Origin of the sequence: Pantoea sp. A4 (assembly GCF_000295955.2) — a bacterium.
Classification (GTDB): Bacteria; Pseudomonadota; Gammaproteobacteria; order Enterobacterales; family Enterobacteriaceae; genus Pantoea; species Pantoea multigeneris.
On the sequence record NZ_ALXE01000051.1, the window covers coordinates 1 to 57,671 of the forward strand.

General features: G+C 54.6%; 53 protein-coding genes (1 of these 53 running past the window's edge). 26 read left to right on the forward strand and 27 right to left on the reverse strand.

Annotated features, from left to right (window positions below; genetic code table 11):
• From asr to rstA, 4 genes are all read right to left on the reverse strand, one after another.
• Positions 1-368, reverse strand: a 368-nt coding sequence (gene asr, locus B880_RS0121040; protein ID WP_017349442.1) for an acid resistance repetitive basic protein Asr, incomplete at its 3' end; no start/stop codon positions are given.
• A gap of 570 nt (positions 369-938) precedes the next feature.
• The gene (locus tag B880_RS0121045) at positions 939-2,426 is read right to left on the reverse strand and encodes a carboxypeptidase M32 (RefSeq protein WP_017349443.1); all 1,488 of its coding nucleotides are present in this window, start codon (positions 2,424-2,426) and stop codon (positions 939-941) included.
• Positions 2,427-2,447: 21 nt separating this feature from the next.
• Positions 2,448-3,749: a two-component system sensor histidine kinase RstB gene (gene rstB / locus B880_RS0121050; protein ID WP_017349444.1), complete on the reverse strand. Its 1,302-nt coding sequence runs from the start codon at positions 3,747-3,749 to the stop codon at positions 2,448-2,450.
• The gene (gene rstA, locus B880_RS0121055) at positions 3,746-4,477 is read right to left on the reverse strand and encodes a two-component system response regulator RstA (RefSeq protein ID WP_017349445.1); all 732 of its coding nucleotides are present in this window, start codon (positions 4,475-4,477) and stop codon (positions 3,746-3,748) included. The genes rstB and rstA overlap by 4 nt, the downstream gene beginning before the upstream one ends.
• Positions 4,478-4,641: 164 nt before the next feature.
• Here rstA and B880_RS0121060 point away from each other — a divergent pair, with 164 nt between their 5' ends.
• Positions 4,642-5,055, forward strand: coding sequence for a hypothetical protein (locus B880_RS0121060; protein ID WP_017349446.1), 414 nt, complete (start codon positions 4,642-4,644; stop codon positions 5,053-5,055).
• Positions 5,056-5,092: 37 nt separating this feature from the next.
• On the opposite strand, the gene ydgH is transcribed toward B880_RS0121060, so the two are convergent.
• Positions 5,093-6,049 carry a DUF1471 family protein YdgH gene (ydgH, locus tag B880_RS0121065; protein ID WP_017349447.1) on the reverse strand — a complete coding sequence of 319 codons (957 nt, stop codon included), beginning with the start codon at positions 6,047-6,049 and terminating at the stop codon, positions 5,093-5,095.
• Positions 6,050-6,586: 537 nt separating this feature from the next.
• Here ydgH and pntA point away from each other — a divergent pair.
• Both pntA and pntB read left to right on the forward strand, forming a co-directional pair.
• On the forward strand, positions 6,587-8,116 hold the full coding sequence (gene pntA / locus B880_RS0121070) for a Re/Si-specific NAD(P)(+) transhydrogenase subunit alpha (protein WP_017349448.1): 1,530 nt from the start codon (positions 6,587-6,589) through the stop codon (positions 8,114-8,116).
• A gap of 3 nt (positions 8,117-8,119) precedes the next feature.
• Positions 8,120-9,505: a Re/Si-specific NAD(P)(+) transhydrogenase subunit beta gene (gene pntB / locus B880_RS0121075; RefSeq protein ID WP_017349449.1), complete on the forward strand. Its 1,386-nt coding sequence runs from the start codon at positions 8,120-8,122 to the stop codon at positions 9,503-9,505.
• A 68-nt stretch (positions 9,506-9,573) separates the two neighbouring features.
• Here the strand turns inward: pntB and uspE are convergent, their stop codons facing one another.
• Both uspE and B880_RS0121085 read right to left on the reverse strand, forming a co-directional pair.
• Positions 9,574-10,521 carry a universal stress protein UspE gene (gene uspE, locus B880_RS0121080; RefSeq protein ID WP_017349450.1) on the reverse strand — a complete coding sequence of 316 codons (948 nt, stop codon included), beginning with the start codon at positions 10,519-10,521 and terminating at the stop codon, positions 9,574-9,576.
• Positions 10,522-10,640: 119 nt separating this feature from the next.
• Positions 10,641-11,393, reverse strand: a complete 753-nt coding sequence (locus B880_RS0121085; protein WP_017349451.1) for an FNR family transcription factor — start codon at positions 11,391-11,393, stop codon at positions 10,641-10,643.
• 146 nt (positions 11,394-11,539) lie between these two features.
• On the opposite strand from B880_RS0121085, the gene smrA reads away from it, so the two are divergent.
• Positions 11,540-12,112: a DNA endonuclease SmrA gene (gene smrA, locus B880_RS0121090; protein WP_017349452.1), complete on the forward strand. Its 573-nt coding sequence runs from the start codon at positions 11,540-11,542 to the stop codon at positions 12,110-12,112.
• Here smrA and B880_RS0121095 read toward each other — a convergent pair.
• Positions 12,109-13,029 carry a LysR substrate-binding domain-containing protein gene (locus B880_RS0121095; protein ID WP_017349453.1) on the reverse strand — a complete coding sequence of 307 codons (921 nt, stop codon included), beginning with the start codon at positions 13,027-13,029 and terminating at the stop codon, positions 12,109-12,111. The genes smrA and B880_RS0121095 overlap by 4 nt on opposite strands.
• 321 nt (positions 13,030-13,350) lie before the next feature.
• Between B880_RS0121095 and B880_RS0121100 the strand changes: the two genes are divergently transcribed.
• Positions 13,351-14,685, forward strand: coding sequence for an MFS transporter (locus B880_RS0121100; RefSeq protein ID WP_017349454.1), 1,335 nt, complete (start codon positions 13,351-13,353; stop codon positions 14,683-14,685).
• An 85-nt stretch (positions 14,686-14,770) separates the two neighbouring features.
• On the opposite strand, the gene B880_RS0121105 is transcribed toward B880_RS0121100, so the two are convergent.
• Positions 14,771-15,205 carry a DoxX family protein gene (locus B880_RS0121105; protein WP_017349455.1) on the reverse strand — a complete coding sequence of 145 codons (435 nt, stop codon included), beginning with the start codon at positions 15,203-15,205 and terminating at the stop codon, positions 14,771-14,773.
• Positions 15,206-15,398: 193 nt separating this feature from the next.
• Here B880_RS0121105 and B880_RS0121110 point away from each other — a divergent pair, with 193 nt between their 5' ends.
• Positions 15,399-16,931, forward strand: a complete 1,533-nt coding sequence (locus B880_RS0121110; protein WP_017349456.1) for a carboxylesterase/lipase family protein — start codon at positions 15,399-15,401, stop codon at positions 16,929-16,931.
• Here the strand turns inward: B880_RS0121110 and B880_RS0121115 are convergent.
• Positions 16,866-17,768, reverse strand: coding sequence for a LysR substrate-binding domain-containing protein (locus B880_RS0121115; protein ID WP_017349457.1), 903 nt, complete (start codon positions 17,766-17,768; stop codon positions 16,866-16,868). The two genes, B880_RS0121110 and B880_RS0121115, sit on opposite strands and share 66 nt — an antisense overlap.
• A gap of 126 nt (positions 17,769-17,894) precedes the next feature.
• Here B880_RS0121115 and B880_RS0121120 point away from each other — a divergent pair, with 126 nt between their 5' ends.
• Both B880_RS0121120 and B880_RS0121125 read left to right on the forward strand, forming a co-directional pair.
• Positions 17,895-19,061 (forward strand): methionine aminotransferase, encoded by a 1,167-nt coding sequence (locus tag B880_RS0121120; protein ID WP_017349458.1) that lies wholly within the window; start codon positions 17,895-17,897, stop codon positions 19,059-19,061.
• A gap of 18 nt (positions 19,062-19,079) precedes the next feature.
• Positions 19,080-19,859 carry a transporter substrate-binding domain-containing protein gene (locus B880_RS0121125; protein WP_017349459.1) on the forward strand — a complete coding sequence of 260 codons (780 nt, stop codon included), beginning with the start codon at positions 19,080-19,082 and terminating at the stop codon, positions 19,857-19,859.
• A gap of 7 nt (positions 19,860-19,866) precedes the next feature.
• Here the strand turns inward: B880_RS0121125 and B880_RS0121130 are convergent, their stop codons facing one another.
• Positions 19,867-20,790, reverse strand: coding sequence for a LysR family transcriptional regulator (locus B880_RS0121130; RefSeq protein ID WP_017349460.1), 924 nt, complete (start codon positions 20,788-20,790; stop codon positions 19,867-19,869).
• 147 nt (positions 20,791-20,937) lie between these two features.
• Here B880_RS0121130 and B880_RS0121135 point away from each other — a divergent pair, with 147 nt between their 5' ends.
• Positions 20,938-22,356, forward strand: a complete 1,419-nt coding sequence (locus tag B880_RS0121135; RefSeq protein ID WP_017349461.1) for a M20 family metallopeptidase — start codon at positions 20,938-20,940, stop codon at positions 22,354-22,356.
• A complete protein-coding gene (locus tag B880_RS0121140; protein ID WP_017349462.1) occupies positions 22,356-23,621 on the forward strand; it encodes an MFS transporter in 1,266 nt (421 codons plus the stop codon). Before B880_RS0121135 ends, B880_RS0121140 begins: the two co-directional genes overlap by 1 nt.
• Before the next feature lie 37 nt (positions 23,622-23,658).
• Here B880_RS0121140 and aldA read toward each other — a convergent pair whose 3' ends face one another.
• A complete protein-coding gene (gene aldA / locus B880_RS0121145; protein ID WP_017349463.1) occupies positions 23,659-25,095 on the reverse strand; it encodes an aldehyde dehydrogenase in 1,437 nt (478 codons plus the stop codon).
• Positions 25,096-25,510: 415 nt separating this feature from the next.
• Between aldA and rhaT the strand changes: the two genes are divergently transcribed.
• Positions 25,511-26,545: an L-rhamnose/proton symporter RhaT gene (gene rhaT / locus B880_RS0121155; RefSeq protein WP_017349465.1), complete on the forward strand. Its 1,035-nt coding sequence runs from the start codon at positions 25,511-25,513 to the stop codon at positions 26,543-26,545.
• Between the two features lie 65 nt (positions 26,546-26,610).
• On the opposite strand, the gene rhaR is transcribed toward rhaT, so the two are convergent.
• Both rhaR and rhaS read right to left on the reverse strand, forming a co-directional pair.
• Positions 26,611-27,480 carry an HTH-type transcriptional activator RhaR gene (gene rhaR, locus B880_RS0121160; RefSeq protein WP_017349466.1) on the reverse strand — a complete coding sequence of 290 codons (870 nt, stop codon included), beginning with the start codon at positions 27,478-27,480 and terminating at the stop codon, positions 26,611-26,613.
• Positions 27,481-27,491: 11 nt separating this feature from the next.
• A complete protein-coding gene (rhaS, locus tag B880_RS0121165) occupies positions 27,492-28,304 on the reverse strand; it encodes an HTH-type transcriptional activator RhaS (protein WP_026042824.1) in 813 nt (270 codons plus the stop codon).
• Positions 28,305-28,596: 292 nt separating this feature from the next.
• Between rhaS and rhaB the strand changes: the two genes are divergently transcribed.
• The 4 genes from rhaB to rhaM are packed head-to-tail and all read left to right on the forward strand — an operon-like array spanning position 28,597 to position 32,474.
• Positions 28,597-30,078 (forward strand): rhamnulokinase, encoded by a 1,482-nt coding sequence (gene rhaB, locus B880_RS0121175; RefSeq protein WP_017349468.1) that lies wholly within the window; start codon positions 28,597-28,599, stop codon positions 30,076-30,078.
• Positions 30,062-31,318 (forward strand): L-rhamnose isomerase, encoded by a 1,257-nt coding sequence (locus B880_RS0121180; protein WP_017349469.1) that lies wholly within the window; start codon positions 30,062-30,064, stop codon positions 31,316-31,318. The genes rhaB and B880_RS0121180 overlap by 17 nt, the downstream gene beginning before the upstream one ends.
• A gap of 9 nt (positions 31,319-31,327) precedes the next feature.
• Complete coding sequence (gene rhaD, locus B880_RS0121185) at positions 31,328-32,170, forward strand: rhamnulose-1-phosphate aldolase (protein WP_017349470.1); 843 nt, start codon at positions 31,328-31,330, stop codon at positions 32,168-32,170.
• Entirely contained in the window at positions 32,160-32,474 is a 315-nt protein-coding gene (gene rhaM, locus B880_RS0121190; protein WP_026042826.1) for an L-rhamnose mutarotase, read from the forward strand. The genes rhaD and rhaM overlap by 11 nt, the downstream gene beginning before the upstream one ends.
• 61 nt (positions 32,475-32,535) lie before the next feature.
• Here rhaM and B880_RS0121195 read toward each other — a convergent pair whose 3' ends face one another.
• The 4 genes from B880_RS0121195 to B880_RS0121205 all read right to left on the reverse strand — a co-directional run bounded on the left by B880_RS0121195 (position 32,536) and on the right by B880_RS0121205 (position 36,157).
• Positions 32,536-33,720: a sugar transporter gene (locus B880_RS0121195; RefSeq protein WP_017349472.1), complete on the reverse strand. Its 1,185-nt coding sequence runs from the start codon at positions 33,718-33,720 to the stop codon at positions 32,536-32,538.
• Between the two features lie 171 nt (positions 33,721-33,891).
• Positions 33,892-34,434 (reverse strand): cytochrome b561, encoded by a 543-nt coding sequence (gene cybB / locus B880_RS0121200; RefSeq protein ID WP_017349473.1) that lies wholly within the window; start codon positions 34,432-34,434, stop codon positions 33,892-33,894.
• Positions 34,435-34,560: 126 nt separating this feature from the next.
• Positions 34,561-34,785: a hypothetical protein gene (locus B880_RS26245; protein WP_071524428.1), complete on the reverse strand. Its 225-nt coding sequence runs from the start codon at positions 34,783-34,785 to the stop codon at positions 34,561-34,563.
• A gap of 115 nt (positions 34,786-34,900) precedes the next feature.
• Complete coding sequence (locus B880_RS0121205; protein WP_017349474.1) at positions 34,901-36,157, reverse strand: MFS transporter; 1,257 nt, start codon at positions 36,155-36,157, stop codon at positions 34,901-34,903.
• Positions 36,158-36,259: 102 nt separating this feature from the next.
• On the opposite strand from B880_RS0121205, the gene B880_RS0121210 reads away from it, so the two are divergent.
• From B880_RS0121210 to B880_RS0121220, 3 genes are all read left to right on the forward strand, one after another.
• A complete protein-coding gene (locus B880_RS0121210; protein WP_017349475.1) occupies positions 36,260-37,147 on the forward strand; it encodes a LysR family transcriptional regulator in 888 nt (295 codons plus the stop codon).
• Positions 37,148-37,259: 112 nt separating this feature from the next.
• Positions 37,260-38,456: a sugar metabolism global transcriptional regulator Mlc gene (mlc, locus tag B880_RS0121215; RefSeq protein WP_017349476.1), complete on the forward strand. Its 1,197-nt coding sequence runs from the start codon at positions 37,260-37,262 to the stop codon at positions 38,454-38,456.
• A gap of 209 nt (positions 38,457-38,665) precedes the next feature.
• The gene (locus B880_RS0121220) at positions 38,666-40,036 is read left to right on the forward strand and encodes a nucleobase:cation symporter-2 family protein (protein WP_017349477.1); all 1,371 of its coding nucleotides are present in this window, start codon (positions 38,666-38,668) and stop codon (positions 40,034-40,036) included.
• 38 nt (positions 40,037-40,074) lie between these two features.
• Here B880_RS0121220 and osmV read toward each other — a convergent pair whose 3' ends face one another.
• Genes osmV through B880_RS0121240 form a run of 4 tightly spaced genes read right to left on the reverse strand, consistent with a single transcriptional unit; the run spans position 40,075 to position 43,505 of the window.
• Positions 40,075-41,211 carry an osmoprotectant ABC transporter ATP-binding protein OsmV gene (osmV, locus tag B880_RS0121225; RefSeq protein WP_017349478.1) on the reverse strand — a complete coding sequence of 379 codons (1,137 nt, stop codon included), beginning with the start codon at positions 41,209-41,211 and terminating at the stop codon, positions 40,075-40,077.
• Positions 41,208-41,858: an ABC transporter permease gene (locus tag B880_RS0121230; protein ID WP_017349479.1), complete on the reverse strand. Its 651-nt coding sequence runs from the start codon at positions 41,856-41,858 to the stop codon at positions 41,208-41,210. The genes osmV and B880_RS0121230 overlap by 4 nt, the downstream gene beginning before the upstream one ends.
• A 9-nt stretch (positions 41,859-41,867) precedes the next feature.
• On the reverse strand, positions 41,868-42,773 hold the full coding sequence (locus tag B880_RS0121235; RefSeq protein WP_017349480.1) for a glycine betaine ABC transporter substrate-binding protein: 906 nt from the start codon (positions 42,771-42,773) through the stop codon (positions 41,868-41,870).
• 15 nt (positions 42,774-42,788) lie between these two features.
• Positions 42,789-43,505, reverse strand: coding sequence for an ABC transporter permease (locus tag B880_RS0121240; RefSeq protein WP_017349481.1), 717 nt, complete (start codon positions 43,503-43,505; stop codon positions 42,789-42,791).
• Positions 43,506-43,818: 313 nt separating this feature from the next.
• Between B880_RS0121240 and B880_RS0121245 the strand changes: the two genes are divergently transcribed.
• Positions 43,819-45,288 carry an MDR family MFS transporter gene (locus B880_RS0121245; RefSeq protein ID WP_017349482.1) on the forward strand — a complete coding sequence of 490 codons (1,470 nt, stop codon included), beginning with the start codon at positions 43,819-43,821 and terminating at the stop codon, positions 45,286-45,288.
• A gap of 83 nt (positions 45,289-45,371) precedes the next feature.
• On the opposite strand, the gene B880_RS0121250 is transcribed toward B880_RS0121245, so the two are convergent.
• Positions 45,372-45,665 carry a DUF1161 domain-containing protein gene (locus tag B880_RS0121250; RefSeq protein ID WP_017349483.1) on the reverse strand — a complete coding sequence of 98 codons (294 nt, stop codon included), beginning with the start codon at positions 45,663-45,665 and terminating at the stop codon, positions 45,372-45,374.
• 50 nt (positions 45,666-45,715) lie between these two features.
• A complete protein-coding gene (locus B880_RS0121255; RefSeq protein WP_017349484.1) occupies positions 45,716-46,042 on the reverse strand; it encodes a DUF1283 family protein in 327 nt (108 codons plus the stop codon).
• Positions 46,043-46,164: 122 nt separating this feature from the next.
• Here B880_RS0121255 and B880_RS0121260 point away from each other — a divergent pair, with 122 nt between their 5' ends.
• The gene (locus B880_RS0121260; protein WP_026042827.1) at positions 46,165-46,491 is read left to right on the forward strand and encodes a YnfA family protein; all 327 of its coding nucleotides are present in this window, start codon (positions 46,165-46,167) and stop codon (positions 46,489-46,491) included.
• Between the two features lie 30 nt (positions 46,492-46,521).
• Here B880_RS0121260 and ydfG read toward each other — a convergent pair whose 3' ends face one another.
• Complete coding sequence (gene ydfG, locus B880_RS0121265) at positions 46,522-47,271, reverse strand: bifunctional NADP-dependent 3-hydroxy acid dehydrogenase/3-hydroxypropionate dehydrogenase YdfG (RefSeq protein WP_017349486.1); 750 nt, start codon at positions 47,269-47,271, stop codon at positions 46,522-46,524.
• Positions 47,272-47,614: 343 nt separating this feature from the next.
• Here ydfG and guaD point away from each other — a divergent pair, with 343 nt between their 5' ends.
• Both guaD and dcp read left to right on the forward strand, forming a co-directional pair.
• Entirely contained in the window at positions 47,615-48,925 is a 1,311-nt protein-coding gene (gene guaD / locus B880_RS0121270; protein ID WP_017349487.1) for a guanine deaminase, read from the forward strand.
• Positions 48,926-48,987: 62 nt separating this feature from the next.
• Entirely contained in the window at positions 48,988-51,036 is a 2,049-nt protein-coding gene (gene dcp, locus B880_RS0121275) for a peptidyl-dipeptidase Dcp (RefSeq protein ID WP_017349488.1), read from the forward strand.
• Positions 51,037-51,053: 17 nt separating this feature from the next.
• On the opposite strand, the gene hpxO is transcribed toward dcp, so the two are convergent.
• The gene (gene hpxO, locus B880_RS0121280) at positions 51,054-52,211 is read right to left on the reverse strand and encodes an FAD-dependent urate hydroxylase HpxO (protein ID WP_017349489.1); all 1,158 of its coding nucleotides are present in this window, start codon (positions 52,209-52,211) and stop codon (positions 51,054-51,056) included.
• Positions 52,212-52,577: 366 nt separating this feature from the next.
• Here hpxO and B880_RS0121285 point away from each other — a divergent pair, with 366 nt between their 5' ends.
• Together B880_RS0121285 and B880_RS0121290 are read left to right on the forward strand one after the other, a co-directional pair.
• A complete protein-coding gene (locus B880_RS0121285) occupies positions 52,578-53,270 on the forward strand; it encodes a helix-turn-helix transcriptional regulator (protein WP_017349490.1) in 693 nt (230 codons plus the stop codon).
• Between the two features lie 160 nt (positions 53,271-53,430).
• Positions 53,431-54,342 (forward strand): pyridoxal-phosphate dependent enzyme, encoded by a 912-nt coding sequence (locus tag B880_RS0121290; protein WP_017349491.1) that lies wholly within the window; start codon positions 53,431-53,433, stop codon positions 54,340-54,342.
• 330 nt (positions 54,343-54,672) lie between these two features.
• Here B880_RS0121290 and B880_RS0121295 read toward each other — a convergent pair whose 3' ends face one another.
• Positions 54,673-55,692: a LacI family DNA-binding transcriptional regulator gene (locus B880_RS0121295; RefSeq protein WP_017349492.1), complete on the reverse strand. Its 1,020-nt coding sequence runs from the start codon at positions 55,690-55,692 to the stop codon at positions 54,673-54,675.
• 395 nt (positions 55,693-56,087) lie between these two features.
• On the opposite strand from B880_RS0121295, the gene B880_RS0121300 reads away from it, so the two are divergent.
• Together B880_RS0121300 and B880_RS0121305 are read left to right on the forward strand one after the other, a co-directional pair.
• Complete coding sequence (locus B880_RS0121300) at positions 56,088-56,807, forward strand: gluconate 2-dehydrogenase subunit 3 family protein (RefSeq protein WP_026042828.1); 720 nt, start codon at positions 56,088-56,090, stop codon at positions 56,805-56,807.
• 40 nt (positions 56,808-56,847) lie between these two features.
• Positions 56,848-57,671: the start of a GMC family oxidoreductase gene (locus B880_RS0121305; RefSeq protein WP_017349494.1), read on the forward strand. Its footprint extends 949 nt past the window's final position; 824 of the gene's 1,773 nt are visible here — the first part of the coding sequence; its start codon is at positions 56,848-56,850; the stop codon falls past the right edge of the window.

The window sequence follows — 57,671 nt, forward strand, 5'->3', positions numbered from 1 at the left end:
GCCTGAGCTTTCTGAGCTACAGCTTTCTTCGCTTTGTGGTGTTTTTTAGCAGCCTGAGCTTTCTGAGCTACCGCTTTTTTCGCTTTGTGGTGTTTTTTAGCAGCCTGAGCCTTCTGAGCTACAGCAGCTTTTTTCGCTTTTTTGTGTTTCTTAGCAGCCTGAGCTTTCTGAGCTACTGCTTTTTTCTTCGCTTTAGCTTTATGGTGAGTCGCTTTAGCTTTGTGAGTTGCTTTAGCAGCTGGAGCAGCAGCGGCTGGAGCAGCAGCAGGGGTAGTGGTGGTAGCTGGAGCCGCAGTGGTGTCAGCTGCGAACGCAACAGAAGACAGACCCATAGCAGCGGCGATCACCAGTGCAAATAATTTTTTCATTGCAAATTCCTCGAGCTTTTATCATCAATTAGCCCACTGCGGGGCCGGTGATAAGACTATATGTAATCGAAAGAAAGCTTTCCGTGGGTCTTTGGTATCGGCGTGTAACCGAATGTACAACGGGAATGTACGAAAGGATAAAGTGCCTGACTCCGGCGTTTCTGACGTGAGTCAATGGCGGCTTAGCCGAAATCACATATACTTTCGATCAGCAATCGAAATCTGATGTAAGTGTGGGACCCAACCCTTTGGTCAGCACTCCGTCTTTATAACCGATGCTGCAGATTCTGCCTTGGAAGAGGAAGAAGGTGTCAGGCCTATCGTCACACCTGATTCGACTGAAAATGCACAACGTCGGGCTGTCCACAGCGGTGTGGGTGAGAATAGCCCTCACCGCACGCTGCGTAACGGGTGGAGACCGCTGACGTCAATCGACCGATCAGATTTTGATCTTCGTCCCGGGGAGTGCGTTGAGTACAGTTTCAATCTTACCCGCAGTGGTCAAGAAACAACCAGGAGAGGAAGGGGCCGAATACCGGCTGACCAACGCACTAATCAAACGCTGTCACTTCAAGCCTGCAAATAGCGGCGCTCCAGGTGGCGACGGAAGCAGGAGGTATCCAGCGTATTGCCGGTGGCGTTACGTAATAGCTGGTCAGTTGGGAAGCGGCTGCCATGCTGCCAGATATTCTGCTGCAGCCAGTCAAATACTGCGTCTAGCTCACCCTGTACCAGCAGATCGCGCAACTGTGGGATCGCCAACTCAACTGACTGGAACAGCTGTGCTGCGTAGATAGCCCCCAGGGTATAAGTCGGGAAGTAACCAAAGGCACCGTCGGTCCAGTGAATATCCTGCATCGGGCCATCGCGATAGTTACCGCGAGTATCCAGCCCCAATGACTGCTGCATCTTCTCATCCCACAGCGCCGGAATATCCTCGACTTCGATCTCACCTTCAATCAGCGCGCGTTCAATCTCATAACGCAAAATCACATGTGCCGGATAACTCAGCTCATCGGCGTCGACGCGAATAAAGCCCGGTTTCACCTGTTGGGTCAGCCGAATGAAATTCTCCGTTTCCAGTGCGGGTTGTGCCCCTAAAAGCCGGGTCACCTGCGGCAGAATGAACTGTAGAAACTCACGGCTGCGCCCCAGTTGCATCTCCATGAACAGACTTTGCGACTCGTGTACGGCCGTGGAACGCGCCAGCGCAACAGGTTGTCCGCGCCAGGTCTTAGGCAAATTTTGTTCGTAACGCGCATGGCCGGTTTCATGAATCACGCCCATCATCGCACTCAGGAAGTGGTCATCTTTATAGCGGGTGGTAATGCGGACATCTTCAGGCACACCGCCGCAGAAGGGATGGGCACTCACGTCCAGACGACCGTGCTGGAAATCAAACCCCAGCGTCTTCATGATACTCAGACCAAGATCGCGCTGAGCTTCGATCGCAAAGGGGCCTTGCGGTTGCACCAGCGGATGCTGTGATTGCTTCGCCACCACGCGTTGCAGCAAATCCGGCAGCCAGCTTTTCAGTTCGCCAAAAGTGATATCCAGTTTGGCACTGGTCATGCCTGGCTCAAACAGATCGAGCAGGGCATCGTAACGTGACGTCCCGTTGGCTTCCGCACGCAACTGGGCTTCTTCACGGCTCAAACGCACCACGTCTTTTAGATTGGCCGCAAAACCCTGCCAGTCATTAGCGGGGCGCTGTTGACGCCAGGCGTGTTCGCAGCGCGAGCCAGCAATGGATTTTGCTTCCACCAGACTGGCGGGTAGCAGCGTTGCCTGCTGCCAGGCACGCTTCATCTCATAGAGGTTAGCGCGCTCAATATCGTTCAGGTCTTCCTGTGCGGCCGCTTCCAGCCACTGACCCAGTTTGCTGTCCGTCAACAGTTCATGTTGAAGCACGCTCAGCTCAGCCAGTGCTTCACCACGTGCCTGACTGCCACCGGGCGCCATCATGGTATGCATATCCCAACCGGCAATAGCACCCAGATGGGCAAAACGAGAAATACGCTGAAAACGTGCAGCAAGTTGCTGATAAGCAGACGTCACAAAACACTCCTTGTAAAACAGTTAACGAGACGGGCCTTCCCGCAAGGGTAAAACAACCGGCCAGCAAAAGCGAACACAGGCACCACCCAGCGGGCTGCCTTCAATCAATACTTCACCGCCCAACGCCTGAGCAATGGAATGGACGATGGCCAGGCCCAGACCACAGCCGCCGGTCGCGCGATCGCGGCTGGGATCTAAACGGACAAAGGGTTCAAATACCCGCTGGCGCTCTTCCGGCGGAATACCTGGGCCATCATCTTCCACTTGCAGGCTGCCCATGTTGCCATCAAACCACAGGCTTACGCGCAGCTGCTGGTTCGCATAACGCATGGCGTTATTGACCAGATTATCCAGCACGCGCTCCATCAAACGAATATCCGCCATACCCCGGTTCTGATGTTGTGGGATATGCACATCGAACTGCTTATCAGGATTTAAGGCGCGAACATCTTCGAGGTGCACGCGCAGCCATTCAGCCAGGTCAAAGGATTGCAAGTTGAGATCGACCCGAGGCCGGTCGAGGCGGGCATACGTGAGCAACTCTTCGATCAGGCTCTCAAGCTGACCGATGTCACGGTTTAAGGCCACCGACTCATCGGGCGTCAGGTTATCACTCATCTCCAGCCGATAGCGAAGGCGTACCAACGGCGTACGTAGCTCATGAGCTATCCCGTCAATCAGCTGTTTCTTACTGGCGACCAGCGTATTGATATTGTCGGCCATCTGGTTAAACGCCACCCCAAGGCGGAACAGGCTGGAGGTATTATCAAAATGGGTTCTCACATCCAACTCGCCACGGCCAAAGCGCTGGGCGGCTTTCTCCAGCCGGAGCATCTCCTTCCAGTGCGGTCGCATCCAGATAAACACCGGCAGCGCCAGAGACATGCCAATAAAAGCCAGCAGGGAGATATCCAGAATGCGCATCTGGTGCAGATAAAACAGATAGGGAATGGGACCCACCGACAGGACATAGTGACTGCGGGGAATACGCTGAAGAAACGTGTACTGATCGTCCAGCGCGACAATACCGCCAGCCGCGAGGCGTCGCATATCTGGCTCATCAAGTTCATATTTGCTCATGGGCTCGATATGCAGATCAAACGAGAGGTTCAGATCGAGGCTCTTGATGGTTTTATTCCAGTCGCGCGGCGGGATCTCGCGCAACTCGCTGCGCATTAAAAACAGTGAGCTGGCCATCAAATCGTTCATGGACTGGCGACCCGCGCGCTCGGCGGTGAATTTATACACCAGCCCGACCAGCAGGGTCATCACCAAAAAACAGACGAACAGCAACAGGTAGAACTGGATAAAGAGTTTTCTCATACCGAGCGGGTGTCCCAGGCCTGTGGAGCGAAGAGATAACCTTTGTTGCGTATCGTTTTGATACGGAACGGCTCCGTGGCACTGTCATGCAGCTTTTTGCGCAGGCGCGAAATGGCCACGTCAATACTGCGATCCATACCATCATAGCTAACGCCACGCAGGGTTTTCAGCAGTGCGTCACGGTTCAGAATTTGCCCGGCATGGATAGCCAGCTCCCACAGCAGATCAAAATCTGCGGTGGAGAGGGCAATTTGTTCCTCAAACAGCGTGACCTGGCGGTTTAACGCATCAATACTCAGGGAACCGAAACGCAGCATGCGCTGCTGTTGCGGTTGTGAGGTCACTGGCGCATCTTCAGCCCCCCCGCTCTGTGCCTGACGCAAGTGTAGACGTAAGCGTGCCAGCAGCACGGCGGGTGGCGTGGTCTTCAGAATATAATCATTGGCACCCATTTCCAGCGCCAAAATGTGGTTCATATCGCTGTCCAGCGAGGTCAACAGGACGATGGGACCTTGCCAGTGGCTGCGCAAATCGCGGCACAGTGTCATGCCATCTTTACCCGGCAACATGATATCCAGCATCACTAACTCAGGCTGCACGCGGGCGATCACTTCTTCAGCGCGATCGCCACGGGTTTCCACCACAACCTCAATGTCATGGCGCCCGAGGTATGCGGCAATCAGTTCGCCTACTTCAGGCTCATCTTCTACAAAAACTATTTTATTCATCGTGCGCTTTCAGCATGGCTGGGGCGGCGAATGCACAATCAGTGTGCTCACCGCACGAAATATCCTTATGTCACTGGTATCTAACCGGCAAACTGTGCCATCATTACGACTGCGTTTTTCTACGCAGGATTCGGAATCGTAATAACCCCAGGAGGAGTGCGAGGGTGTCTGATAAAGAACTGGCTGCTGCCAGATACAGTGACCGCATTTGCTTCAATTATAGTGATTTTCTCTCCGCATCTTGTAAAAAACGCTGGAGTTTTGTCGATGCCATCTACGGCGTCCTTCCCATCTTTGGCATGGTGACGCGCAAATCTGCGAGCAGTGTACAGCCTGGCAACGACCCGCTTAAAGAATTAGCATTACAAATCATTTCAACTCAGGTCAGCGATGAGATCAATATCGCCCGCCTGATCACGCTGGCAGAGCAACAGCAGATTCGCCAGTTTGAAATCCAGTTGCCATATCCCCTGTCCGATCAGCAGCTCACCGCTATTCAGCATGAATACCGCAAACCGGTAGAGTTAAAGCAACTCGACGATCTGTTGCAGGTATCACTGCCTTCTGCTGCCCATTGAGCAACAAGTAACAGGGCGACCGAAGCCGCCCAAACGCTTATTTAAACAGATCAGCTGAAACGGTCAGGTTGCCGCCGCTCTGGTTTTGCCACTGACGGGTGACGTGGTAGAACTTCGCCCCTTTATCGGCTGCGCGTTTTGCCACTTCTTCCGAAATCTCGGTTGGCGTACCGAAGTGACCGGTAAAGGTTACGCTATCAAACGGCTGCATCTGTGCTGCGGTGATTGCGCTCACTTCCTGAATTTTGGTGCCGTTTGGTAAGGTTACAGTGTAACGCTGACCGTTAGAGCTTTGCGTTTCAAAGAAACGGCCCACTTTGTTGCTTGGCGTATCGGAAGAGGCGACGCCTGGGATTTCGACTTTCTTCGCTTCTGCACCACCGGCGGCCAGGGCTGCTTTACCTGCCGCTGAATCTGCGGGGATCAGGTCAGAATTCTGCACCACACGCTGTTTCGCATCGGCTTTGTACACATAAGCCGTAACAAACTGGTTGCCACCATTGTTGGCATCAATCTGACGTACGATGAAGAACATGTCTGCGCCTTTCTCTTTAGCGGCTTTAGAGATGGCATCGGTCACATCTGGCTGGCTAGCGAAGAACCCGCTGACAGAAACGGTATCAAACGGTTCCAGACGATAAGCCTGGGCTTTTGGTAGCTCTTTCACGCCGTTGAAGCTGCGCAGGGTGGTGTCTGGCGTTGATTTCGGCGCATCTGCTTTATAGATATCCGCAGTCACACGCCAGTTGCCGCTGTTACCGTTGCTGTCGTTAATGCCCTGAATATAGAAAGAAGCGGCACCTTGGGCATCAGCTTGTTTAGATACGGCGTCAGCTGCATCGGCAATCGAGTTAAAACGACCGGTGATATTAATACGTTGGAATGGTTGTAACTCGGCCGCTCTTTGTGGCGTCAGTTCCTGAGCAGCAAACGCATGTGCTGACAGCAGGGATAAGAGGGTAGTCGACGCCAAAAGGGTGTTCTTGAGCTTCATAAAAATAATCCTTCGCCTTGCGCAAAATGGAGTACGAATACGTGCCGAACTCTGGTTGTATGAACGGTCAGCCGCCGATTATTGCATGTAATAAACCAACTGTCTCAGCCAATTTATGCGATACAGGACAGCAATTTAGCGCAATTTTTCATGCTGCTGTCATGTGTGTCTGTTATGGCTTTTTTTTAAACTAATTACCACTAATTCCGGTAATGCTTATTAATTAATCGGTTAACATATTGTTAAATAAAGGTTTTTAATGGCACTAAATGCTCGGTGACACGATTTTGCATAGTGAATTATTCCCTTTACCCTTCAAAATGCAGTGGCAAAGTGCGCTATTTGACATTTGTGCGTGAATAATGGCGCGAATGTCATAAGTAAGGCCTATGTATGTAGATCCAGCCACATATTTTCAGTAGGTTATAAATACTTCGAAACAAGTGCACTACGCGCCAGTTAGCCTGAATCTGAATTCGGGCCGGGCGCGTCTTGCGATCTAATGGCCATCATCCTTAACCGATGAAAGGGAACACTATGTTAATTGGAATACCCAAAGAGCGGCTGGGCAACGAGTCTCGCGTGGCAGCCACGCCAAAGACCGTTGAGCAGCTGATCAAGCTGGGGTTCAGCGTCACTATCGAGCATGACGCCGGACAGCGCGCCAGCTTTGATGATGCAAGCTATGTTGCAGCGGGTGCCACGCTGAGCGAGCGCCAGCAGGTTTGGCAGTCTGATATTGTCATGAAAGTGAATGCACCGGATGACGAAGAAGTAGAACTGACCCGTGCAGGCTCCACCGTAGTCAGCTTTATCTGGCCTGCGCAGAATCCTCAGTTATTAGAGAAACTGGCGGCACGCAACGTCACGGTCATGGCGATGGACGCTGTGCCGCGTATTTCCCGTGCACAGTCGCTGGATGCCCTGAGTTCGATGGCGAACATCGCGGGTTACCGTGCAATTGTGGAAGCGGCCCACGAGTTCGGACGCTTCTTTACCGGACAGATCACTGCGGCAGGTAAAGTACCCCCGGCGAAGGTGGTGATTATTGGTGCCGGTGTTGCGGGCCTTGCGGCTATCGGTGCTGCGGGTAGCCTGGGTGCTATCGTGCGTGCGTTCGATACCCGTCCTGAAGTGAAAGAACAGGTGCAGAGTATGGGCGCCGAGTTCCTTGAACTGGACTTCGAAGAAGAAGCAGGCAGCGGCGACGGCTATGCCAAAGTGATGTCACCTGCCTTTATCAAGGCAGAAATGGAACTGTTTGCCGCCCAGGCAAAAGAAGTGGACATCATCGTCACCACGGCTTTGATTCCAGGTAAACCGGCACCGAAACTGATCACGGCCGAAATGGTCGCCAGCATGAAACCCGGCAGCGTGATTGTTGACCTGGCCGCGGCAACCGGCGGTAACTGTGAACTGACCGTGGCCGATCAGGTCACATTGACCGACAACGGCGTAAAAATCATCGGTTATACCGACCTGCCAAGCCGCCTGGCAACGCAGTCTTCCCAGCTTTACGGCACCAACCTCGTCAACCTGATGAAGCTGCTGTGCAAAGAGAAGAACGGCGAGATCGTGGTGGACTTTGAAGATGTGGTAGTACGCGGGGTTACCGTCATTCGTGAAGGTGAAGTTACCTGGCCTGCGCCACCGATTCAGGTTTCTGCTGCGCCAAAAGCCGCTGCTGCGGCCCAGCCGGTGAAAAAGGAAGAAGCTAAGCCGACTTCACCATGGCGCAAATACCTGCTGTTGGCACTGGTTGTGGTGCTGTTTGCTTGTCTGGCGAATGTCGCGCCGCCTGAGTTCCTGTCGCACTTTACCGTGTTCGCGCTCTCCTGCGTGGTGGGTTACTACGTGGTGTGGAACGTCAGCCATGCTCTGCATACCCCGCTGATGTCGGTCACCAATGCTATTTCCGGCATTATTGTGGTCGGGGCGGTATTGCAGATGGGGCACGGTGGCTGGGTCACGGTACTGGCTTTCTTCGCTGTGCTGATCGCCAGCATCAATATCTTTGGCGGCTTCACCGTCACTCAGCGTATGCTGAAAATGTTTCGTAAGGGGTAACACATGTCTGGCGGATTAGTGACTGCAGCATACATTGTTGCCGCAATTCTGTTTATTTTTAGCCTTGCGGGTCTCTCGAAGCATGAGACCTCCAAACAGGGCAATATCTTTGGTGTCAGCGGGATGGCAATTGCGCTGCTGGCCACCATTTTTGGCCCGCACAGCAGTAACGTTGCCTGGATTCTGCTGGCGATGGTGATTGGTGGTGCGATTGGTGTCCGCCTGGCGAAGAAAGTCGAAATGACCGAAATGCCAGAGCTGGTGGCAATCCTGCACAGCTTTGTGGGTCTGGCGGCGGTGCTGGTTGGCTTTAACAGCTACATTGACCACGCGCCGGGTCTTGCGCCGGTGATGGAAAACATCCATCTGACAGAAGTGTTCCTTGGCATCTTCATTGGTGCAGTGACCTTCAGTGGTTCACTGGTCGCTTACGGCAAACTGTGTGGCAAAATCTCCTCAAAAGCACTGATGCTGCCACATCGCCACAAGCTGAACCTGCTGGCGCTGGTTGTCTCTTTCCTGTTGTTGCTGTGGTTCGTGAACACGGCTAGCACCGGTGCGCAGGTCTTTGCACTGCTGTTGATGACGGTGATTGCGCTGGCATTTGGCTGGCATCTGGTGGCCTCTATCGGCGGTGCTGATATGCCGGTTGTGGTTTCCATGCTGAATTCCTACTCGGGTTGGGCAGCGGCGGCCGCAGGCTTTATGCTGAACAACGATCTGCTGATCGTAACCGGTGCATTAGTCGGTTCCAGCGGTGCGATCCTCTCTTACATCATGTGTAAAGCGATGAACCGCTCGTTCATCAGCGTTATTGCCGGTGGTTTTGGTACTGACGTGAGCGTGGGCGGCGAAGAAGAGACCGGTGAACACCGTGAGATCACCGCTGAAGAGACCGCAGAGATGCTGAAGAACTCCACGTCGGTCATCATCACCCCAGGCTACGGCATGGCGGTAGCGCAGGCGCAGTATCCGGTGGCGGAAATCACCGATAAACTGCGTGCACGCGGTATTAAAGTTCGCTTTGGTATCCACCCGGTGGCGGGTCGTTTACCGGGCCACATGAACGTCCTGTTGGCAGAAGCGAAAGTGCCCTATGACGTGGTGCTGGAGATGGATGAAATCAACGACGATTTCACCGACACCGACACCGTGCTGGTTATCGGCGCGAACGACACCGTGAACCCGGCGGCCCAGGAAGATCCACGCAGCCCAATCGCTGGTATGCCGGTGCTGGAAGTGTGGAAAGCGCAGAACGTGATTGTCTTCAAACGTTCAATGAACACCGGCTACGCTGGCGTACAAAACCCGCTGTTCTTTAAAGAGAACACCCAGATGCTGTTTGGCGATGCCAAAGCCAGCGTTGAAGGGATTTTGAAAGCGCTGTAATCCTTCTGTGAATAAAAAAACCCGAGCACATTACGTACTCGGGTTTTTTTTTAACTTGCAGCCAGGCGTTACTCTTCCTGTGCTGGCAATATTACCGGGGAAACAAAATCATCCGGTTTAATCGCCAGTAGGTCACAACGCAGGTGATCAATCACCTGTTCTGCGGTATTGCCCAGGAAAGCGGCAGAAAGTCCGGTTCGACCGATGGTACCCAGCACTACCACCCCGGCATCAAGGTGTGAGGCCAGATCGGGAATCACCTCTTCGGGCAAGCCTTTCGCCACGTGGGTAAACTCTTCCCCAATGCCAAACTTTTGTCGCAGGGCCTTCATCGCCACCAGATGCTGGCCGCGAATGGCATCGTTATACACCGAAGGATCAAAGTCGGGTAATTCAATGGCGATATTAATTGGGGTGATAGGATAAGCGCCGACCAGATGCACCTCAGTGTGATTAACCATCTCAGCGAGCACGCTGGTTTCCTGGATCAGTTTTTGATTCAACGCGTTGTGGTGTGGCTCTTCACTGGCTAAGTTCACCGCCACCAGGGCTTTACCGCCCTCTGGCCAGGGCTGATCTTTCACCATCCAGACCGGGCAGGGGCATTTACGCAGCAAGTGCCAGTCCGTCGGGGTAAATATCACCGCTTCCAGCCGGTCATGCTGGTGAGCCATCTTCAGGACTAAATCGTGATTGTTCTGCAGCACCTCATGAATAATCGCTTCATAGGGGCGATTGTGCCAGACCACTTTGATCTCAATTTCCACACCGGCTTCAATATAGGCGTGCGCCTGTTGGCGGATCCACTCGGTGCGTTGGCTAATAACACCCTGGCGCATTGAGGTGCGCTCATCAGGGGAAAGCAGGGTAGTCATTTCATAAGAGAAGTCATAGACCGGAAGATAGGCCTTAATCTTGCCGCCGATGCGCTGATTAAGATAAACCGCACGGCGCAAGGCCGGTTGATCATCCTGCTGGGCGTCGATGACGACCAGGATATTTTGGTAACGGGACATCTGAGACTCTCCTTAAACCAAAGCGGATTTGGTTTAAAGATAGCGCAGGAAATGCCACGGCAGAAGCAAAAAGATATTGCCGGATCAATAAAATATGGGTTTTTTGATCCGGGTAAAGCTTACATAGCGCAGTGATGTTGGCCGGCTAGCTCAGACAGACCTACCGGCTCTTCCACGGTGATGTATTTGCCTTTTACTGCCAGCAACCCGCTCTTCTGAAAGCGGCCCAGCAGTCGGCTGATGGTCTCTACGGTCAAACCGAGATAGTTACCGATATCACCTCGGGTCATGGTCAGACGGAACTCACGCTGTGAGAAACCCCGTTGGCCATGGCGACGGGCGAGATTCCAGATAAAGGCCGCAAGGCGCTCTTCCGCGTTTTTGCGCGAGAGCAGCAACATCATTTCCTGATCGCTTTTAATTTCACCGCTCATCAAACGCAAAATTTGCTGCCGCAGTGCAGGCATTTTACCGGCCAGTTCATCCAGCGTTTCAAACGGGATTTCGCACACCATGGCGGTTTCCAGCGCCTGGGCAAACCCTGGGTGGGTACGATCGACGATGGCATCAAAGCCAACTAAATCGCCTGCGAGGTGGAAACCCGTAATCTGCTCATCACCTTGCTCAGTAATGGTATAACTTTTAATGGTACCGGCACGAATGGCAAACAGCGATTTCAGCTCATCACCGGCCTGAAATAAGGTATGGCCTTTCTGAATCGGTTTTTTACGCTCAATGATATTATCCAGCTGATCCAATTCGCTGTTATTAAGCGTGAAAGGAATACATAACTGGCTGATGCTGCAATCCTGACAGTGGATAGTGCAGCTACCGCCGGTAGAATTACGGTTAACGGAGGTTTTAAGGATCATAATTTAGGGGTCCAGTAGGCAAAACTGACTTAGAGAATTTTATCATTTTCGGGGGTGGGGAACAAACGACTATAGGTTAACATTGACACATTTAATCAATATCCAGTCATATATCCCATTAATTGGCTATAAAAGCGGGGAAAAGCATGAATGAGTTTGATGAAGACGCACTGTTTCGCGAGGCAATGAATGATGTTAGCCCGCTAAAAGATGCGACCACCACGTTGTGGCTCAAAGCTCCCTCAACCCGTCCGCCTAAACAGCAAGATGCTGATCAACCAGACGAAAATTTTCTTACGCGCGGATTTCTTGACGTCATTCCCTTGACGACAAAACTGGAATGGAAAGCAGAAGGTATTCAGCAGGGCGTGTTAGACAAGCTGCGCAAAGGGGAGTATCGCCTTGATGCCAGCCTGAATCTGTTACGCCAGCCGGTAGAAACCTGTCGTCAGGCTTTATTCAGTTTTATCCGCGAATCTCAGCGACAAGGATTACGAAATTTACTGATTATTCATGGCAAAGGGCGTGAAAATGAGTCACATGCCAATATTGTGCGAAGTTATCTGGCGCGCTGGTTAGCTGAATTTAGCGAGGTGCAAACCTTTGCCACCGCGCAGCGGCAGCATGGTGGCGAGGGCGCGTTGTATGTTGGGTTGCGTAAAAGTGAAGCGGCACGGGTCGAAAACTGGGAACGCCATGCTCGCCGCCAGCAGCGTTAACTGCTGGATTTACGAATCGTGGAAATGAGCATTTCCGCGGTCAGGCTCAGGGTGTTGCCATGACGGGTAATAATGCCAATGGGCTCGCCGGGGCCTGGCGATGTGATCGGCAGGGCGCACAGCGCATTGTGGTCGAGATCCTCTTTTATTGAGCCGGAAGGCACAAACCACACATAGTCATAGCGCAGTGCCAATTGACGAGCGAGGGAGGTGGACGAGGTTTCCACACAGTTGCGCGGCAGTCGGCACTCCTGCTCATCCAACATTTGTTGAGCAATACGACGTGGGGCTGTGCCCTCAGGGGATATAACCACGGGCCATTGCATGGCGCGTGAAAGCGTGACGTTGTCACTGAGTAGCGGGTGTTCAGGCCGCACCACCAGCTTAAGCGACTCCAGATAAAGCAGCTCGTAGTTCAGGCCTGCCATCATTTCGCTGTCGGCCATGCGGCCAATACAGAGATCAAATTCGCCCGCTTTTAGCCCTGCCAGCAGTACGTTGTTGTGTAACGTGGCGACCTGAATGGTGGTATTGGGTTGCTGTTCGTGAAAGCGATCAAGGATTTGCGGCAGCATCCCCATGGCGGCGGTGGTCAGCGCACCAAGGCGGATGACCAGGGGGCGATCGTTGACGGGCAGCGCAAGGCTTTGTCCGGCGTGGTTTAACGCATCCAGGACTTTTACCGCATGAATCAGAAACTGCTCACCCAGGGTGGTCAGTTGAGCACCTAATCTGCCACGTTCAAACAGGCGTGCACCGGCCAGATCTTCCAGCTCATTAAGGGTTTTAGACAGGGCCGGTTGGCTGAGATTCAGGGTCTCTGCCGCACGACCCAACGTACCTTGCTGCGCCACTGCAACGAATGTATGAAGATGACGCAAGCGAATGCGCTGATTGAAAAGGATATTTTTATTCATAGTTCCAGGTTACGGCGAATCAGCCAATGAGGCAAACAGATTTAAAGGATTGTGTTAACTTGATTGCAAAACCTCATTAACATAGTCATCCTCGCGCTGTTCTGGCAACTAACTTAATGAAAAAAAAGAAAATGGCCAAAAAATGTAGTGTAGTCAGTGGATTATAACCTTATGTCCATTATGGATTTAGCGCCATGCTGGCGCACTTCACGTAAAATCCAGCAAAAAATCCCACCCATATTGTTAACGATCGGCTATCATAGCAGCCGTTTTTTTTACAAAAACTGATATCTCTGTAGAGCCAGTTTAAGGAGTTCCGTAGTGACCAGCGCCGAGGCGATAGATGTCCGCCAGTTAATCAACCAGGGTTCGTTGAGCCTCTGGCAAAAAAGGCTCATCTTTCTGGGTTTTGTGGTGGTGGCGCTGGACGGTATGGATATTGCCCTGATGGGCTTTATTGCACCGACACTGCGTGCGACCTGGGGAGCAAGTACCCATCAACTCGGCATGATCATGAGTGCTGCATTGGTTGGACTGGCGCTGGGTGCGATGGTCGCAGGCCCGCTGGCAGACCGCTATGGTCGCCGCGTGATGATTCTCCTGAGTGTTCTGTTTTTCGGCTTCTGGACCCTGGTCACCTCAATGGCGCAAACGCCAGAACAGATGATGGTACTGCGTTTCCTGACCGGGCTGGGGCTGGGGGCGGCGATGCCGAATGTGGGGACGCTAGTGTCAGAGTATGCGCCCGAGCGGCGGCGTGCGTTTATCATTACCGTAGTATTTTGCGGCTTCACCTTCGGGGCGGCAACGGGGGGGCTGACCGCCTCCTGGCTGCTTTCAAAATACTCCTGGCACGCCGTGATGCTCATGGGCGGAGGGTTGTCCCTGAGTATGCTACCGTTTCTCATTCTTGGATTGCCAGAGTCCGTACGTTTCCTGATTCATCGCCGTGCGCCCGCGCAGCGTATCCACGCTATTTTCGAACGTATGCAGCCCGGTGCCACACAACCCGACTCGGCCTTCCACCAGGACGATCCGGCGGTGCAGCCGCAAGGGGCAATAAGCACCGTACTCTCGCCACGCTATCTGTTTGGCAGCCTGATGTTATGGGGCAGCTATTTTATGGCGCTATTTTTGGTCTATCTGATTGGCAGCTGGTTGCCTTCCCTGATGCATAACCTCGGTATGACCGTGGTGGAAGCGGCGATCATCACCGCCATGTATCAGGCGGGCGGCACTTTCGGTTCGTTGTTTGCGGGCTGGCTGATGGACCGAATCAATGAAAATCTGGCGCTGGCGATAATTTACCTCAGTGGTGCGATAGGTATTGTGATCCTGGGTTTTAGCCCGCCGGAGGTCATGACGATGAGTATTATCGCCTTCTGTTGCGGCTTCTGCTTTAACGGCGCCAATACCGGAATGAATGCACTCTCCGCCAGTTTCTACCCGACACACGCCCGGGCAACCGGTTCGAGTTGGATGCACGGTATCGGGCGCATTGGCGCCATTCTTAGTGCCCTGGTCGGCGCGGAAATGCTTTCCCTGGGCTGGTCAATCAGCACCATTTTCCTGCTGCTGTCGATCCCTGCCTTACTGACGAGCGTGATGTTGATGCTGAAAAGCCATTTTAGCGGAAAACGCCAGTCTCAGGCTTAAGTCCTGAAGGCGGTACAGTAGGCATAAAAAAGCCGGTCTGATGACGCGCCACCTGAGCAGCGTTTCATCAAGACCGGCTTTGTATTTATTGCAGGCGCATATCGCGCACTAAAGTGTATTTTCCTGCTCCAAGCAGCAGGATGGTCAGCGCACCTGACAGGTAAAACGCTTCCGTTTCCAGCGCCCAGGCTCCGACATCAGTGCGATCCCAGAAGGCGCCAGTTTTTACCAGCAACGTAGCCACGATCAGATTGATGGCGATAATCAGCGCCGCAGGGCGCGTCATCAATCCGACAATAACCATTACCGGCGCTACAACTTCCCCGATGTAAGCACCGTATGCGATGAAACCCGGTAACCCTCTAACCGCCAGCAAATGCGCTATCCAGCCAACACCATGAATGATTTTGGCCTCGCCATGGAACAGCAACAGTCCACCGACGGTCAACCTCAGCAGCAATTTGCCGAGGTCGGGGTGATCGCCGAGGCGACCTAAAAGCTGATTAATGCCGCTAAACATAACCACAGCTCCTCATACCGAGTTGGTAAGGTAAATTTAAGTAAAAATCACCCAAATGAATATTCAAAATATTTGATGTAATCGTTCAACCCTACTGCAGCAAATTTGATGGCTGCTTTTACCCTGTACAATAAATGGACATTCCGATTTTTCCGGGTGAATAATGCAGTGAGCATAAAGCAGGGAGCCTGCAATGAAAAATCAACAGCGTCTGAATATCACCACTGTCGAAGGTGAGTTGTCTGGAGTGATTGAAGGTGGCAGCTTTGTTTTTCGCGGCATTCCCTACGCTGCGCCCCCCGTGGGGCCATTGCGCTGGCGCGCGCCGCAACGGCTGGCACCCTGGGCGCAACCCCGTGACGCCACGCGGTTCGCGCCGGGTGCTTTGCAAAGTCGTCAGATGTGTATTGATGCCGCTGGCGGCGATCCGGGCACGCTGAGCGAAGATTGCTTGTATCTCAACGTCTGGACCCCGGACCCTGAACCCATGCGGCCACTGCCGGTGATGGTGTGGCTACATGGCGGTGGTTTTCGCATTGGTGCCGGGCATCTCCCCCCTTATGACGGCCAGGCGCTGGCACAACGCGGTGCGGTGGTGGTCACGCTTAATTATCGCCTTGGTCATCTGGGATTTTTTGCTCACCCGGCGCTGGATGCGGAACAGGGGGAGGTTCCCGTCACCAATTTTGCGCTGCTGGATCAGCTGGCAGCCCTGCAATGGGTACAGCGCAATATTCAGGCTTTTGGTGGCGATCGTGACAACGTGACGCTATTTGGCGAATCTGCCGGTGCGCAGAGTACGCTGGCCTTGTGCTGTTCACCGCTGGCGACGGGGCTGTTTCACAAAGCGATTGTGCAGAGTGCTTATGCGCTGCCTGAGGCCAGCGGTGACAGACTGCGCAGTATCGGCCTGAAAGTGGCCCAGCACCTTGGCTTATGCGCGGATGCCAGCATGGAGCAATTACGTGCAATCCCGGCGGAAGCTTTTTGGCCGCTGGACCGGCGCTACACGCACGGCCCGGTGCCGGTGTGGGGCGACAGCGTGCTGCCGCAGCCGATTATGAAAACGTTTCTACGCGGTAAGCAGCAGCGCATTCCGTTGATGATTGGCAGCACCAGCGATGAAGCCAGCGTGCTGGACTTCTTTGGCACTTCACCCCATAAGATGCTGAGCAGTCTGATCCCCGAAAAGCACCTTGGCTGGCGCGTATTACGCTGGATGTACGATATCCATGACACGATACGCCTGTCCCGCGAGGCGACGCGCGATATCGCATTTACCCTGATGCCGTGGATGCTGGCCCACGCCCAGCACAGCATTGGTATGCCGTGCTGGCGCTACTGGTTTGATTATGTTTCGGAAAACACGCGGGATATCAGCCCGAATGGCACCTGGCACGGCAGTGATGTGCCTTACGTTTTTCACACGCTGGGAGTTTTGAGCTGGCTGGATGCTGCCCGCCCAGCCACGGCACAAGACGCTGAATTTGCCGATCGGGTGTGTGACTACTGGTTTAACTTTGCCCGCTACACCAGCGAATATAGCCATGTCATTGAGGGAAGCTGCCTCTGGCCGCAGTGGCGTCCGGGGCAGGACATCACGCTGTCGTTAGGCTGTAAGGGGCAAGGGCAGATTCTGCTGAAGCACAATTTTATGCGCTCAAGACTGCGTGTGTTTCGTCTGGTGGCTGCCCATCTCGCTCGCAAACCCCGGCGACGGCGCTGACTGCGCCAGCCAGGCAACAACCTCTGCCAGTGCCGGATGCGCACTGGTGCCTTTCCGTTGCAGCAAGCTGTAGCTGGCACCGGTTTTCACCACCAGCGGAAACGGTGCAACCAGGCGGCCGCTGCGTAGCTCTGATGCCGCCAGCGTGGTATCGGCTACCGTGATGCCAAAACCCTGCAACGCCGCGCCGATGGCTAAATCCATGGTGGCAAAGTGCTGGTTGCGCGCCATGGTCAGGGAGAGATGCTGCTCAGCTAACCACAGTTGCCAGTCACGTTTATCCTGAGTGGGATGCAAAAAAGTCATACGTTCTAACGCTTCTGGCTGCGTTGGGCGGGGCAAGTCTGGCGACATCACCGGTGTGATCTGCTCTTCGAACAGCACCGTTGCCTGCGACTGCGCTTTGCCATACACCATGGCGGCGTCAAAATTTTCCAGCTGAGACACATGTTCCAGGGTGGTAGTGAGTTCAACGTGAATATCGGGCCGCTGCTGCTCTAATGCCACCAGACAGGGTAGCAGCCAGCGCAGCGCGCAGGTGGGGGCTTTGAGACGCACCGCGTCCTGACGGCGGCTGGCTTTTTGCGCCGCGCTGAGCAGTAAATCATAGCCCTGCTGCCATTCCGGGAGTAATGCTTTGCCTTGTGGTGTCAGCCGCAGGCCGCGCGCGTGGCGTTCAAACAGCGCAAAACCCAGCCATGCCTCCAGCGCGGCAATTTTCCGGCTTACCGCTCCTTGAGTGATATGCAGCTCAAGGGCCGCGTGGGTCAGATTCAGATGACGGGCCGTCACAAGAAAAGCATGAATACCGTTGAGTGGCAGGGCGCTTCGGGACATCACAACCTCAAGCTATGCGTTTTAGTCATGGCTATTATGACAACAATTCGCTTGTGGACTCAAGGCTGGCTGCGTTGAATAGAAACCTGTTATCGCTGAGTTGTTATGCGCTTTTCTGGAGAACCTATGTCCCTGATTACCCCTGTGCACGTTACCTCAAAGTTGCCGGATGTCGGCACCACGATTTTTAGTGTGATCGGACAGCTTTCGGCGCAGCACCGCGCGATTAACCTGTCACAAGGCGCGCCCAATTTCCCCTGCGATCCACAACTGGTCGCCAGCGTTGCAGCGGCGATGCAACAGGGGCATAACCAGTACGCACCAATGACCGGCCTTCCTGCGCTGAAGCAGGCGCTGGCTGATAAAGTGCAGCAACTTTATGGCCGCAGCTATGATGTCGATAGTGAAGTGTTGATCTCCGGCAGTGCCAGCCAGGGCCTCTACATGGCGATTGCCGCACTGGTTCATCAGGGTGATGAGGTGATTTTCTTCGAACCCTCTTTTGACAGCTACGCCCCGATAGTACGGTTGCACGGCGGCGTGCCGGTGGGTTTGAAGCTGGAACAGCCAGACTTTGCCATTAACTGGGATCAGGTGCAGGCGACTATCACCCCACGTACGCGCATGATCATCATCAATACCCCGCACAACCCCAGCGGACAAATATTGACCCAGGCCGATCTCGACCAACTGGCGCGTCTGACGCGCAACACCAATATTGTGGTGTTGTCAGATGAAGTCTATGAACATATTGTGTTTGATGGTCATACTCACTGCGGTATGGCGGGGCATGAGGAGCTGGCGCAGCGTAGCGTGATCGTCTCCTCGTTCGGTAAAACCTTCCATGTGACGGGCTGGCGTGTCGGCTATTGCCTGGCACCGGTTGAACTGATGAACGAGCTGGTAAAAGTTCACCAGTTTATGATGTTCTCCGCCGATACCCCGATGCAGGTGGGCTTTGCGCAGTATCTGCAAAATCCACAACACTATCTCGGTCTGTCGGCGTTTTATCAGCAAAAGCGCGATCGCCTGCGTGAAATGCTGCAAAATTCACCGTTTAAATTGCTGCCCAGCGCTGGTGCTTTCTTTCTGTTGGCCAGTTATGCACACTTCAGCGACGAGAGTGACAGTGACATGGTTAAACGCCTGATTGTTGATCACGGGGTTGCCACCATTCCACTCTCCGCTTTTTATACAGACGGTACTGACAATAAATTAATACGTCTCTCATTTGCTAAAGACGACGCCACTCTGCAAGCCGGTGCGGAAGCACTGTGTAAAGTGACAGGTTAAAACTCAGGGGTAAAACGAATGAAAAAACTGAATGCTCTGCTGATCGGATTAGGTCTGTTAACGTCGGTTCAGGCGTTGGCGGAAGGCACGCTGCGTTATGGTCTGGAATCACAGTATGCGCCGTTTGAAAGCCGCAACGCCCATGGCGATCTGGAAGGGTTTGATATCGATGTGGGTAACGCAATTTGTAAGGCTGCGCAGCTGAAGTGTAGCTGGGTTGAGAGCAGCTTTGATGCCCTGATCCCGGCGTTGCAGGCGAAGAAATTCGATGCGATTAACTCGGCGATGAACATCACCGAAGCGCGTGCGAAAAATGTGCTGTTCACGAAGCCCATTTATGCCATCCCAACCATGTTAGTGGCGAAGCAGGGTGAAAACTTGCAGCCAACGGCCGCCGCGCTGAAAGGGAAAAATATCGGGGTTCTGCAAGGCTCGATCCAGGAAACCTATGCGAAAAAACATTGGGAACCGCAGGGTGTGACCATCACCTCTTATCAGGATCAAAACCAGGTCTACAACGATCTCGTCGCGGGGCGTCTGGATGCCACGTTGGTGATGTCAGCTTCCGGCCAGGAAGGTTTCCTGAATAAGCCACAGGGCAAAGGCTTTGCTTTCGCAGGTGGCCCGTTGAATGATGATCCAGAGGTACTGGGCGTGGGTATCGGTTTTGGTCTGCGTAAAGGCGATACCGAGCTGAAACAAAAGCTGGATACGGCGATTAACCAAATCCAGCAGGATGGCACAGTGACTAAACTGGCAGCGAAATACTTCCCTGGCATCAACGTCGGTGTGAAATAAGCCTAAGCTACGCCAGCCAGCGCTGGCGTAGTTCATTCTCGGTTGCGGATAAACGTTGCTGCAAAAAAGCCAGCAACAGCGTCAGCGCCGCACTCTGCTTCCTTCCTGATAACGTTTGCAGTTGCAGCGTACGATGACTCAGCTGTTCAATCCCCATTGGTCGCATAATCAGCGCATAATCGCGCGTCTCTTGCGCGACGGTGAACGCACTGCAAATCGTTACCGCTTCTGGCGTGTGCAACAGGAAATGAAACAGCGTAGAGAAGTTTTCGCAGGTAAACACCGGCTCCAGCGTACAGCCTCGCATTTGACAAGAGAGATCAAACAACTGGCGCACGGTCGTAAACTGCTCGGGCAGCGCCAGAGGATAACGGCTGAGTGCTTCCAGTGAGAACTCGCCCTGGGCCAGAGGGTGGTGCTGATGCATCAAAAGTAAAACAGGGGCCTGCCAGGCACCGGCCACTTCAACGCCCCGTTCGGGATTCAGGCTAAACTGCAACGCCAAATCACACTCACCGGTGCGAATCCGCTCTGCCACGCCCTGTGGATTACTGACCTTGACGATAATCTGTACCGCCGGATTCTGCTGACGAAACTCGGCCAGCAGGGTGGGCAGCAGGCTAAACGCTAACCCATCGGTGCAGGCAATACGGATCACGCTACGCCGCACGGCGGTCAGGCCTTTAATCTCTGCCAGCGCATACTCCATATCCATCTGACTTTTTCGCACCTGATGCGCAAAAATCTCACCGGCTTCATTCAGCACCATACCGCGCGCGTGGCGATCAAACAGCGGCATCCCCACCTGGGCTTCCAGCCGTTGGATCTGACGGCTAATGGCGGAAACGGCGACAAACAGCTGTTCACTGGCCGCGCTCAACGATCCCGCATTTGCCACGGCCAGAAAATAGCGGATTTCACTGCTTAGCATCGGACTGCCTCATTTTAGTGCATGCCTCGTTTATGGGCAGCTTAGATTTGCTTTTAAAGCAAATGACCAGAGATAAATTGATAATTGTAGCAAAGCCATAATGCAGCAATAGTAGGGGGACAACAACACTAAATAAGATCCGCAAACATGACTGAACAACAGGCCGTAGCTCAGGCGATTGAGTACTTTGACAGTGGGGAATTTCAACAGCAGCTGGCGCGTCGCGTCGCCTGCGTTACTGAAAGCCAACGTCAGGATCGTGATGCTGAACTGCATCACTATCTGCATCAGGAGATCGCCCCGCAGCTGGAGGCGATGGGGTTTAACCTGCATTACATCGAAAATACGGTTGCTGCCAATCGCCCATTCCTGGTCGCTACCCGTATCGAAGAAAGCCATTATCCCACCATGCTGTGCTATGGCCACGGCGATGTGGTCTTTGGTGATGATGAAAACTGGCGTGCAGACCTCAATCCGTGGCAGTTAAAGGAAGAGGGTGACCGCTGGTACGGTCGTGGTGCCGCCGATAACAAAGGCCAGCACTGCGTCAACCTTGCTGCGCTGGAACAGGTGTTTAAAGCTCGCGGCGGCAAGCTCGGTTTTAACTGCAAAATTCTGTTCGAGATGGGGGAAGAGATAAGCTCCCCAGGTCTGGCTGAAGTGTGCCAGCAGCAGCAAGAACTGCTGCAAGCGGATCTGTTTATCGCCTCCGACGGCCCGCGTCTGAACGCTGAACGTCCAACGCTGTTCCTGGGATCGCGCGGTGCAGCGAATTTCCGTCTGCGCATTCGCGCGCGTGACAATGCCTATCACTCAGGTAACTGGGGCGGGTTGCTGAGCAATCCGGGGACGCAGCTCGCCAATGCCATTGCCTGTCTGGTGAATCAGCACGGCGTGATGCAGGTTGAAGCCCTTAAGCCAACGTCACTGACGCCAGCGGTCCGCGAAATTCTTGGTGATGTCGAGCCAGGCGGAATGCCGGGCGATCCTACCATTGATTTTAGCTGGGGCGAGCCAGGGCTCACCACCGCTGAGCGCCTGTATGGCTGGAACACCATGGAAGTGCTGGCGTATGAAACCGGCAATCCACAGCGCCCAATGAATGCTATTCCGGCAGAGGCGATGGCGGTGTGCCAGCTGCGTTTTGTGGTCGGCACTGACTGGAAAAACCTGGCGACACACGTCGAGGCGCATCTGCGTGCGCATGGCTTTGATAACGTCGAGGTGGAGTTTATGCGTGGATCGCCCGCTACCCGCCTCGATCCTACCGATCCGCTGGTGCACTGGGTGTTAGACACGCTGGCGCAAAGCAGTGACAAGAAACCGGCGTTGTTGCCGAACCTCGGCGGCTCGCTGCCCAATGAAGTGTTCTCCGATATTCTGGGGCTGCCGACGCTGTGGGTACCGCACTCCTATCCCGCTTGTGGTCAGCACGGCGTGAATGAGCATATGTTGAAGTCGATTGCGCGCGAAGGCTTACAAATCATGACGCGCCTGTTCTGGCAGTTGGGCGAGCAGGGTGAAGCGCTGATCGCTGCACACCGTGCACACAAGGAGGCGCGCTGATGAGCACCTTAGCCCAACCTTTGGCACCGACGCGGCCCAGTTTATACAAAACGCTGTTTGCCACCTGCGTGGGTAACGCGCTGGAGTGGTTTGATATTGCGGTTTATGCCTTTTTTGCCAGCTATATTGCCCGCACGTTTTTCCCGACGACCGATCCTTCGGTTTCGCTGCTGCTGGCGTTTGGTAGCTTTGGGATTTCATTCCTGATCCGTCCACTGGGCGCGATTGTCCTCGGGCATTACGCCGACAAACACGGGCGTAAAAAAGCCCTGCTGCTCTCCATCAACCTGATGATGCTGGGCGGCGCGATGATCACCCTGATGCCAGGCTACGCCACGCTTGGCCTGGCTGCGCCGCTGCTGATTCTGGTCGCACGTCTGATTCAGGGCTTTTCGGCCGGTGGTGAGTTTGGTAGCTCGACGGCATTCCTGGTCGAACACTTCCCGGAGCGTCGTGCCTTTATTGCCAGTTGGCAGTTCGCGACGCAGGGGGCCAGTACCTTGATGGCTTCCGCCTTTGGCTTTGGCTTGTTGCAGGTGATGAGTGATGCGGATCTGCTGGCATGGGGCTGGCGCATTCCGTTTGCCTTTGGCCTGCTGATTGGCCCACTGGGACTGTATATTCGTCGCCATGTCCATGAGTCTGAGACCTATAAAAGTGAAGTAAAAGAGAGCGCACCGCTGAAGACGCTGTTTGGCCGACAGAAAGCGCTGGTGTTCATTGCTATCGGGCTGATGGTGATCTCGACAGCGGTGAACTACATGCTCAACTATGTGCCGACGTATGCCACCAAAAGCCTGCATCTATCAGGCTCCGTTGGGTTTGGTGCCACCCTGCTAGGGGGCGTCATTCTGACCGTGGTCACGCCGATCATGGGGCTGTGTGCGGAGCGCGTGGGCCGCCTGCCGCTGATGTGGGGCTCACTGCTGCTGTTGCTGGTCTCTATCTATCCGGCTTTTCACTGGGTGGTGGGTAACCCTTCAGCATTTTCTCTGATGGTACTGGTGGGGTGGTTAGCGTTGTTGAAGTCCATTTACTTCGCCACGGTGCCTTCGGTGATGGCGGATCTGTTCCCGGTAGAGACGCGCGCGAGTGGCATGGCCATCAGCTATAACATTGCCGTGACGGTGTTTGGTGGCTTTGCGCCGCTGATCTGTACCTTGCTGATTCAGGCGACCGGCACCAGCCTGGCACCGGGTTACTACCTGATGGCGGTGGCGCTGTTGAGTGGGATTGCCCTGTTGCGCAGCCGTAAGTACCTGTAAATCAGTGGCTGCCGCCGAGCCAGGCGGCAGCACTGTGTTAACCGAATTGCAGATAGGCAACGTGGGTTTGCAGATACTCTTCCAGCCCATGACGGCCATCTGCGCCGCCAATCCCGGATTTACGCCAGCCCGCGTGGAAGCCCTGCATGGCTTCAAAGTTCTCACGGTTGACGTAAGTTTCGCCAAATTTGAGCTGACGTAGCGCAATCATCGCACTGTTGAGATTTTGCGTATAAACAGAAGACGTCAGACCGTATTCGCAGTCATTCGCCAGAGCAATCGCCTCCTCTAACGAATCCACCGCCATCACGGGCAGTACCGGGCCGAAGATCTCCTCCTGCATGATCTCCATCTCCTGACGCACATCGGTCAGCACGGTGGGTTCAAAGAAGAACCCCTGCGTGCCGACGCGTTTGCCGCCGAGAATCACCCTGGCCCCTTGTGCCTGCGCCGCAGCAACTTTCTGTTCCACCCGTTGCAGCGCGGCGGCGCTGATCAGCGGCCCCATATCAATCTCACTCTCTTCAGCCGGGTTGCCAAAACGGACCTGCTGCATGGCCGCGGAAAGGGCACTGATAAAGCGCGGGTAGATGCCGCGTTGGACATACACCCGCTCTGCACAGTTACATACCTGCCCGGTATTGATGACGCGTGAGCTGACGATAGCCTTTATCGCCAGGTCAAGATCGGCATCATCCAACACGATAGCCGGCGCTTTCCCCCCCAGTTCCAGCGAAACTTTGGTGACGTTTTGTGCCGCCGCCGCCATGGTGGCCTGACCGGCTCCGACGCTGCCGGTCAGGCTGACCATGCCCACTTTCGGGTTAGCGGCCAGCTCATGGCCCACTTCGGCACTATAGCCATAGACGAAATTGATTACCCCAGCCGGTAAGCCAATCTGTTGAATCACTTCAGCAAACAGTTGCGCGTTGTTTGGCGTCAGTTCGCTGGGTTTAATCACAATGGTATTGCCGGTCACCAGTGCCGGTGCGGCCTTACGGGCGATGAGAAAGAACGGGAAGTTCCACGGCAAAATGCCGGTGGTGACGCCGATGGCTTTTTTAAACACAAAGATATTTTCATTCGGGCGGTCGCTGTTAATGATTTCGCCTTCATAGCGGCGTGCCCAACCCGCCATATAGTCGAGATAGTCGGCGGTAAACAGCACTTCGGTCTGGGCCAGCGCCTGCGTTTTTCCGCCTTCTGCCACGATAGTGGCGCTGATTTCACTGGCACGCTGACGGATCCCCGCAGCAATTTTTTGCAGCCAGATGCCGCGTTGCTGGGCGGGCAAGGCTTCCCATGCAGGCTGTGCTTGTTCCGCCGCTGAGATCGCAACCTGGGCCTGATACGCGCTGCCCTGAGGGATACGCGAAATCAGCGTTTCTGTTGCGGGGTTGATGACTTCAATCCATTTGTCATTTTCGCCACTGACAAACTGGCCGTTAATGTAGTGCTGCAGGTGCTGGGTCATGGCAAATCTCCACGGTGCTGGGTTTGTTAATCCGGTTTAGCGTGGCGCAGCGGGTGCTTTGCTGCCTTTGTCTGGGTGCCAGTGCGCCGGGCAGTTTGGCAGCCATCCGTCATTTGACGTGATGGGCTTTGCATTCAGCAGGTTTTGTCGTGAAAACGGCCATCGGCTTTGTGCGAGCGCACACAGTAGGCGTGATAAAAACATGAATAATAAGGCACTTATCTGCGCTAATGGCCCATGCGGCTGAGATAGTTGAATTTGTGATCGCGCAGCAGGCGAGTCACCAGATTTTGCCACAGCAACCGGGTTCCCGGCAGCCATTCAAAGGCTGAGCGATTCCTGAGCAACGTAGACTGCCTGCGATATCGGGAGAGCTGCACTCTCCTGTGGGCCGCAATCTGACGAAGGAATAACAATGAACAGTGCCATTCTTGCAGGTATCTTCTGGCATTTGGTGGGGGCGGCCAGTGCCGCCTGTTTTTATGCCCCTTTTAAACAGGTCAAACGCTGGTCATGGGAAACCATGTGGTCGGTGGGCGGTGTCATGTCGTGGCTGATTTTACCCTGGGCGGTCAGTGCCACGCTGTTACCGGATTTTTGGGCCTATTACAGCAGCTTTAGTCTTGCGCAGCTGTTACCGGTGTTCCTGTTTGGCGCGATGTGGGGTGTCGGCAATATTAACTACGGTTTGACCATGCGCTACCTCGGCATGTCGATGGGGATTGGTATTGCCATCGGCGTGACGCTGGTGGTGGGGACGCTGATGACGCCGCTGTTACAGGGGCGTTTTGCCGAGCTGTTTGCTTCAACCGGCGGACGTTTAACGCTGTTGGGTGTACTGGTCGCCCTGATTGGCGTCGGTATCGTGACCCGTGCCGGGCTGTTAAAAGAGCGCGCGCTGGGGATCAACGCGCAGGAGTTTAATCTGAAGAAGGGACTGGTGCTGGCGGTGATCTGCGGCATTTTCTCCGCCGGGATGTCATTTGCCATGGATGCGGCGAAGCCGATGCATGAGGCGGCTGCGCAATTAGGCATTAATCCGCTGTATGTGGCGCTGCCTAGCTATGTGGTGATCATGGGCGGCGGTGCAGTGGTGAATCTGGCGTACTGTTTCTTCCGTCTCGCCACCCGACCTGAGCTTTCGGTACGTCAGGACTTCTCCGTGGCTCGTCCGCTGTTGCTGGCCAACGTGGCGTTTGCCGTGCTGGGTGGCACCATGTGGTATCTGCAGTTCTTCTTCTATGCCTGGGGCCACGCCAAAATCCCGGCGCAGTACGATTTTGTCAGTTGGATGCTGCACATGAGCCTGTATGTGTTGTGCGGCGGCCTGGTCGGCTTAGTAATGAAAGAGTGGAAAGCGGTGGGACGCCGTCCCGTGGGGGTGCTGTCAATTGGCTGTGTGGTGATTATCATCGCGGCCAATATCGTGGGCCTGGGAATGGCGAACTGATCGACCTGACAACAGCGTGCCAGCCGCAGGGGCAGAATGCAGGGCTGGCCGATGTAAAGTGGGTGTCAGGTGAGACGGCAAGGCAACCCAGCGGGACGAGCAGAAGCGATAAACTGCTGCCGCCAGGCGCTGGGTGTCAGGCCGGTTTCGCGCATAAACACCGCAGAGAAGTAGTTGCTGTCATCAAAGCCGCAGCGGGCGGCGATTTCACTGATCAAACACTCTCGCGTCCGCAGCAGATACTTCGCTTGGCACAGTTGCAGTTGACGCAGATAATGGCTGGGTGTCATCCCGGTATGCTGGCGAAACAGCTGTTTCAGCGCACGCTCGCTGAGTTGATTCTGCTGACAAAAACCCGTCAGATCGAAAGGGCGGTCAATTGACCCCTGGAGTGCCGACATCAGCAAATCCAGCTGCTCGCCTTCGGGCAGTGCCCAGGGGCGGTCGGCGGCGTAGACGTGGCGGCGTAAAATCAGCGCCAACTGCAAAAACAGTGCCTCCGCGAGCTGAATGGAGAGAGGATCATTCTTACGGCATTCCCGCTCTAACTGGGTGACAACCCCACGCGCTAACGCCAGCCCGCGCGTGGTGAGACGCCAGCACACCGGGCTTTCCGCTGTGCGCGCCGGGATCAGTTGCGCCCAGTCAATGCCGAGGGAAAACCGGTCACGGCAGTAGAGGATATTATCCAGTACCAGATCGTGCACGCTGTCGTAGCTGTGGCAGTCATCATCCTGGATAAAAAACACATCCCCACAGGTGACCAGCCATGGACGGTCGTTATGCACATGTAAGCCGTTTCCGCGCCAGACAATAACAATTTCGCTGAACGTGTGGCGATGTGCCGGAAAAGAGGGCTGAGGCAGGCGCTCAGCCACCGTGACCGGCAGCGTATCACCAGGAAAATAATCCTCACGCTGTAGGATCAGCGACATTCACAGGCTCCTTATGCCATTTGCTGACGCTCGGTGCGCGGTGCGCAACCAAATTCGCGGCGAAACAGGGTCGAAAAATGATTACTGTCGCCAAAACCGCAGTGAAAAGCGATATCCGTGATACGCATTTCACTGTGGCGCAGCAGATGACGCGCTTGTAACAGGCGTAAACGATTCAAATACCGTTGTGGGGTATGGCCGGTCTGCTGTTTCATCTGGCGGTGCAGCGTGCGCAGCGACAGAGAAAAACGGTCAGCCAGCACCTCCCAACAGACCTCCTCACTGTAATGTTCAGTCAACCACTCCAGCAAGCGATGCAGACGCGCTTCCTGATCTTCCCCGTGCAAATTGCGAGCTGCATCACGCAGCAGCAGGAGCAACTGCAAAAAAAGCTGTTCCTGCTGCGCCTGGCGCTCAAGTGACCAGCTGCCGTCCGGCTTCATCGCTGCCACCAGCGCCAGTCCTTGCTGCATCACACGTTGATTGATACGCCACTGTGCGCTGGCGTCGCTGTCAGGCAGCAGATCCTGTAGCCCGGAGAGAAAGCGGAAAGCATTCGGCCCGCGATACAACACATTGGTCAGACAGAGGTTGCTGGTTTGCTCATATAAGTGCCGGTCGTGGTCACGAATAAAGCAGACCGAGCCTGCGCTCAACGTCTGCGGCTGGCCGTTGAAAACGTGGATGCCAGAACCCTGTTCAACCAGCACGATCTCGCAAAAATCATGGTGATGCTCAGGAAAAGCCTGTTGGGGGACACGGGGTTCCACCGCAATGGAAAAATTACCTGCCGGGAAAAAATCCGCGCTATGTAATACGGTCATGATTGCCTCCATGGTGATTAACACCTGTGTAACCGAGTCTAAACAACGGCCTGTGGGCTGACCTTGAAAATTTCACCGTAAAACGCAGGAAAGCTGCGCGTAATTCAAGAATTTCGCCTGGGCTGTTAAAACTGCGGTGGCAGTCACATCCTCGATCTTCCTCAGTTTGTGATCTGTTTCACGAACACCTTTGTGCATCTGCCACGCGTAAATGGCGTCTGGCAGATAGCGGAAGGTGGCCGGTGGCCGCGCTCCGTAGGCTAACCCCATGACTACAGAGGGTGAAGCCGTTATGAGTACGCGCAATATCGTGGCGATTGATTTAGGTGCTTCCAGCGGGCGAGTGATGCTGGCGCAATGGCAGCCGGCGGAGCAGCGCATGGTGCTGCGTGAAGTTAGACGTTTTGTGAATCAGCGACGCTATCAGGCCGGTTATGACTGCTGGGATCTGGACAGCCTGGAAGACGAAATTCGGGCAGGTCTGGCGCAGCTGGAAACCGAAGGCGTGGCCATCGACAGCATTGGCATTGACACCTGGGGCGTGGATTTGGTGCTGCTGGATGCACAAGGTGAACGCGTGGGTGCCGCCGTAAGCTATCGCGATCCGCGCACACAGGGTGTGATGCAGCAGGCGATACAGCAATGGGGAGTTGCGGCCCTGTATCGTAAAACCGGCATTCAGTTTCTACCGTTCAACACGTTATATCAGCTGCGTGCACTGCATCAGCAGCAGCCAGACTGGGTAGCGCAGGTGAAACATGCGCTGCTGATACCCGACTATTTCCACTATCGTCTGACCGGCAACCTTCACTGGGAATACACCAACGCCACCACCACACAACTGCTCAACCTCCACAGTGGCGAGTGGGACAGAGAGTTACTGGCGTGGGCGGGCGTTAATGCCAGTTGGTTTGGCAACATCCAGCCACCGGGTCAGACGGTTGGCCACTGGCGTAGCCCGCAGGGACGTGACGTGCCGGTGATTGCCGTCGCCACGCACGATACCGCCAGCGCGGTTCTGGCGACGCCCCTTGAGCATGACCATGCGGCGTATCTCTGCTCAGGAACCTGGTCACTGATGGGCTTTGAAAGTCTCCAGCCTTACACCGATGCCGCCGCACTGCGCGCCAACGTGACCAACGAAGGCGGGGCGGAGGGGTATCGCGTACTGAAAAACATCATGGGACTGTGGCTGTTACAGCGCGTGTGTACCGAACTGGCGATTGATGATCTGCCCGCGCTGGTGAGTGAGGCGCAGCAACAGCCTGCCTGTCGTTGGCTGATCAATCCCAACGCGAGCCGTTTTATCAACCCCGACAACATGGTCGCTGAAATTCAGAACGCCTGTGCCGAACAGGGGATGCCGGTGCCACAGTCAGCAGCCGCGCTGGCACGCTGTATTTTTGACAGCCTGGCGCTGCTCTACCGTCACACCTTACAGGAACTGGGGCAGTTACGCGGCGCGGCCTTCAGCCAACTGCATGTGGTAGGAGGGGGGTGTCAGAACCGTTTTCTCAATCAACTGACCGCCGATGCCTGTGGCGTGCCGGTGCTGGCAGGTCCCGTTGAGGCTTCCACGCTGGGCAATGTCGGCTGTCAACTGATGGCCGTCGCCGCTCTGGCCGATGTGCCCGCGTTACGCCAGGCCATTCGGCAAAACTTTCCGTTAGAAACCTTTACCCCACAATCGGGCAGCACCTTTGATGCCTGCCAGGTGCGCTTTGCAGCACTGTGCCAACCCATGAAGGAACTCGCTTATGACAAAGCTGATTGAACAGGCTTATGAACTGGCGCGCGAGCGCTTTGCCGCCGTTGGCGTTGATACCGAACAGGCGCTGGCGCGTCTGGATACCCTTCCCGTCTCGATGCACTGCTGGCAGGGGGATGACGTGCGTGGGTTTGAAAACCCGCAGGGAGCTTTAACCGGCGGGATTCAGGCGACCGGCAACTACCCAGGAAGAGCGCGTAACGCAACCGAACTGCGTGCCGATCTGGATAAAGCCATGTCACTGATCCCCGGCCCTAAGCGCCTTAACCTGCATGCCATCTACCTGGAAAGCGATCGCCCGGTGGCGCGGGATGCCATCGAACCCCAGCATTTTGCTCACTGGGTCGAGTGGGCAAAGCAGCATCAGTTGGGGCTGGATTTCAATCCCACCTGTTTCTCTCATCCCCTAAGTGAAGACGGGTTTACCCTGGCACACCGTGATAAGGCTATTCGCCAGTTCTGGATCGACCACTGCAAAGCCAGTCGTCATATCTCGGCCTCTTTTGGCAAGCAGTTGGGCTCCCCCTCCGTCATGAATGTCTGGGTGCCTGATGGTATGAAAGATCTCACCGTCGATCGCTTTGCGCCACGTCAGCGATTAATGACAGCGCTGGATGACATCTTCAGTGAAAAACTGGATCCGCACCATCATCTGGATGCGGTAGAGAGCAAGCTGTTTGGTATTGGTGCGGAGAGTTACACCGTGGGATCGGGCGAGTTTTGCCTTGGCTATGCCACCAGCCGCCAGGTGGGACTGACGCTGGACGCGGGACATTTCCATCCTACTGAAGTGATCTCCGACAAAATCTCAGCTGCCGCGTTGTATGTGCCGCGTTTGCTGCTGCACGTTAGCCGCCCGGTACGCTGGGACAGCGACCATGTGGTGCTGCTGGATGATGAAACCCAGGCGATTGCCCATGAAATCGTACGTCAGCAGCTGTTCGACAAAGTGCACATCGGTCTCGACTTCTTCGATGCTTCGATCAATCGCATCGCGGCCTGGGTTATTGGCACGCGCAACGCGAAAAAAGCACTGCTGCGCGCCCTGCTGGAGCCGACAGATCAGCTGCGCCAGCTGGAAAATCGGGCGGATTACACCTCACGCCTGGCCCTGCTGGAAGAGCAAAAATCGCTGCCGTGGCAGGCGGTGTGGGAATCCTGGTGCTTGCGTAATGATGTCCCGGCGGACGCCCGCTGGCTGAACGAAGTACACCACTATCAACAACATATTCTGAGCCAACGTTAAGGACATATTATGCACGCAATTCTTTCTTCCTGGTTTGTGCAGGGAATGGTCAAGGCCACCAGCGATATGTGGCTGAAAGGCTGGGATGAGCGCAACGGGGGTAACATCAGTCTGCGCCTGCTGGACGAAGAGGTTCAGCCGTTCTCGGCGGATTTCTACGACGAACCGCGCTGCGTTGAACTGTCTCAACCGGCCCCCGCCCTGGCCAACTGCTGGTTTCTGGTGACCGGGTCGGGCAAATTCTTCCGTAATGTGCAGTGCGATCCGGCGGACAGCCTGGTGCTGTTACAGGTGGACGATCGTGGGCTGTCCTACAAAATCCATTGGGGATTAAGCAATGGCGGCCTGCCGACCTCAGAGCTGGCTTCACACTTCCAGTCGCACAGCGTGCGTAAAGTGAACTCACAGGGGCAGGATCGGGTGATTATGCACTGCCATGCAACCCACTTTATGGCCCTGAGTTATGTGGTGGAGTTGGATTCCGCGCGCTTTACGCGTTTGCTGTGGGAGGGCAGTACCGAATGTCTGGTGGTGTTCCCGGATGGCGTCGGCATTCTGCCGTGGATGGTGCCGGGCACCGACGAAATTGGTCGCGCCACGGCAGAAAAAATGGCGCAGCACAGCCTGGTAATGTGGCCGTTCCACGGCATTTTTGCCGCAGGACCGACGCTGGATGAAACCTTTGGCCTGATTGATACAGCGGAGAAATCCTCGCAGGTGATCGTCAACGTGCTGGCGATGGGGGGAATCCGTCAGAGCATTACCACTGAACAGTTGATTGCACTCGGCAAACGTTTTGGCGTACAGCCGTGGCAGGCAGCCATTGATGTCGGGCCAGCCCGTGTTGCGTAAGGCGTTTGTGATGCAGGTCAACCCGGACTGCCATGATGAGTACGCGCGTCGGCATAACCCCATCTGGCCGGAGCTGGCGCAAACGTTAAAAAACCACGGGGCGCACCACTACGCAATCTGGCTGGATGCCCAGCGTAACCTGCTGTTTGCCACGGTGGAGATTGAGTCGGAAGCGCGTTGGCAGGCGATTGCGGCAACGGAAGTGTGCCAGCGATGGTGGGCTTCGATGGCCGCGTTAATGCCCTCAAATGCGGATAACAGCCCGCAAAGCCGCGAGTTGACGCAGGTGTTTTGGCTGGAATAGCCACAGCGTTCCCATGAAAAAAGCACCCATGTGGGTGCTTTTTTTTGCGCGGGTCAAAGGCTTAACCGTTGGTACGCAGCTGCGGGTAGCGGCGGAAACTCCACGCACACCAGAGCAGTGCCACCAGCGCAATCGCTGATCCGACATAACCCACTTCGGTCATGTCCAGATGCTCGCTCACCTGGTTGCCCAACAGTGCGCCCGCGCCGATGCCGATATTATAAATCCCGGACATCAGTGACATCGCTACGTCCGTGGCATCGGGAGCCAGTGACAGCACGCGGACCTGCATGGCAAGGTTGATCATCATCATCGCCATACCCCAGAAAATGCACAGGGCAATAATCGCCGCCGGGTGCACGGCAGCAAAGAACAACAGCCCCATACTCAACATGACAATGGTCAGGGTGCCGGTCAGCAACAAGGTCGGGAATTTGTTACCTAACGAGCTGAACAGCACGCTACCGATGATCCCCGCAGAGCCAAACAGCAGCAACAGCAGGGTGGTAAAGTTTTCACCACTGTTCGCCACCATCTGCATAAACGGTTCAATGTAGCTGTAGGCGGTGTAGTGGCCGGTCACGATCAGCGTGACGAGCAGATACATGCTCACCAGCGCCGGGCGGCGGAACAGCAGCGGCACACTGCTCAACGAACCGGTATGTTCACTCGGCAAGCGCGGCAGAATTTTGATGGCCATCACCAGCAGCACCAGCGCAGAGACGCCAATCATGCCAAAGGTGGTGCGCCAGCCAAGATACTGTCCAACCAGACGGCCAATGGGCACACCCAATACCATTGCCAGCGCGGTGCCGGTTGCCAGCATACTCAAGGCCTGGGTCTTTTTCCCGGCCGGGGCGACGCGAATCGCTAATGAGGCGGTAATTGACCAGAACACCGCATGGGAGAGCGCAATACCAATACGTGACAGCACCAGCGAAGAGAAGCTCCACGCCACACTGGACAGCACATGGCTGGCAATAAACACCAGGAACAGAATGCTCAGCAGCAAACGACGTTCCACGTTGCGCGTCAGCAGCATCATGGGCAGGGAGAGCAGCGCCACTACCCACGCATAGATCGTCAGCATAATGCCGACGTCTGCGGTTTTCATCGAAAAGCTGCTGGCGATATCAGACAACAGGCCAACAGGGACAAATTCGGTGGTATTAAATACAAAAGCGGCTACAGCCAGCAGTAAAACTCGTAGCCATGCCGTCTTACGGGATACAGTAGTTGGTTGCATGAAGTTCAGGTTCGCCAGGAAGAAATTCGATGCCGAAGCACGGTGTTAGAGTGACAACGATCACAAAACGCGCTTATTGTGGACGATATTTCCGGGTATGCAAACCCTAAAACCGCAATTTATACCTGAATATTTTTTATCGCCCCAGAGCGGGGCGATAGCTGTAGGTTATTACCCTTTACGTTTAGATGGCATCATTCGTAACAACACATTATCTTTCATAACATAGTGATGGAATAACGCGGCGGCAGCATGTAAACCAATCAGCCAGTATCCGGCCGTGGCAAGGGTTTCATGCCAACTTACCAGGTTATCCACTAATTCAAAATTCGGCTCACTGGCAACCGGCATTTGAATGCCGAACAGCCACCAATCGCGTCCGCGTAAATAGCGTGAAGTCAGCCCCAACACCGGCAGGATAATAAACAGCAGGTAAATGGCTAAGTGGGTCAGGTGTGCCATACCGGTTTGCCAGGCGGGGGGCTTAGGCTCGATGGCTGGTGTGCGGTGACGCAGGCGTTGCACCAGACGCAGTAACATCAACACCAGCACCGTGGTGCCCGCGCTGAAATGGGTAATAATCAACGTAAACCCGAGTGTAGAACCACGTTGGGCAAAACCACGAAATTCCATGGTGCAATACGCCACAACAACCAGTAAAAATGTCAACCAATGTAAAGCTATCTGTGAGCTGGCATATTTATTCGTGCGCATGGTGATAATTTCCAGAGTATTGTTTGCGCCTAAGATAGCGCATCGCAAAATGCAAACTTAACAAACTGATGCAGAATGACTCAGTAAATTTAAAATGAATGCTAAAAGATAAATCTTAATAAAACCTTAATTTTCGACAACATGACGTCGCAATGGGAGTGGGCAACAGGTCACGCAACCTACGGCGCTGGGGAAATATTTTTGTGCCTGATGGATGGCATCATTAGGCGCGTAAAAGGTACCTAAAAATTGCCGGTCATTACTGTCAGGTAAAAATCGACAGTCAGCCGCATGAACCACATGATGGTCTGCATAATCAGCCTGTTTAGAGACGTAATAAAAAGCCGCCATAGCGCATCCTTATTGCCTGGGAACGATTAATTTGGATGAGTATAACGAGGAACCCGGGAATATGTTATAGCGGCGAGAAGCATAAAGGGCGCTGGCGCGCCCGAGACAACAGAAGTTACAACTTTTTACCCGCCAGATGCGCCCCTACCGCCAGCGCGCCCAGCAGCAGCGTGGCGATAAACAGCGTGATGCCCAGCCAGCCGGAATTGTGCCAGAACACCCCTCCCAGAGTACCGGCAATGCTGGAGCCCGCATAGTAGCTAAACAGGTACTGTGACGAGGCCTGACCTTTCGCGCGTCGTGCGCGGGGTCCAATCCAGCCGCTGGCAACGGAGTGGGCGGCAAAAAATCCGGCGGCAAACAGCATCATGCCAGGGAAAATCACCCACAGCGAATTCACCAGCGTCAGCAACAGACCTGCCAGCATGACGGCAGTGGAAAACAGCATGACCGGGCCACGGCCAAAGCGTGCGGTTGCTGCCCCGGCCCGTGGCGAGCTCCATGAACCGGTAAGGTACACCACCGATAACAAGCCTACGGAGGCCTGGCTCAGTGACCAGGGTGCAGCCAACAGGCGATACCCGATATAGTTAAACAGCGTGACGAAAGCGCCCATCAGCAGAAAACCTTCGGCGAACAGCCAGGGCAGCCCGGCATCACGCCAGTGCAGACGGAAATTAATCAGCAAATTGCGCGGGCGCAGTGGCACCGGACGAAAATGCCGTGATGCCGGTAAAATCTTCCAGAACATCACTGCGGAAGCAAAGGCGAAACAGCCAATCAGGGCGATAGCAATACGCCAGTTAAACATGTCGGTCAGTACGCCGGTAATCAGGCGTCCGCTCATCCCACCAATCGAATTCCCGCTGATATAAAGCCCCATGGAAAAGGCGATCACACTCGGGTGAATCTCTTCGCTCAGATAGGTCATTCCTACGGCGGCAACCCCACTCAGTGAAACGCCAATCAGTGCGCGCATCAGCAGAATGCCGTGCCAACTGGTCATCGTAGCGGAGAGCAGCGTACAGATAGCGGCCAGCATCAGTGCCACCACCATGATCGCCTTGCGCCCCACAGCATCTGAAAGCGGGCCGGTAATCAGCAGCGTGAGCGCCATCAGGCCGGTAGAAATTGACAAAGAGATACTGCTGGCGGCTGGCGACACACCAAACTGCTGTGACAATACCGGGAGAATCGGCTGTACACAGTAGAGCAGGGCAAAGGTGGCAAGCCCGGCGGTAAACAGTGCCAGCGTCACGCGCATAAATTGTGGCGTACCACGGGTGATCCAGCTATCTGATGCGAGAGAGGTTGAAACAGGCGTTTGCGTAATCTCGTCGTCGAGGATCACTGCCTGAGAGGAGCGGTTCACACTATATCCTTGGTTGGGAAAGCAATTTAATGTGGGTTAATCGTAGGAAAGTGAGATTAGGTTGTCTAATATATTAATAATCTCAAATAAGACGTTTAAAATATGAATATCGAACTACGTCATCTGCGCTACTTTATTGCGGTGGCTGAAGAGCTGCATTTTGGCCGTGCCGCGCAACGGCTCAACATCTCGCAGCCGCCGTTAAGCCAGCAAATCATGCAGTTGGAACAAGAAACCGGTGCCCGATTGTTCGCTCGCACCAACCGCAGCGTGCAGCTCACTGCGGCGGGACAACAACTGTTACTGGATGCACGCGCTATCTTGCAGCAGGTTGAACTGGCCGCCGCTCGCGCTGCACGTCTGCACCGGGGCGAAGAGGGCACACTGCGTATCGGCTTTACCTCTTCTGCGCCTTTTACCCGTGAAGTTTCCGATGCGCTGTTTCAGTTTCGCCAGGCGTGGTCGCAGGTACACATTGAGATGCAGGAGATCAACACCCGCCAGCAGTTGGACCCGCTGCACGACGGGCGACTGGATCTCGGTGTCATGCGCAACACACCGCTGCCTGCGGATTTGAATCATCAGCTGCTGTTGCGGGAGCCGCTGTATGCCCTGGTACACTGGGCGCATCCCCTGGCTGATGAGGAGTCTATCTCAATTCGGGCATTGGCGCAGGAACCGTTTGTGTTTTTCGACCCGCAGGGTGGCACGGCGCTCTACAGTGAAGTGCTGGCGCTGTTGCATCGCTACCAGATAAAACCCTACATCACGCAAGAAGTGGGCGAGGCCATGACCATTCTTGGCTTAGTCGCCACGGGGTTAGGGGTGTCAATTTTACCGGCCTCATTCCGCCGCGCGAGGCTTACCGATGTGGTTTGGTTACCGTTGCAGGAAGAGGATGCGTTGTCCGAGTTGTGGCTGGTGTGGTCAGCGACGCGTGAACCCACCGCGCAGATGAAACATATGATGCAGCTGTTGCAGAGAAAATAACGGATTTGTGCGGTAAATCACAAAGTTAATCAATAATTTGACGCTGAACGGCAATCTCCCGCACCATGACCCTAGAATTATTTAGCGGCGCGAAATTACTCAGGAGCAGTTGGTGAACTCGGACAGTCAGCCTGGTCATGTGGATCAGATAAAACAGACGAATGCTGGCGTGGTGTATCGACTTATCGATCATTATGGCCCGGTTTCGCGCATTGAACTGGCGAGACTGGCACAACTGGCACCCGCCAGTATTACAAAAATTATCCGCGAAATGGTCGATGCCCATCTGGTCACAGAAACGCAGTATGCCGAACCCGGCAGCCGTGGCCGTCCGGCAACGGGGCTGGTACTGGATACCGCTGGCTGGCATTTTCTCGCCTTACGTTTACATCAGAACACCGTCACCATCACCCTGCGCGATCTCAGCACGCAAACGCTGGTGGAAGAGCAGCACGCGTTACCACATGATGGGCAACAGCCTCTGTTAGCCCCGTTAACCGAGCTGATTGAGGCCTTCTTCACTCGCCATCAACAACGGCTTGAAAGGCTGACTGCGATTGCGATAACCCTGCCAGGGTTGAGTCACAACATGCCAGAGAGTGCAGCACATGAACTGCCGTTAGCGCAGGCCTTAACGCAGCACACCGGGTTACCGGTGTTTATCCAGCAAGAGGTTTCCGCCTGGACGCTGGCTGAATCCCTGTTTGGCGCAGCCTTTGGTGCGACGGAGGTGATTCAACTGGTGGTGGATGACACCGTGGGCGCAGGCATCATTTGCGACGGGCAGTTGCTGCACAAAAAAGGCCGCGCGCGGGTAGAGATTGGACACATCCAGGTTGAGGCGCAGGGGGCACTTTGCTCTTGCGGTCATCGCGGCTGCCTGGAAACCGTCGTCAGCCGCGCCAGCCTGTTGCGTTTGCTCAGCCAGCGCCTGCCGTTTCACCCGGAAAGCTTGTTAAACACTGAAACGCTGAGCCTGGAAGCATTGTGCAACGCGGCGCTGCAGGGTGATGGGCTGGCAACCGGGTTAATCACGCAAACCGGTGAGCACCTCGGGCGTATGCTGGCCACGCTGGTTAACATTTTCCATCCGCAGCACATCCTGCTGGGTTCCCCTCTCAATGCGGCGGCGACGCTGCTCTATCCGGCCATCGTCCAGGCCTTACGCCAGCACGCGCTACCGGCTTACCATCAACAGTTGCAGCTCTCACCGACCGCCTTTCCCGACCCCGGCACCCTGGGCGCAGCGGCATTAATTAAAGATGCCATGTATAACGGCTCGCTGCTGGTTCGATTGTTACAAGGATAGCGTGATATGCACCCTGGCTGTGCACGCAATGCCACGACATGAAACAATTGGCTGCACCTTTATGATCCATGAATCATAAGTTTCATGCGGTGGGTAAAAATTAACATGTTTAAAATCAGGTGATTGTGGAAAATATTGCGTGAAAGCACGTTGCCTGGCGCAAAAAATGCAACAGACAGGGCAGAGAGTTACTTTAAGGAAGCCCTGTTATGTCGCACTCATCGGAAAAAGGATTGTTGTACGGCCTGGAAGCGCGCATCACGCCGCTTCCGGCGTTCATTGCTGCACTACAACATGTGCTTGCCAGCATGGTGGGGATTATTACGCCACCCCTGATTATTGGCGGTGTTCTCGGACTACAGGCCTGGGTGCCTTACTTGATCAGTATGTCGCTGTTGGTTTCGGGCCTTGGCACCTTCTTGCAGGCGCGCCGGGTTGCCGGTATCGGTGCCGGCATGATCTGTCTGCAAGGCACCAGCTTTGCTTTTCTCGGCATCATTCTGTCCACCGGATTAATGTTAAAAGCGCAGGGGGCCTCGCCACAGCAAATGCTGGCGATGATCTTTGGCTGCAACCTGGCCGCCGCGCTGGTGCCGATTGTGGTCAGCCGTTGTATGGGCGTGCTGCATAAAATCCTGACGCCGGTGGTGACCGGTACGGTGATTACCTTGATTGGCATCAGCCTGATTAAAGTCAGCATGACGGACTGGGCCGGAGGCAATCATGCTGCCGATTTTGGCGCGCCAGCCAATCTTGCCCTGGGGGCGTTAACCCTGCTGGTGATTGTGGCACTTAACCGCAGCCGTCTGCGTTGGGCGCGTCTGGTGGCGGTGGTCGCAGGGATTGGCGTGGGGTGTGCAGTAGCGGCTATCACCGGGCATGCGGCGTTTAAATCAGTGGCCGAGGTGCCGTGGCTGGCGCTGCCCGGTTTCTTCCACTTTGGCTTCGCCTTTAGCTGGTCGCTGTGTTTGCCTATTGCCCTGGTCTCTTTGATCAGTGTCATCGAAGCGGTGGGGGATTTAACCGCCAACTGCATGATTTCTCAGCAGCCGATCAGCGGCGAAGCGTTTGAGCGTCGGTTACGCGGTGGCATTATGGCCGATGGTGTGAGCTGTATTCTGGCCGCTGTTTTTTCTGCCTTTCCTAACACCACCTTTGCGCAAAATAACGGTGTGATTCAAATGACCGGTGTTGCCAGCCGCTATGTGGGCATGGTGATTGGGCTACTCCTTGCGTTGCTGGGGCTGTTCCCGGTGATTGGGGCTGTGGTGCAGCAGATTCCGCCGCCGGTGTTAGGCGGGGCGACGCTGGTGATGTTCGGTAGCGTGGTAGCAGCGGGGATTCGCGTCATGACGCAGCGGCCATTAGGACGCCGGGAAATGCTGATTATCGCCATTGCCTTTGGTATTGGGCTGGGTGTGGAAGCGGTCCCTGATGCGTTGAAGCAGTTGCCACCGATGATCGCTAATCTGTTTGGTCATGCCGTAACCACGGGCGGGGTGCTGGCGATGGTGCTGAATTTGCTGTTGCCGGGGGAAGAGCGCCCGGTCACCGTGCCGCAGGGCGAGACTCAGGGGTAAAGATCTGCGCCGTAGCAGAGAGGCTACGGCGCACCTCTTCAGGCACCAATACGGCGGCGAGTCCGTCCAGAGCTGAGATAATCGGCAATGTAATCCTGCGAAATCTCACCGGTATACCGGCCCTCTTCATCGACGATAGGCATCCACACCAGGTTGTGTTCGTACAGCTTAGACAGCACGATACGTAAGTTTTCCTCCGCACGTCCCGAGACTTTGAAAGGGTGCAGCAGGCTGGCACACTCGCCGCTGGCGTGACGTGCCTCGCGGCGTTTAACGAACCCTAGCGGCTTGCCAGCGCTATCAACCACGGTCACCGAACGCATATCATGTTCATCCATCGTGGCAAACGCCTCACTTAACGGCGTGCTGCCCTTCACCGTAATGGTAGGTTGCTGATCGGTTACGTCACCGGCCTGAACCAGCAACAGCCGCTTCAGGGTTCGGTCCTGGCCGACAAACGATCCGACAAAGTCATTCGCGGGTTTTGCCAACAGCTCGTCAGGGCTGGCACACTGAATGATTTTGCCCTGACCAAACACCGCGATGCGGTCACCCAGCTTCAGTGCTTCATCAATATCGTGGCTGACCAGCAGCACGGTCTTTTTCAACTGACGCTGCATCTCCAGAAACTCATTCTGGATCACTTCACGGTTGATGGGGTCTACCGCACCAAAGGGTTCATCCATCAGCAGCACCGGGGGATCGGCAGCCAGTGCGCGTACCACGCCAATGCGCTGCTGTTGTCCACCGGAAAGCTCTCGTGGGTAGCGTTGTAAAAATTTATCCGCGTCCAGCGCCACCATTGACATCAGTTCGCGCGCACGCTCACGACAGCGTTTTTTATCCCAACCCAGCATACGTGGCACCACACTGATATTCTCCTCAATGGTCATGTTGGGAAACAGGCCAATTTGCTGGATCACGTAGCCGATGTTGCGGCGCAGCGTAACGGTATCTTGCTCGCTGGTATCTTCTCCGTTGATAAAGATTTTGCCGCTGGTGGCGGGGATCAATCGGTTAATCATCTTCAGCGTGGTGGTTTTTCCGCACCCGGAAGGGCCAAGCAGGACGCAAATCTCCCCGGCGGGAACGTCCAGCGACACATTATCTACCGCTTTTACCGCCGGTCCCTTTTTCTGCGCAAAGCTTTTGGTCAGATTTTCTAGTTTAATCATTCGCGAATCCCCTTGGGTGTTAACGCCGACTGAAGTCGGTTCAGCAGCCAGTCCAGCACCATTGCCAGCAAACAAATCATCAACGCACCGGCGATGAGTAAACGAATATCGCTGCCACTGATACCATCCAGCAACAGCCCGCCCAGTCCCCCCGCACCAATGATGGCGGCAACCGCCATGACGCCAACATTCATCACCACGGCAGTCCGAATACCGCCGAAAATCACCGGCAGCGCCATCGGAATCTCTACCCAACGCAGGCGCTGCCAAAAGGTCATGCCGATGCCTCGTCCGGCTTCACGTAGCCCATCAGGCAAATTTTCCAGCGCGGTATGGGTATTGCGTACCACGGGCAGCAGTGAATAGAGAAACACGGCGGTGATGGCTGGCACGGCACCGATCCCCTGACCAATCAGCGAGAACAGCGGAATCATCAGACCGAACAGCGCAATGGTGGGAATGGTGAGGACCACAGTGGCTAATCCCAACACTATTGGAGCCAGCCACTTGACCCGCACAATGATGATGCCCAACGGCACACCGGCAATAATGGCGAAACCTACCGCCACCAGCACCATCCACGTGTGTTGCCAGGTCATGGCGAGCAGGTTCGATGCGTTATTCACGATATAGAGCAGCGTTTCCATAGCATCTCCTTACAGCAGGTGTTGAGCCTGAAGAAAATCACGTGCCACCTGCTGTGGTGACTGATGATCGATATCCACGCGTTTGTTCAATTCGGTAATGGCCTCGTTGGTGAGCAGTGGGCTAAGGCGATTCAGGGCTTGCTCCAGACCGGGATGGCTTTCCAGTACGTCTTTACGCACCACGGGCGTCACGTTGTAGCTGGGGAAGAAGTGCTTATCATCTTCCAGGACCTGCAGGTCAAAGCCTTTGACCCGGCCATCGGTGGTGTAAATCAATCCGGCATCGACAAAACCATCACGAATCGCGTTGTACACCAATCCCGGGTCCATCTGGCGGATTTGCGGACGGTCGAGCGGCATCTGATAGAGTTTTTGCAGCGGTTTCAGGCCGTCAGAACGACCGGCAAACTCCAGATCCAGTCCTAACAACCAGTTGTGTTTTTTATCCTGTTCTCTCACCTGTTCCAGCTTTGCTACCAGCTGTGACATGGTCGTAATGCCTTCCTGCTGGGCACGCTTACGCGTCATCGCGAAGGCGTAGGTGTTATTCATCGGCGCAGGGTCGAGCCAAATCAGACCGTGTTTGCCGTCCAGGCGTTTCACCGTTTCATACGCATCATGGGAAGACATCGGCTGGCTGATATGGTTGAAAATAATCAACGACGTTCCGGTGTATTCCCAAGTCATATCGATTTGCTTGTTCAGCATGGCGTTGCGGGCGATGGTGGTTGAGAGATTGGTTTTGGGCTCCACCTGAAAACCTTGCTTGTTGAGCCACAGGACCGTCATGGCGGAAAGAATATTCTGTTCGGTAAAGCTTTTGGTCGCCAGCGTAATCGGACTGGCTGCGCGAGCCAGCGGGCTCATTAACAACAGCACACAGGCCGCGCTACTGAGTAAACGGGATAATGTCATTGCAGATTCTCCAGATCAGGCTTCCAGATGCGGGCTAAGCAGACGCCCCCCGGCAGCCAGCAGCATATCGAGCACCCACGCCACCAGTGCAGTTGCCACCGCGCCGAGGATCAGCATCGGGAAGTTATTGAGGTAAATGCCTGGGAAAATCAGTTCACCAAAACTCGGTGCGCCAATCAGAAAGGCGAGAGGAGCCGTACCGACATTGATTGCCGTGGCGATGCGCACGCCGGTCATGATCACCGGCATCGCATTGGGGAGTTCCACATGCAGCAGTCGCTGTAGGCGGGTCATGCCAATGCCATTGGCCGCTTCCAGCAGGGAAGGTGGAACAGCAATTAATCCCGCCCAGGTGTTACGCACTATCGGCAGCAGCGAGGCGAGAAACAGGGCGACCAGCGCCGGACGATCGCCGATGCCAATCACCACCATTGCCAGTGCCAGAACCGCCATGGGAGGTAAGGTGTTGCCCACGTTGAAAATTTGCATCACCGATTCAGACCAGCGGCGCGCGAAAGGACGGCTGAGGATAATGCCACTGGGCACCCCAACCAACAGCGCAGCCCCCATTGAAACGGCCACCAGCATCAGATGTTGTTGACCAAGATAAATCAGATCCACTTTGTGTGCCGCGAGGGTTTGCGCCCCCAGCCCCCAGTACAGGGCAGCCAAAACGGCGACTAATGCCAGTAGTACCCCAAGGGCATTTCTGCCCAGTGTTGCCTTTCTCATCGGTGTGTCTCCCTGGAGAATGTCGAGTCAGTCCGCAAAGGTTAAGAAAATACGTTTTAATCAGTTGTTCTATAGTCAGATCTGGGCAGATACTAAGTGGCTATAGCAGCGCTCTCAGCGTTGCGCCAGTTTTGACGGGAAAATCAGTAAGATAGAAAAAGTGATATCGGCAGGTATACCGCGCCAGTATTGGCCTTAAGATTAATCAGGAAAATGCCCGTCCATTAGTGACATTGTCACATTTCGCGTGCGGCGAAGGGCGATGTAACACGAGCTTGTTGCGTCGCATGGGCAGAAAAGGGAGTCGTTTTGCATGAGTGAAAATGCGCAAATTCAAACCGGGCATCGTCACTGGGTGTTAATTGCCTGCATGTTAGCCATGTTTATGGCCGCGATTGAAGTCACCATTGTGGCGACCGCGATGCCCACCATCATGAGCGAACTGGGTGGGTTTAATCTGCTGGGCTGGGTGTTTTCCATCTACTTGCTGACCCAGGCTGTCACGGTGCCGCTCTATGGTCGACTGGCAGATATGTGGGGGCGTCGTCGGGTGTTCTTTATCGGAACTTCCCTGTTCCTGATCGGCTCGCTGATGTGCGGTTTTGCGCACAACATGTGGGTGTTGATTCTGTTTCGCGCCATACAGGGGTTGGGTGCCGGGGCGATTGTGCCCATCAGTGCGACCATTGTGGCCGACATCTACACGCCGCGTGAACGTGCCAGCGTGCAGGGCTGGCTCTCTAGCGTCTGGGGCGTTGCTGCCATCGTTGGGCCGTTGAGCGGTGCCTGGCTGGTACAACACTTCTCCTGGGCGGTGGTGTTCTGGGTAAACCTGCCGATTGGCCTGTTCAGTATGTTACTGCTGGCGCGTTATTTACCCGCGTTGCCGTCCTCTGAACCGGCAAAAACCTTGAATATCCGTGGCTGTATCTGGCTGATGATCACCATTACGCTGCTGCTGGTGGCGCTGTTGCAAGCGGAGGTGTTGGGCTGGTGGTTGACCGGAGTGGCGTTATTGGCGGTATTCGCAGGCTGGATCTTAAAGCGTAACGAACAACGCACCCCTGCGCCGCTGTTTCCGCCGGTTATCTGGCAGAGCCGGATCCAGATTGCAGGTAATCTCGGCAATGTGATTATTGGTGCGGCGATGATGGGCATCAGTGCCTTTCTGCCCACCTGGATTCAGGGGATCACGGGCGGCTCGCCTTTACAGGCGGGCAGCGCGCTGGCCATGATGTCACTCGGCTGGCCGCTCGCCAGTACCCTGAGTGGCCGCCTGATGCTGATCACCTCCTATCGCTTCACTGCCGTTACCGGGGCGTTTCTGCTAACACTGGGTTCAGCGTTGTTGCTGCTGCTGCATATTCACAGTCCAGTGTGGCAGGCGGGAGTCACCGCATTTGTCATCGGCACTGGCATGGGGATGACCAGTACCACTTTCCTGGTATCGGTGCAGAACCACGCAGAGTACTCGGTACGCGGCATCTGTACCGCCTCAATCATGTTTAGTCGGATGATCGGCTCGGCTGTGGGAACCGCACTGATGGGCGCGGTATTGAACTTTGGCCTGGCGCAACACTTGCCCCACGCGCAGGACCCCGTGCAGCAAATTATGTCGCCGGAACGGCGCGAGCAGTTATCGCAAACGGTGCTGGAACAACTCACCCAGGGCATCGCCACGTCGCTACATGGCGTATTTCTGCTGGCGCTGTTGATTGCACTGCTAACGCTCTGGGTTGGCTGGATGTTGCCACGGCAGCGGCCTGCGGGACAGGGCAGCTAAGGAGCAGGGGCATAACAACATTCGAAACAGGAGGTTGTCAGGCGGGGAAACAATCCCCGCCGTAGGCAACGGCAGGGAAAGGACTACTGTGAACTGTCCTGAGAACTGCCTGCGCTGTCAGGAACGGTGTTGCTGTCATCCTGACCGACTTTTTTATAGACAATTTTCTGGCTGTCGTTTTCGCAGTGGCCCACCACCTGACCACCCACCTGATCGGCCTGATCGTTAGGTACGATATCCAGCGTGAAACCCGACTCGGGCAGCCCATTGGCCACGATTTTCTTACTGATATCTGCTTTAACCGTTTCACAGGAGGCAAGCGCCTGACCTGAAAGCGCCAGTAGTACGGCCAGTAACACTCCGCTGTGCATTTTCATGGTGCGTTCCTTATATTGACGAGGGTCCCGACGAGAGCAGGACCGAGACCTTAAGGGGTGACATCGCGCCCGGTACGACGATCGAGGCAGCGCAGTGTATTGGGCTCCCAATAGGCGTTGGTGTTATAGCTTTTTTCACAGGCATCGCGTTTATCAAACGCGCGGTCTGCTTTATCAAACTCTTTCTCTACCCGGTTGTTCACTTTATTCCGCAGATTGCGGGTGTCATTCCACTGTTCGTGGCTCTGGCGTGCACCTTCGGTGTCATACGCATTGTTACCGCTGTCAATCACCACATGTTGGGTGGCAGCGTAAGTCAGTGGTGCAGTCCCTGCTACCAGCAGAGCAGCGATTAACGTCAGTTTGACGAGTTTCATTCTCTATTCCTCTTGCTATCCATCAGTCAGCCTTTTCGCAGGCTGAACGCTGAGTATATCATTGACTGCCTGGGTGGCTTATCAATCCCCGCTTTTGTTTAACTCTCTGAGAATAAGTTATGTTGCTGAAGACCACCTTACTGTTTTTCCTGACAGCGCTGGCAGAAATTATTGGCTGCTTCTTACCCTGGCTGTGGCTGAAGCGGGGCGCATCGGTATGGCTGCTGCTCCCTGCGAGTTTAAGTCTCGCGCTGTTTGTCTGGCTTTTGACTCTGCATCCCGCCGCTAGCGGGCGAGTCTATGCCGCTTACGGTGGCGTCTATGTGATGACCGCACTGCTGTGGTTACGCTGGGTTGATGGCGTAAAACTGAGTCACTGGGACTGGGCGGGCGCGCTGTTGGCGCTGAGTGGGATGTTGATTATCGTGGCGGGATGGGGAAGAAGCTAACAGCGCCAGCCATCGCTGGCGCCGGATGCATCACTCAGATTTGAACACTTTCAATCCCGCGGTGGTCTGCGACACAGGCATGATTTCCAGCGTATTGATGTTCACGTGCTTCGGCAGTGTGGCAACCCACCAAACGGCCTCAGTCACATCTTCCGGTGTCAGGGCGGTGGTGCCTTCGTAGACTTTATCGGCGCGGCCATCATCGCCTTTGAACCGCACGTTGGAGAATTCAGTGCCGCCGACCAGGCCCGGTTCGATATCCGTCACGCGCAGGGCAGTGCCGTGCAAATCGGTACGCAGGTTAAGGCTGAACTGGCGCACAAACGCTTTGGTAGCGCCATACACGTTGCCACCGGCATAAGGCCAGTTCCCGGCAACAGAACCAATATTGATAATATGCCCCACGTTACGCTCAACCATGCCCGGTAACAGCGCGCGGGTCATGTACACCAGGCCTTTATTATTGGTGTCGATCATATCTTCCCAGTCTTCAATGCTCGCGCGGTGTGCCGGTTCGATACCCAGCGCCAGTCCGGCATTGTTGACCAGAATATCAATGTTACGCCAGGCTTCTGGCAGGCTGGCAATTACCGTATCAATCGCGGCACGATCGCGCACATCGAACTGAACGGTATACAGATTTTCCCCGAGCTCCTGTTGCAGTGCCTGCAAACGCTCTGCGCGACGCCCACTGGCGATCACTTTATGGCCAGCAGCAATAAAACGGCGGGTGATACTCTGACCAAAGCCGGCGGTAGCACCGGTTACAAAAATAATCATCACACTCTTCCTTTCATGGGATTTCGGCTCTTCTGACTCACCATAACACAACCCTCCCGCAGCCAGGGGTCAAACCACCTTGTGCACCAGAATGGGTAAGGTTGCACTGATGAGGTGCAAAAGAGGGCGCGCTCGCAGGGTTGTGCGTGCAGCGTAAAACAGTATCAATGGCTGACCTTGACAAGCAACCGGTTGCGTTACGACAAAGGGCTTATTTTTTCATATAAAAGTGATGTTACATAGCTAAATTACTGATAAGTAAACTATAACGGGTTATATGCGCTGGCACGCGCTTTGCAAAAGGTGAGTCAGAGTATTGTCGGTTTATGATTAAGGATTCAGGATGCCTCAAGCCCCACTTCGCGCCATTCGCGCCAGTTTTATCGATTTCCGCCATACGGTTGCCAGCCCGGAACAGCTACCTGAAAGCGTGCGCTATCTCGCCGATGGGCTGTTGCTGATCGACAATGGGCATATTGTATCGCTGACCCCGTGGCAGGAAGGGGCGCTCAGTGAAGCGGTCGAATTGATTGACCTGAGCGGTAAAATCATTGTGCCTGGCTTTGTCGATAGCCATATTCACTACCCGCAAACGGAAATGATGGGAGCCTACGGCGAGCAACTGCTGGAATGGCTCAATCAATACACTTTCCCGGTTGAAAGCCAGTATCACTGTCCGCAGCACGCGGCGCAGATCGCGGAATTCTTTATCGATCAGCTATTAGCCAATGGCACCACCACGGCATTGGTGTTTGCTACCGTACACCCGGAATCAGTTGACGCGCTGTTCAATGCCGCGCTAGCGCACAATATGCGCCTGATTGCCGGCAAAGTGATGATGGATCGCCATGCGCCAGAAGCGCTAATCGAGACGCCGGAAGAGAGCTATCAACAGACGCGCGATCTCATCACCCGCTGGCATGAGAAAGGGCGACTGAGCTACGCGTTGACGCCACGTTTTGCCCCCACATCATCGCCACAACTGCTGGAAAAAGTGCAGCAGTTGCGCCACGAGTTCCCGGATGTCTGGCTGCATACCCATTTAAGTGAAAATCCGCAGGAAATTGCCTGGGTCAGACAGCTTTTCCCGGAGCGTAGCGGTTACCTGGATGTGTATCACCACTATAACCTCACCGGGCGGCGCAGCGTCTTTGCTCACTGCTTACACCTCGAAGATGACGAGTGGCAATGCCTGCACGAGACCGATTCTGCCATCGCATTTTGTCCGACCTCCAACCTGTTTTTAGGCAGCGGGCTGTTTGATATCAAACGGAGCTGGCAACAGCAGGTGAAAGTGGGGATGGGGAGCGATGTGGGTGCCGGAACCACCTTTAACATGCTGGAGACCCTGGGCGAAGCCTATAAAGTCGGCCAACTGCAACAATACAAGCTCAGTGCGTGTGAAGCCTTTTACCACGCTACCCTTGGCGGGGCGCGGGCGCTCGATCTGGACAGTAAGATTGGCAATTTCGCCGTCGGTAAAGAAGCCGACTTCGTGGTGCTCGACCCGGCAGTCACGCCGCTACAGACACTGCGGTTGGCCAAAACCGTGGATATCTGGGAAATCCTGTTTGTCCTGATGACGTTTGGCGACGATCGAAATATCGCTGAGACCTGGGTGGCCGGTAGCCGCTGTTGGCCCAAAGCGTCGTGAGTTGTCGCCGTCGGTGGAAACTGGCAGGATAGCTTTTTCGCGTACTTACCGCAGGAGCTCGTATGAACGCCCGAAGCAATCCGTTTTTCACTGAAAGTTCATTGCCTTATCAGGCACCGCCTTTTGACAACATCACCGATGAAGATTACCTGCCAGCCTTGCTGGCAGGCATAGAGGAGAAGCGGCTTGAGGTTCAGGCAATTGCGACCGAAAGTGCCCCCGCAACCTTCGCAAATACCTGCGTGGCACTTCAACGCTGCGGCAGCTTGCTGACGCGGGTGAATCACGTTTTCTCCGCCATGACCTCTGCGAATACCAGCGCGACCCTGCAACAGATCGATGAAACCATTGCCCCGCAACTCACGGCGCTCAATGACGAAATCATGCTCAATAGCGCCCTGTTTGCGCGCCTGGATGCCGTTTATCAGCAGCGCAATGATCTGGCGCTGGAGGGGGAAGATTTACGCCTGCTGGAAGTGATGTGGCAATCTTTCCAACTGGCAGGCGCCAGCCTCAGTGAGCAACACAAACAGCAGCTCAAAGCCCTGAACCAGGAAGAGGCAGCACTGACCACCCGTTTCACGCACCAACTGCTGGCGGCCACCAAATCGGGTGGATTGCTGGTTGAGCGAGAAGCGGCACTGGCAGGGCTAACGGCCGATGAAATCGAGGCAGCCAAATCTGCCGCGCGCGCTCGCGGCATTGATGACGGCTGGTTACTGGGTTTACACAACACCAGCCAGCAGCCGGTGAATGCGCAGTTAACGGTGCGCGAAACGCGTGCTGCGCTGCATCAGGCCTCGGTATTGCGTACCGAAAAAGGCGATAGCAACGACACCCGCAGCCTGGTTCAGCGGTTGGCAAAAATTCGTGCTGAACAGGCAAGCTTGCTTGGGTTTAAGAACTTTGCCGCCTGGCAGCTGCAAGATCAGATGGCCGCGACACCTGAAGCCGCACTGAGCTTTATGCGCAATATCGTCCCGGCTGCACGCCGCCGTGCCCAGCAGGAAGCCAGTGACATTCAGGCGGTGATTGATGCTGAACACGAGCCTTTTGCACTGGCCGCCTGGGACTGGAACTTCTATGCGGAACAGGTGCGCCTCGCGCGTTACGACCTTGATGAGTCGCAGATTCAGCCCTATTTTGCCTTAGATCGGGTGCTGGAAGAGGGCGTTTTCTGGTCGGCTAGCCAGCTATTCGGAATTCGCTTTGCGTTGCGTGAAGATATTCCGGTCTATCATCCCGATGTGCGCGTGTGGGAGATTTTTGATGCCGATAATACCCCACTAGCCCTGTTCTACGGCGATTTCTGGCAGCGTGATAGCAAGCTGGGCGGGGCGTGGATGGGCACGTTTGTTGACCAGTCAACCTTGCTCAATAGTAAGCCGGTTATCTATAACGTCTGTAACTATACGAAACCCGCTGCCGGACAGCCTTGCCTGCTTAACTGGGACGAGGTCATTACGCTGTTCCATGAGTTTGGTCATACCTTGCACGGCCTGTTCCCGACGCAACGCTATGCCACCCTTTCCGGCACCAACACGCCGCGCGACTTTGTCGAATTTCCGTCGCAGCTAAATGAACACTGGGCCAGCCATCCCGCCGTGTTTAGCCACTATGCCCGGCACTGGCAAACGGGTGAGCCGATGCCTGCGGCCCTGCAAGACAAAATGCATCGCGCCAGCCGCTTTAATAAAGGCTATGACATGAGTGAATTGCTGGCGGCCGCACTGCTCGATCAGCATTGGCATAGTCTTGATACGAGTGTAGAAATTGCTGATGTCGCCCGCTTTGAACAGCAAGCCTTACAGCAAGAGGGGCTGGATCTGCCACAAGTCCCGCCACGTTACCGTTCCAGCTATTTCCAGCACGTGTGGGGCGGCGGGTATTCCGCCGGTTACTATGCCTACATCTGGACCCAGATGCTGGCAGATGACGGGTTTGACTACTTCGTGGAGCAGGGTGGATTGACGCGTGAAAACGGCGAACGCTATCGCCAGATGATCCTTTCACGCGGCAACAGCAGTGAGCTGCAACAGCTGTACCGCGACTGGCGGGGTGCCGATCCGCAGATCGGCCCGATGCTGCTCAATCGCGGCCTGGCGGATTAACACTGCCCGGCGGGGCGTTAACCCAGCGGCCCGCCTTCAATGGTGTCACACATACCGGCCAGCACGCGCTCGCCGGTTTCGCTTTTCAACTCTTCGTACCAGGCGGCAGTGACCGTCGCATCTTTGGCATGCGTAACGTCACAGCGCTTGCGTGCTTTCAGGACCAGATCTTTCACGCGCTCCACGCGACGAGCCTGATAGCGCAGCAACCCATCTTCAATACCCAGTGAATGGGAGGCCAGCACCGTGGCGAGGACAACCGCATCCTCCATGGCCGCACAGCCGCCCTGACCAATATCCGGTGTGGTGCTGTGTGCCGCATCACCCAACAGCGCAATCCGGCCACGGACTAACTGACTAAAGGGTTCAATATCGTGGATCTCCACCCGATTCGTGGTTTCTGGATTGATGGCCGTAATTAATTGCTGCACCGGAGCCGCCCAGCCAGCGAAATAGCGCTGCAAATCGGCTTTTACACTGGCGCGGTCTTCGGCCAGCCCTTGCGGTAACGGCACGTCAAAGAAGAAATAGAAACGATTACCGCTGACCGGCATCAGCGAAACGCGTTTACCTTCTCCTACAAATGTCGTCCACTGATCCAGCGGCGCAATGGTGCTGTCCATGGTCACCAGTCCGTTCCAGTTAACATAGCCAGCGTATCGGCGCGGCTGGAGCTCTCCGGTGACATACTGGCGGATCACCGAGTGCGTGCCGTCTGCCGCCACCAGGAAATCACCGCTTGCCTCGCTGCCATCCGCAAAGGTTGCGGTGACGCCATCCGGGGTTTCTTCCACCTGAATCACGCGTTTGCCGAACTGGACGCGACTACGACCGTAGTGTTCGATCAGCATCGCCTGAAGTTCGGCGCGGGCGACAGGATAGGGGCGCTCACCCACCTGATCGACCAGCGGCTGCATGCTGAAGCGGGTGAGGGTGTTTCCGCTGGCAAAGTCGTTATAAGCCAGCCAGGCCATATTGCCCCCCAGCGCGCGCAGCTGCTCTTTCATGCCCAGGGCATTCAGGCATTTCACGCCATTGGGCCAAATGGAAATGGCGGCACCCACGGGCTTCATTTGTTGTACGGCTTCATAAACTTCAGTGGTGATGCCTGCTTTTTCCAGCGCAATTGCCGCGCTCATGCCACCAATACCGCCACCTATTACAATCGCTTTCATTTTCAGTTCCTCCATGTGCTACAGAGGTTTTGCAACTTTTGTACCAGGTTGCGTTTTGAGATTTTGTAGATTTTTATCAATTATTTATAAATATTTTGTTTCTGGGGTGGTTGAAGGGATGCTCTAAAAAAGTGCGTGTCAGGGGCATTAATGCACGGCGTTGAATCGATTGTTTCATGCCTGTGCATTGCCGCTACCCTGTTCAGTTCCACACGTTGTCGCTGCAAACGTGCACGACCTCCTGAAGAGTTGGCGCGACCACGGATATCTCTTTCGTTGAAGTAATTTCGACAATATGTCGATCCAAATAGTCGTTATTTGGTATTTTGATAAACATTATGTTGAATTAAACGGTGTGAAAATGTGATGACTGAACAAGCTGACGAACTGTCCTTTGAGCAGGAGATACTGCAGATACTTGCCGCGGCAGTGCGCGCCATTGGCAGTGTGCTGCCGGGCAACACGGAGCTTGTCCTGCATGACCTGCGCAATCCGGCGTTTTCTGTTGTCGAAATCGCCAATGCCCATGTGACCGGGCGTAAAAAAGGGGATTCCGTTCTGGCAGGGCTGAGAAAAGATAAAGCGTTCATTACCGCTCTGGAGGAAAGCCAGGAGCGTGTGACGCTTTTGCCGGATTACGAAACCTTCTCGCGTGAAGGCACGCCGTTGCGAAGCGGTACCGCGATTTACCGGGGGCGAGATTCGCGTCCATTTGCAGCACTGTGTGTCAATGTTGATAACAATGGTATAGAGAACGCACTCACGCTGCTGCACACGCTATCAGGCGTAAAAATTCCGGATGCCGAAGTACGGATTGCCGATCAGCCCCATGACACTATCGAAGATCTGATGAAGGAAATTATCAGTAATGCGACGGGGTTAAACCCAGGAAGCCGGCGCGCTGATGCCAAAAAAGCCAAGATGCTGGCCGTGCAGCAGATGCAGGAACGGGGCATTTTTCTGATGAAGGGGGGCGTTGAAAAAGCGGCTGAGGCGCTGGGCGTGACCCGTTACACCATTTATAACTACCTCGATGAACTGAAAAACACCGACAGCTGAAGACAGCCAACTGTGAAGAGATGCTATGCATCGCTATGCCAGCCCGAGGCCTTATTCTGTTACGCGAGCCGGTTTCTTTGCGGCCAGCGGGCTGGTGGTTTTGAGGTTGAGCTGTAAGTACAGGCCGTGGCCTGATGCTGATTTTAACTGGAGCTGACAAATGTCACTGAGTATTAAAACCCCACTGCTGGAGTCCCTGCCGCTGGGCCAGCTAAACGGCACCCGTGTCTGGATGAAAATGGAAGCTGCCCAGCCTTCAGGCTCTTTTAAAATTCGCGGTATTGGCTTTGCATGCCAGCAACATTTCGAAAAAGGTGCTCGCCGCTTTATCTCCTCGTCCGGTGGTAATGCTGGGCTCGCCGTCGCGTATGCAGGTCGCCAGCTTGGCGTACCGGTGATCGTTGTGGTGCCTGAAACGACCTCTGAACGCGCCCGACACCTGCTGCAGCTGGAAGGGGCAGAGATCATTATTCACGGGAAAATGTGGTCTGAAGCCAATGAGCTGGCGCTGTCGCTGCTGACGGAACAGGATGCATTTCTGCACCCCTTTGACGATCCGCTGTTCTGGCAGGGACATGCCTCGATGATTGACGAAGTTGTTGCTGAGGGTATCAGGCCTGACGCGGTGATCCTGTCGGTAGGCGGAGGCGGCCTGCTTGCAGGCGTTGATGAAGGCCTCCGCCGTCATGGTTTGGACCATGTTCCGATCTATGCCGCAGAGACGCAGGGGATGTCTTCCTGTCATGCTGCACTGAAAGCAGGCAAACCGGTTGAAGTCACCGCACTTACGGGTGTTGCCACTTCACTCGGCGCACGGCAGATCTGCCAGCGCGCCTTTGACATTGCGCAAAAACGGCTGGTGGTGCCCGTTGTCGTGACCGATCGTGAAGCGGTAAATGCCTGCCTCACTTTCCTGGAGGATCATCGTGTGCTTGTCGAACCTGCTTGTGGTGCTGCTCTTGCCCCGCTGTATGGCAAAAAGCTGAACCTCGAGAATGAGAAGAACGTACTGGTCATTGTATGTGGTGGGTCAACCGCAACGGTGGATTCTCTCAACGGCTTTAACGGTTAACACCTCCTCCTGAACCGATAAACAAGGGTGCCTGGGTACGGCATCCTTCACTAACTGACAGCAAAGGCACGGCAGGGGATGGTTTTAGGTGAACCGGTATAAGGTTGAGAGGGGGAAATTTACACGCTAAGACGTCAGTGTTGAACCCGGTTGCAAGAAGCGGTTGGGATCTTTGGTGGCAGCTAAAAAGCCACATCATCAACCTGTGAAAGACGGTGTAATGCAGACTGCCCGGGCAGAATGCGCTTTGTTTATATTTACTAGTTACAACATGCTATTAGCTGTTTCAGTAAAAAACATCATTGCGGCCTTTGCTGAGCAGGGTAACATTCACCCTAAGGTCTCTGCGGTCGTGATTTTCAACGCCACTTTTCCGTCCTGATAAACATCCGGCATAAATCCCTGTTCCAGATGGCGTAACATAATATTCAGCGCCAACGCAGCATGTTGCTGTGCATTTTGATCCAACGTGAAATCCAGTACATCATCCAGCAAAAGCTGTTTCGTAACGGAATAGAGTTCATGGGTGATATAAGTGCATTCCCCCGCCAGTTGATGTTGCTTAAGAATATCCGCAATATCACTGTTTCCAGTGCCGGTATTATAAATGCCGACCACATTTTTCGCCGTGCGCAACGTATTATTGAGCAGGGAACGAATCCGCTGTTTTTCATCCTGACCGGCCAGAACTGAACGTAAATTCAGCTGCGGTGATCGCTGTTGCAATACATCCCGGAAACCCGCAACCCGTTGTGTATGCGCACGAAAATCCATTCTGCCGCTCACTAATATCACATCACCTTCGCCCGGCGTGGTTTTGCTCATTAATAATCCGGCAGTGGCTCCAGCCTGCTGCTGATCAATCCCCACATGGCATAACCGTTCAGCGTCGGGAATATCTGTCGCTAAAGTGATGACTGGAATTCCTTTGGTTTTACAGTGCGCTAAAGCTTCGTGAATAACAGGGTAGTCATGGCCAAAAACAACAATTCCGTCACGTTGACTGCTGCTTTCAATGATTTTTTTTGCCAGTTTTTCCGGGCTGGATTCCGGTACTAGCGTCCGATAAAGCGTTATTTTTTTGTAGCCCAGCGTATCGGCAACGGCAGCAAACTCTTTTGCCAGTTGCCGGAAAAAAAATGACTCCTGGCTACTGAGGAAAACTTCAATTTTCCACGGTTGACTGGCTTCTTCAGGCAATAATCTTTGCAACCCGGCCTTACGTGCTGCATTCAGTACTTTACGCACGGTTTCAGGTTTTACCCCTCCACGTTCGTTAAGCACCCGATCAACGGTGGCGATGCCAACGCCTGCTTTCATCGCCAGCATTTCAAGCGTTACTTTTTTCATGACTTCTCCAGACATCAACACCGTCCTGCCATCATTTGGGCAAAACATAACCGGTGTTGTGCTCTTTATTATGCTGAGGTTACGTGAGCTGGCAAGATGTGATCGCCATCAAACCGTGCTGATAGCAGCTTAATTCGCCATGATGGATTTCCATCAATAAAAACCTTTCAAATCGTAGGGCGGGGATCTACTCTGCGCAGGTTGTTAACGTCTGCGTAACTGATTGTTTAACTTGTGGAGACAAGTTACCTCACCTACAGCCATAAATTGTCATAATTATCGATGGTGTTAATTACGCCAGATAATCCTATAACACATTAAATTTGTGGCACGTTATGACCACTGTTTTTTTTTGTGGTCTTTTTGATGCAATGTGAATCATTAGCAGGGATATCATGAAACGTAGAGAATTTCTCACTTCCATTACTGCACTGGGAGTCGCATCTACTATACCTGTGGTTACTCAGGCGGAGGTCATTAATGGTGGCCAGCCGTGGGAACCCGGTCAGGTAAAAACACCACCATCGCCACCCCGCCAGGGCGGACTGCAATATTTAACGCAACACGAGTTTGACACCGTAGGGGCAATCGCCGAACGCTTTATTCCCGCAGATGAAACCAGTCTGAGTGGAAAAGAGGCGGGCTGCGCCACCTTTATTGATCGTCAATTAGCCGGGGATTACGGTAATGCGGTCGCCATTTATCGTTTGGGTAAATTTGTTAAAGGCACACCTGAACAGGGGCCACAGTCGCCTTTAACGCCTGCTCAACGTTATCGCCTTGGTCTGGCTGCACTGGATAAAGCCGTACAGCAACAATATGGCAAAGACTTTATTTCTTTATCCGGCGAGCAGCAGGATAAAGTGCTGACCGCGCTGGAAAATGTCACGCTTGATTTAGGTGAAGAAGTGGAAACCAAAGTCTTTTTCGAACTGTTATTACAGAACGTACGCGAAGGTTTCCTTTCCGATCCAATCTATGGCGGAAATAAAGAGATGACCAGCTGGAAAATGATTGGCTTCCCGGGAGCACGTTATGACTTCCGTGATTTACTGCCAAAGAAAGGGCAGAAACTCAATATTATTCCAACCAGCTTAATTGATAACCAGCTGTAATTTATTTCCCTCCAGAGCTGAGCCATAAAGAGTTTTTAAAATGAAAAATGTCCGTCCAAAAGCTGATGTCGCCATCGTCGGCCTGGGGTGGTGTGGTTCTTTGATTGCAGAAGAACTGACCCGCGCTGGTCTGAATGTCGTTGCCATTGAACGTGGCCCGTGGTTTGAAACCGCAACCGATTTTCCGCCTTCCGTTGATACCGATGAACTGCGTTGGGATACCCGCCGCAGTATGCTACTGCCGCCTGCGGTAGAAACCACCACCTTCCGTAATAACTCCACCCAGACCGCGTTGCCGACGCGTGACTGGAACCTGAACGAACTCGGTTATAACGTTGGCGGTTCGGGCACCCACTGGGCCGGAATGGCGTGGCGCTTTACGCCATTTGATTTCGAGCCCTATAGCCAGACGGTAAAACGTTATGGCAAGCAGCAAATTGCAAAAGGGGTGATCCTGCAAGACTGGGGCGTCACCTATGACGAACTGGAACCGTTTTACGATCGTTTTGAAAAGATTGCCGGTGTGTCCGGTAAAGCGGGCAAGCTCAACGGCAAAACCATGCCAGAGGGAAACCCGTTTGAAGGCAACCGCAGCAGTGAGTATCCGCTGCCTGCGCTGGAAAGCATGCGACTGACCGACATTTTTGCCGAAGGGGCAAAAAAAATCGGCCTTAATCCGTTTATGGTACCCGCTGGCCAGGCATCACGCGCCTACGTTAACCCACTGGGTGTGCGTATGGGTCCCTGCACCTACTGCGGCTATTGCCTCTATTACGGTTGCGGTAACTTCTCCAAATCCAGCCCGAATGCCTGTGTCATCCCGGCATTAATGCAACGCGAGAACTTTACCGTACTGACTGACTC

Excerpts from the sequence above, each read along its gene's own strand:
- rhaD (WP_017349470.1), top strand. The coding sequence starts at position 31,328 with ATGCACGCAATTCTTTCTTCCTGGTTTGTGCAGGGAATGGTCAAGGCC.
- B880_RS0121210 (WP_017349475.1), top strand. The coding sequence starts at position 36,260 with ATGAATATCGAACTACGTCATCTGCGCTACTTTATTGCGGTGGCTGAA.
- B880_RS26245 (WP_071524428.1), bottom strand. The coding sequence starts at position 34,785 with ATGGCGGCTTTTTATTACGTCTCTAAACAGGCTGATTATGCAGACCAT.
- B880_RS0121195 (WP_017349472.1), bottom strand. The coding sequence starts at position 33,720 with ATGCAACCAACTACTGTATCCCGTAAGACGGCATGGCTACGAGTTTTA.
- osmV (WP_017349478.1), bottom strand. The coding sequence starts at position 41,211 with ATGATTAAACTAGAAAATCTGACCAAAAGCTTTGCGCAGAAAAAGGGA.
- rhaT (WP_017349465.1), top strand. The coding sequence starts at position 25,511 with ATGAACAGTGCCATTCTTGCAGGTATCTTCTGGCATTTGGTGGGGGCG.
- B880_RS0121220 (WP_017349477.1), top strand. The coding sequence starts at position 38,666 with ATGTCGCACTCATCGGAAAAAGGATTGTTGTACGGCCTGGAAGCGCGC.
- B880_RS0121130 (WP_017349460.1), bottom strand. The coding sequence starts at position 20,790 with ATGCTAAGCAGTGAAATCCGCTATTTTCTGGCCGTGGCAAATGCGGGA.
- B880_RS0121235 (WP_017349480.1), bottom strand. The coding sequence starts at position 42,773 with ATGACATTATCCCGTTTACTCAGTAGCGCGGCCTGTGTGCTGTTGTTA.
- aldA (WP_017349463.1), bottom strand. The coding sequence starts at position 25,095 with ATGACCCAGCACCTGCAGCACTACATTAACGGCCAGTTTGTCAGTGGC.
- B880_RS0121095 (WP_017349453.1), bottom strand. The coding sequence starts at position 13,029 with ATGAATAAAAATATCCTTTTCAATCAGCGCATTCGCTTGCGTCATCTT.
- B880_RS0121295 (WP_017349492.1), bottom strand. The coding sequence starts at position 55,692 with ATGAAAAAAGTAACGCTTGAAATGCTGGCGATGAAAGCAGGCGTTGGC.
- rstB (WP_017349444.1), bottom strand. The coding sequence starts at position 3,749 with ATGAGAAAACTCTTTATCCAGTTCTACCTGTTGCTGTTCGTCTGTTTT.
- ydfG (WP_017349486.1), bottom strand. The coding sequence starts at position 47,271 with ATGATTATTTTTGTAACCGGTGCTACCGCCGGCTTTGGTCAGAGTATC.
- rstA (WP_017349445.1), bottom strand. The coding sequence starts at position 4,477 with ATGAATAAAATAGTTTTTGTAGAAGATGAGCCTGAAGTAGGCGAACTG.
- B880_RS0121110 (WP_017349456.1), top strand. The coding sequence starts at position 15,399 with ATGAAAAATCAACAGCGTCTGAATATCACCACTGTCGAAGGTGAGTTG.
- B880_RS0121285 (WP_017349490.1), top strand. The coding sequence starts at position 52,578 with ATGACTGAACAAGCTGACGAACTGTCCTTTGAGCAGGAGATACTGCAG.
- rhaB (WP_017349468.1), top strand. The coding sequence starts at position 28,597 with ATGAGTACGCGCAATATCGTGGCGATTGATTTAGGTGCTTCCAGCGGG.
- uspE (WP_017349450.1), bottom strand. The coding sequence starts at position 10,521 with ATGTCCCGTTACCAAAATATCCTGGTCGTCATCGACGCCCAGCAGGAT.
- B880_RS0121240 (WP_017349481.1), bottom strand. The coding sequence starts at position 43,505 with ATGAGAAAGGCAACACTGGGCAGAAATGCCCTTGGGGTACTACTGGCA.
- ydgH (WP_017349447.1), bottom strand. The coding sequence starts at position 6,049 with ATGAAGCTCAAGAACACCCTTTTGGCGTCGACTACCCTCTTATCCCTG.
- B880_RS0121180 (WP_017349469.1), top strand. The coding sequence starts at position 30,062 with ATGACAAAGCTGATTGAACAGGCTTATGAACTGGCGCGCGAGCGCTTT.
- smrA (WP_017349452.1), top strand. The coding sequence starts at position 11,540 with ATGAATGAGTTTGATGAAGACGCACTGTTTCGCGAGGCAATGAATGAT.
- hpxO (WP_017349489.1), bottom strand. The coding sequence starts at position 52,211 with ATGAAAGCGATTGTAATAGGTGGCGGTATTGGTGGCATGAGCGCGGCA.
- B880_RS0121300 (WP_026042828.1), top strand. The coding sequence starts at position 56,088 with ATGAAACGTAGAGAATTTCTCACTTCCATTACTGCACTGGGAGTCGCA.
- rhaS (WP_026042824.1), bottom strand. The coding sequence starts at position 28,304 with ATGACCGTATTACATAGCGCGGATTTTTTCCCGGCAGGTAATTTTTCC.
- B880_RS0121140 (WP_017349462.1), top strand. The coding sequence starts at position 22,356 with ATGAGCACCTTAGCCCAACCTTTGGCACCGACGCGGCCCAGTTTATAC.
- cybB (WP_017349473.1), bottom strand. The coding sequence starts at position 34,434 with ATGCGCACGAATAAATATGCCAGCTCACAGATAGCTTTACATTGGTTG.
- B880_RS0121125 (WP_017349459.1), top strand. The coding sequence starts at position 19,080 with ATGAAAAAACTGAATGCTCTGCTGATCGGATTAGGTCTGTTAACGTCG.
- guaD (WP_017349487.1), top strand. The coding sequence starts at position 47,615 with ATGCCTCAAGCCCCACTTCGCGCCATTCGCGCCAGTTTTATCGATTTC.
- dcp (WP_017349488.1), top strand. The coding sequence starts at position 48,988 with ATGAACGCCCGAAGCAATCCGTTTTTCACTGAAAGTTCATTGCCTTAT.
- B880_RS0121105 (WP_017349455.1), bottom strand. The coding sequence starts at position 15,205 with ATGTTTAGCGGCATTAATCAGCTTTTAGGTCGCCTCGGCGATCACCCC.
- pntA (WP_017349448.1), top strand. The coding sequence starts at position 6,587 with ATGTTAATTGGAATACCCAAAGAGCGGCTGGGCAACGAGTCTCGCGTG.
- B880_RS0121245 (WP_017349482.1), top strand. The coding sequence starts at position 43,819 with ATGAGTGAAAATGCGCAAATTCAAACCGGGCATCGTCACTGGGTGTTA.
- B880_RS0121120 (WP_017349458.1), top strand. The coding sequence starts at position 17,895 with ATGTCCCTGATTACCCCTGTGCACGTTACCTCAAAGTTGCCGGATGTC.
- B880_RS0121115 (WP_017349457.1), bottom strand. The coding sequence starts at position 17,768 with ATGTCCCGAAGCGCCCTGCCACTCAACGGTATTCATGCTTTTCTTGTG.
- B880_RS0121290 (WP_017349491.1), top strand. The coding sequence starts at position 53,431 with ATGTCACTGAGTATTAAAACCCCACTGCTGGAGTCCCTGCCGCTGGGC.
- rhaR (WP_017349466.1), bottom strand. The coding sequence starts at position 27,480 with ATGTCGCTGATCCTACAGCGTGAGGATTATTTTCCTGGTGATACGCTG.
- B880_RS0121250 (WP_017349483.1), bottom strand. The coding sequence starts at position 45,665 with ATGAAAATGCACAGCGGAGTGTTACTGGCCGTACTACTGGCGCTTTCA.
- B880_RS0121255 (WP_017349484.1), bottom strand. The coding sequence starts at position 46,042 with ATGAAACTCGTCAAACTGACGTTAATCGCTGCTCTGCTGGTAGCAGGG.
- B880_RS0121135 (WP_017349461.1), top strand. The coding sequence starts at position 20,938 with ATGACTGAACAACAGGCCGTAGCTCAGGCGATTGAGTACTTTGACAGT.
- B880_RS0121230 (WP_017349479.1), bottom strand. The coding sequence starts at position 41,858 with ATGGAAACGCTGCTCTATATCGTGAATAACGCATCGAACCTGCTCGCC.
- B880_RS0121085 (WP_017349451.1), bottom strand. The coding sequence starts at position 11,393 with ATGATCCTTAAAACCTCCGTTAACCGTAATTCTACCGGCGGTAGCTGC.
- pntB (WP_017349449.1), top strand. The coding sequence starts at position 8,120 with ATGTCTGGCGGATTAGTGACTGCAGCATACATTGTTGCCGCAATTCTG.